This window comes from Actinomadura sp. NPDC048021, assembly GCF_040653135.1.
In the GTDB taxonomy this organism is placed as follows: Bacteria; Actinomycetota; Actinomycetes; order Streptosporangiales; family Streptosporangiaceae; genus Spirillospora; species Spirillospora verrucosospora.
This window is the reverse complement of sequence record NZ_JBEZJQ010000020.1, coordinates 112563-165153: the sequence shown is the minus strand read 5'-3', so window position 1 is coordinate 165153 and position 52591 is coordinate 112563. Positions and strand designations below refer to the sequence as shown.

The following is a 52591-nucleotide window of genomic DNA, read 5'->3' as shown; positions in this document are numbered from 1 at the left end:
GCCGCGCGGCGGCCAGCCCGGCCGCGGCAAGGAGCCCGGCGGCCGCGACCGCGGGCGCGAGCCAGGGGTGCCAGTCCGGCGACCGGCCGAGCAGCACGTAGGCCCACAGGGCGGTGAGGGCGACGGTCGCCGACAGGACCGCGGCGGCCGCGGGGGCGCGGCGGCGCTCCCACAGCAGCGCGGCGCCCGTCCCGGTGAGCGCGGCGATCGCGGGGGCGAGCGCGACGGTGTAGTACTCGTGGAAGATGCCCTGCATCCAGCTGAAGATCGCGGCGGTGAGCAGGAGCCATCCGCCCCACAGCGCCAGGGCGGCGCGGGCGGGGTCGGTGCGGGGCGCGCGGCGCGTGGCCCACAGCCCGGCGGCGAGCAGGACGAGCGCGGCGGGCAGCAGCCAGGAGATCTGGCCGCCGATGACGGGCCCGAACATGCGGCCCCATCCGGCGTCCTGGTCGAGGTTGCCGAGGCCGCCGGTCTCCTCGCCGTTGAGGCGTCCGAGCCCGTTGTAGCCGAGGGCCAGTTCCAGGACGGAGTCGTGCTGCGATCCGCCGATGTAGGGGCGGGCGGAGGCGGGCACCAGCGCGACGGCCGCGACCCACCACCCGGCCGAGGCGAGCAGCACTCCCCCGGCGGCGGTCAGCTGCCACAGCCGGCGCCGCCAGGGCGCGGGCGCGGCGAGCAGGTAGACCAGCGCGAACACCGGGACGACCAGGAACGCCTGGAGCATCTTGGCCAGGAACCCGGTTCCGGTGCAGGCGGCGGCGAGCAGCAGCCACCGGGTGCCCGCGCTCTCCTGGGCGCGCAGCGCCGCGTAGGCGCCGCAGGTCAGCAGCAGCACCAGCAGGGCGTCGGGGTTGTTGAACCGGAACATCAGCGCGGCCACCGGCGTCAGGGCGAGCGCGGCGCCGGCGAGCAGGGCCGCCCAGGCGGGGAAGCGGCGGCGGACGGCCGCGTGCAGGACCGCGACGGTCGCCACGCCCACGAGGGCCTGCGGGACGAGGATGCTCCAGGCGTTGACGCCGAACAGCCGGGCGGTCAGGGCCATCGGCCACAGCGCGGCGGGCGGTTTGTCGACGGTGATGGCGTTGGCGGCGTCGGAGGAGCCGAAGAAGAACGCCTTCCAGCTGGTGGCGCCGGCCTGGACGGCGGCGGAGTAGAACGCGTTGGCCCAGCCGGACGCGCCGAGTCCCCAGATGTAGGCGACGCCGGTCGCGGTGAGCAGGGCCAGCAGCGCGGGCCGGGCCCAGGCGGGGTCGGCGGCGGGGCCGCGCAGCAGCCGCCGTTGGAGGCCGCCCCGCCCGCGCGGGGTGCGGTGCGCGGGCGGGGCGGCCGGGATCGTGGTGGTCATCGTGGTGTCCCTGTTCAGCCGAGCTTGTAGAGCCGGGCGCCGGTGGAGCCGTCGCCGGTGGAGCCGGTGGTGCCGCCGTAGGCGCCGGCGTCGACGGGGGTGGCGTTCTTCTGGACCCAGGCGGTGACGGCGGTGTCGCCGCCGCCGGGGCCCATGCGGCCGCCGAGCAGGATGTAGCGGAGCTTGCCGTCCTTGACGTACTGCTGGAGCTTGGCGACGGTCATGGCGGGGTCGCTGCCGGTGAAGCCGCCCATGGCGATGGCGGGGCGCCCGGTCCGCAGGATGATCGAGGAGGCCTCCTGGGCGCTGGAGACGGCGACGAGCCAGGTGGCCCCGCCCTGGTTCTTCTCCAGGTAGGTGAGCATCTGGGTGTCGACGCCGTCCCCGGGGCCGCCGCCGAACCCGCCGCGCACTCCGGCTCCGCCGGGCCGCTGCCCGCGCCCGTCCGCGCCCCGCCCGTCGGCTGCCGGCCCGTCGGGTGCCTGCGCGTTCTGGCCGCCGGGCTGCCACGGGGGCGTCATCCCGCCGGGGGCCTGGCCGCCGGGCAGGGCGGGGGGCGCGCCGCGGCCGCCGGGGAAGGCGCCGCGAGGCCCGAAGCCGCCGCCGAATCCGCCGCCGGAGGTGGGGCCGGCCAGGGGGTTGGTGCCGTTGGACGTGGTGGAGGCGGCCGCGACGGCGTAGGCGCCGGGGCCTGCCAGGCCCGCGGCCACGGCGAGGGCGAGGCCGGCGACGGTGGCGCGTGTCCCGGCGCGGCCGGAAACCCGTCCCGCGATCAGGGCGGCGGCGGCCAGGACGGTGGCGGCGGCGACGGCCCACCGCAGCCACGGGTTCCAGGACGGGGTGCGGTCCAGCAGGACGAACGCCCACGCGCCCGTGACGGCGACGCCCGCGGGCAGCACCCACGCCCAGGCCCGCGACGTGCGGTGGGCGCGGGTCAGCAGGACGGCTCCGGCGCCGGTGAGCGCGGCGATCGCGGGGGCCATCGCGGTGGAGTAGTAGGGGTGGAAGGTGCCCTGGGCGAAGCTGAACACCACGTAGTGGACGGCGAGCCATCCGCCCCACAGCAGCAGCGCGGCGCGTGCGGGGTCGGTGCGGGGGCGGCGGCGCAGCAGGACGAGTCCGGCGGCCAGGGCGAGGACGGCGAACGGGATGAGCCAGGAGATCTGGCCGCCGAGGATGTCGTTGAACAGACGCCCGGCACCGGACTGGCCGCCGAAGCCGCCGCCACCTCCGGGGCCGCCGCGTCCGCCCGGGCCGCCGCCCTGGCCGAGAATGCGGCCGAGGCCGTTGTAGCCGACGACCAGGTCCCAGGCGGTGCCGTCGGTGCTGCCGCCGACGTAGGGGCGGGAGCGGGCGGGGATGGCGTCGACCAGCAGCGTCCACCACAGGGAGGAGGCGGCCAGGACGGCGCCGGCGGCGAGCAGGTGCCCGATGCGGCGGGCCGGGGCGGGCCGCGCGGCGACCAGGTAGGCCAGGGCCAGCGCGGGGACGACCAGGAACGCCTGGAGCATCTTGGTGTTGAAGCCGCATCCGACGAGGAACGCCGCGAGGAGCAGGGGCCGCAGCCGGCCGGTGTCGATGGCGCGCTGGCAGGCCCAGGCGGCGGCGACCAGGAACAGCACCAGGAGGGTGTCGGGGTTGTTGTCGCGGTTGATCGCGACGGTGATCGGGGTGAGGGCCAGGACGGCGGCGGCGGTGAGCGCGGCGGCGTGCGCGAAGGCACGGCGGACCGTCGCGTGCAGGACGGCGACGGCGGCGGCGCCGGCGGCGACCTGCGGGAGCAGCAGGCTCCAGGTCCCGAATCCGATGACGCGGGCGGTCAGCCCCATGGCCCACAGGGCCATGGGGGGTTTGTCGACGGTGATGTAGGAGCCGGCGTCCAGGGATCCGAAGAAGAACGCCTTCCAGCTCTGGGTGCCGCTCTTGACGGCGGCGGAGTAGTAGGAGTTGGCGTCGCCGGCGGCCGTCAGTCCCCACGCGTACAGGGCGGTGGCGGCGATCAGGACGGCCCACAGGGCGGGGCGTGCCCAGCGGGGGTCGCCTTCGGGTCCGAGGAGCAGGCGGCGGGCGCGGCCGCGGGGCGCGGTGCGCCCAGCGGCAGGCGGCGGGGTGAGGGTGGAGGTCATGCCGGGGTGCCTCCGGTGCTGTCGTGGGCGGGCGGGGGCGCGGCGACGGTCTCCGCGGGGCGCCCCGTGGCGGGTGCGGTTGCGGGTGCGGCGGGGTGGTCGCCGAGGCGGCGGGGGTGGAAGATCCAGGCGCGCATGAGCAGGAACCGGGCGAGGGTGGCCAGGGCGTTGGCGGTGACGAGCGCGGCGACCTCGACGGCGCGTCCGGCGCCGGGCGCGGCGGCGTGCAGCAGGGCCAGGCCGCCGGTGCTGAGGGCCAGGCCGAGCAGGAACGCGGCGCCGCCTTCGAGTTGCTGGCGCATGGCGCGGCGGGGGCCGGTGACGCCGAAGGTGAAGCGGCGGTTGGCGGCGGTGTTGCCGACGGTGGTGACCACCAGGGAGAGGGCGTTGGCCCACAGCGGCCCGAGGAACAGGCGCAGCAGGACGAACAGGATGAGCTGGGCGAGGGTGCTGAGGACGCCGATGACGGCGAAGGCGGGCAGCTGGCGGGCCATGCCGGCGGGGAGCGCGTCGGCGGCCCGGCCCGCGGCGGCGGGGCCGCGGCGCCCGCCGACGGGGGCGCGGAACGCGCCGGTGAGCATGCGGCGGGCGACGCGGGCCATGCCGCGCAGGTCGTCGCGGGCGGTGCGCAGGACGTCGACGCGGCTGTCGGGGTCGTCGACCCAGTCGACGGGGACCTCGTGGATGCGCAGCCCGTTGCGTTCGGCGAGCAGCAGCAGCTCGGTGTCGAAGAACCACTCCTCGTCCTCGACCGAGGGCAGCAGCGCCTGGACGATCTCGGTGCGGGCGGCTTTGAAGCCGCACTGGGCGTCGGTGAAGCGGGCGGCCAGGGCGGTGCGCAGCAGCAGGTTGTAGCAGCGGGAGATGATCTCGCGGCGGGGGCCGCGCACGACGGCGGAGCCGCGGGTCAGGCGGGAGCCGATGGCGAGGTCGCTGTGCCCGGAGATGAGGGGGGCGACCAGCGGCAGGAAGGCGTCCAGGTCGGTGGACAGGTCGACGTCCATGTAGGCGACGACGTCGGCGTCGCTGGTGCCCCACACGTGGCGCAGGGCGCGGCCGCGGCCCTTGTCGCGCAGGCGGACGGCGCGGACGCGGGGGTGGCGGTCGGCCAGGTCGCGGGCGATCGGCCAGGTGGCGTCGGTGCTGGCGTTGTCGGCGACGGTGATGCGGAAGGGGTAGGGCAGGGTGTCGGCGAGGTAGGAGTGCAGGCGTTCGACGCTGGCGGCCAGGACGCGTTCCTCGTTGTGGACGGGGACGACCACCTCGACGAGCCGTCCCCGTCCGCCGTGGTCGTGCGGCGGCGGGGGCGGCGCGGCGGGCGTGCCCGGTTCGGTGATGAGGTGACTCATGGGACCGAGGTTCGGGGGCCGGTGTGGGAGGGCGGTGAGCCGTGTCTTAACGCCGCATGAGAAACCCGCCGGGCGGTCAGTCGCCGGGTGGTCAGTCGCCGGGGCCGGGGGTGCCGGGGAGTCGGACGCGGGCGAGGGTGCCGCCGCCGGGGGCGGGTTCCAGGGCGACGCTTCCGCCGCATTCGGCGACGACGCGCGCGACGATGGACAGTCCGAGGCCGGAGCCGGGCAGGCTGCGGGCCGACGGGGAGCGCCAGAACCGTTCGAACACGTGCGGCAGGTCGGCGGCGGGGATGCCGGGGCCGTGGTCGCGGACGGTGAGTTCCCCGTCGTGCAGGGCGGCGGTGACGGTGCCGCCGGGCGGGCTGAACTTCACGGCGTTGTCGAGGAGGTTGACGATGGCGCGTTCCAGGGAGGCGGGGTCGCCGTGGACGTGCCAGGGCCGGGCGTCGCAGGTGACGGTGAGGCCGGGGCCGCGCAGGCGGGCGCGTTCGACGGCGCGGTCCAGGACCTCGTGCAGGGCGACGGTCTCGTGGACGGGGGCGGTGTCGGCGGGGCGGGCCAGTTCCAGCAGGTCGCCGACGAGGCTGGACAGTTCCCGCATCTGCGCGCGGACGCTGGCCAGCAGGTTGCGGCGGGTCTCCTCGGGCAGGTCGCGGCCGGCGGCCTCGGCGCGCAGCAGCAGGTCGATGTTGGTGCGCAGGCTGGTCAGGGGGGTGCGAAGCTCGTGACCGGCGTCGGCGATGAGCTGCTGCTGGCGTTCGCGGGAGGCGGCCAGGGCGGCGGTCATGGTGTTGAAGGAGCGGCTGAGCCGGGCGATCTCGTCGGTGCCCTCCTCGGGGATGCGGGTGTCCAGGTCCTCGGTGCGGGCGATGTGCTCGACGGCGCCGGTGAGCTCGTCCACGGGCCGCAGCGACGCGCGGGCGATCATGAGGCCGGCGGCGGCGGACACCAGGACGCCGAGGGCGGTGACGGCGGTGAGCAGCAGCGCCAGGTTGTCCAGGGGGCCCTGGACCTCGTCGAGGGAGATGGCGTAGGACACGGCGGCGGGGGTGCCGTCGGGCAGCCGGAACGAGCGGGTGAGGATCCGGACGCCGTCCTCGGCGCCGGTGGCGGTGACGCCGGTGCCGTCGTGGTAGACGTGGTCGCGTTCGCCGCGGGCGACCCGCGCGTCCTCGGCGCCGACCTGGAGCGCGCCGGCGCCGGGGACGGTGCAGCGCCGCCCGTCGGCGCGGACCAGCTGCATGATCTCGTAGGGGCCGGGCGGCGGGTTCTGGGCGCCGGTGCCGGTGGGGTCGGAGGAGCAGGCGGCCAGGATCGCCTCGGGGCGGCGGGGCAGGCGGGGGCCGTGGAAGGGGGGCTGACCGTCGCGGTAGCCGCCGTCGCGGGCGCCGGGCGGGCCGCCCGACACCGCGCCGAGGCGGCGGTCCAGTTCGCGGTACAGCTGGTTGCGGGTCAGCAGCCATCCGGCGCTGGCGCAGGCGGCGACGGCGAGCGCGACGGCCGCGGCGGTGAGCAGCGCCATGCGGGCGCGGAGCGTGAGCCTCCGGGTGAGGCGCCGGGCGACGGGGGCCCGGGTGCTCACGGGGACGCCGCCGGGCGCAGCACGTACCCGACGCCGCGGACGGTGTGGACGAGCCGCGGCAGCCCGCCCGCCTCGGTCTTGCGCCGCAGGTACATCACGTACACGTCCAGGGAGTTGGAGGCGGGTTCGAAGTCGAATCCCCAGACGGTCTCCAGGATCTGCTCGCGGGTGAGGACCTGGCGGGGGTGGGTGAGGAACATCTCCAGCAGCATGTACTCGGTGCGGGTGAGTTCCAGGGGGCGCCCGGCGCGGGTGACCTCGCGGGTGAGGGTGTTCATGCGCAGGTCGTCGAAGGCCAGGACGTCGCCGGGTGCGGTACCGGGCGCGGTACCGGGCGCGGTACCGGCGGGGGCGGTCATGGCGGCGCGGCGCAGCATGGCGCGGACGCGGGCGAGCAGTTCGTCGAGGTCGAACGGCTTGGCGAGGTAGTCGTCGGCGCCGGCGTCCAGCCCGGTGACGCGGTCGCCGACCATGTCGCGGGCGGTGAGCATGAGGACCGGCATGGTGGCGCCGAGGGCGCGCAGCCGCCGGCAGGTGGTCAGGCCGTCCATGCGCGGCATGAGCACGTCCAGCACGACCAGGTCGGGGGTCTCGCGCTCGACCTGGTCCAGGGCGGTGACGCCGTCGGCGGCGCCTTCGACCCGGTAGCCCTCGAACTCCAGGCTGCTGGTCAGGGACTCGCGGACGGCGGGTTCGTCGTCGACCACGAGGATCCGCGGGGGCGGTGCGTCCTGCGGGCCGGGTTCCATGTACTCACGGTAGACAGCGCCAGTGGGCGGCCCGGCCGCCGGCGGGTGTTTCTCATGGTTCTTTCAGAAACTTCTGAGGGCCGGTTCAGCGTTCGCCGTCGGGGCGCGCGCCGAGGTCGAGGCCGGTGTCGGTGTCGGTCTCGGCGGTGGCGTCGGCCCACGCGTCGCCGCCGGCGGCGGGTTCGGTGGTCTCGACGGTGGCCTTGATGACGACGGCGGTCGCGGCGGCCGGGCGGGGCGCGGCGGGGCGGGTTGCGGTGGTCCAGGTGGTCTTGGCGACGTCGACGACGACGTCGCGGGACACCTCGACGATGATGCCGCGCAGGGTGTCGCGCAGGGCGAGCTTGAGGGCGTCGCGGAGCAGTTCGCGCAGGACGGCCTCGACGGCGGCGGTGGCGGCGCGGGCGGCCAGGTCGCGGGCGGTTCGGGCCAGGGCGCTTCCGGCGGCGGCGGTGAGCAGCCCGGAGGCGGTGCGGGCGGCGCCGCGCACGGCGGGGTCGCGGCCGGCGCGGGCGGCCAGTTCGGCCAGCGGCGCCAGTTCGGCGGTGGCGCCGGTGGCGCCGGTGGCCTCGGCGGCGCCGCGGGCGGTGTCGCGCAGGGCGGCGGCCAGGTCGCGGGCGGCCTGCTCGGCGGTCTGGCGGACGGCGCGGGCGACGACGTCGCGGCCGGCGATCATCAGGGCGTCCACGGCGGCGTCGGCGACGGTGTCGACGGCGGCGTCCACGACCATGCGGGTGGCGGCCTGCACGACGGGGGCCGAGGCGGTGCGGCCGGCGGCGTCGGCGACGGTGCCGGCGGCGGCGCGGGCGAGGGGGCTCTGGGCGGCCAGGCGGCGCGCGGCGGCGGCCATGGGGTGGCGGGCGGCCTGCTCGGCGAGGGTCATCGCGGCGGCGGCGGCCTCGAACGCGCCGGCGGTGGCGGGGTTGGCCGCGGCGGCGGCGCGGGCCTCGGTGACGGCGCGTTCGGCGGCGGCGCGGGCGGCCTTGACGGCGGCGTCCCGTGCGGCCTGCTCGGCGGCCCTCATCACCGGCGTCCCGGACGCCTGCGCCAGGATGCGGTCGGCGGCGAGCGCGGCCGCGCCGCGGGCGGCGTCGCGGACCGGTTCGCTCGCGGTGGCGATGCGCGCGGCGGCCGGCGCCAGGCCGTCCCAGATCTCCTGCACCCGCCGGGCGGCCGCCTGGTCGGCGCGGTCGAGCCCGGTCGGCCGGTCGTCGTTGTCGCCGTCGTTGTCGCCCACGTGGTCGTCCACGGTCACGCCCCCTCATCGCGATCCCGCCCCAAATCACCATAACTGCCGAACAGTGCTGCCAGTTCCGGGCGACGTCCCCGCGAGCTCCGCAGCGCGCGGGGACGTCGCCCCCGGGGGCCGGGGTCAGCGGCCGCAGGACGGGCAGGGGGTGCGGGTGCGGCGGGCGTAGGCGCGGGCGGCGGCGGCCATGCCGGCGCCCCAGGCGAAGTAGGCGGGGACGGCGACCCAGAAGAACGCCTCGGGCAGGGCGAGGCCGCCGTCGGGCGGGAACGGGTTGCGGCCGTGCAGCCGCTCCCAGGACATCTGCAGCAGCATCAGCCCGAAGTAGACGACCAGGCCGGCGGAGATCGCGGCGCCGGGCCACAGCACCAGCCGGCGCGGGACGCCGCGCCCGGCCGCGCCGGGCACCCAGCGCGGCCAGGTCCGCCCGAAGGAGTGGACGAGGGCGAGGGGCAGCAGGCAGCCGCCGAGCACGAACCCGGCCTCGAACAGCATCGCCGAGGCGCCGGCGGCCAGCGGCGACTCGGCGAACCCGACGACGGCCTGGGCGGCGATGCGGGTGAGGCATCCGGCGACGGCGAGGTAGGCGGCCGCGTACGCCCAGGCGGGTGTGCGGGGCAGGGCGCCGGCCGCGGCCGCGGGGCGCGCGCAGGCGCCGCAGGCCGGTCCGGTGCGGGTGCGCGCGGTGTAGGCGCGGGCGGACAGGGCCGTCATGGCCCCGGCGGCGACGACCGCGGCCCGCGACAGCGCGCCGAGCGGGTAGAACCCCAGGCCCAGGCCGGGCAGGACCGCACCGACCGCGTCCAGCAGGAGCATCGCGCCGGAGGCGACCAGGCACGCCGCGGCGGCCCAGGCCGCGCCCGCCAGGGCCAGGCGCGCGGCGCGGGGCAGGCGGTCGGCGCGCGGGGACGCGAGGAGCGCCAGCACGAGCGCGGCGGCCCCGCACAGGCCGGCGCCCGCCCATCCGGTGAAGGCGACGAGGTCGGTGCCGATGGGCGACATGGCGTGGGGCCGGTGCCCGGCCGCCCAGTACGCGCGCAGGGCGCCGTAGGCGGTGACCCAGGCGAGCGCGGCCGCGGGCAGGCGGCGCCCCAGGGCGTGCGGCGAGAGGCGGGCGGCGAGCGTGGTGGCCATGGCGACGATCGTGGTCGCGGCGGGGCGAGCGGGGCCTCCCCGCCGCGGCCGAGACCGCTCCCCCGCACGGGGGAAGAGGCGGCCGGCCGAGCCGTCCCCTCACCCACTGGGTTCGTGCGCCGTCGCGGGTTGGTCCCGGCTCCCCTGGTCAGACGGTCAGGCCCGGAAGGGCCGAGCCGTGCCGCCGGGCGGGTCATTGGGCGGTGTAGCCGCCGTCGACGGGGAGAGCGACGCCGGGGACGTAGGCGGCGCCGGGGCTGCACAGCCACAGCACGGCCTGGGCGATCTCCTCGGCGGTGCCGAGCCGGTCGATGGCCTGGCCCGCTTCGGCTCGGCCGCGGTCGAGTTCCCCGGCGGCGACCATGGCGTCGACCATGGGGGTGCTGATGGTGCCGGGGCAGACGGCGTTGACGCGGACGCCGCGCGGGCCGTACTCGAGGGCGGCGCTCTTGGTCAGGCCGATGACGCCGTGCTTGGTGGCGTGGTAGGCGGCGCGGGCGGCGGCCAGGCCCGTGCCGGAGGAGGCGCCCGTGACGAAGGCGACCTGGGCGGTGAAGTCTTAGGTCGGGTTCATGAGGTGCCTCTCGTGACGAGAACGGTCAGGTGGGCGGGGCGGCGGCGTACTCCTCGTCGGTGACGGGGGCCAGCCAGTGGACGACGTCGTGGTCGGCGTCGCCTTCGTTGATGGCCAGGTGGACCATGAGCCGGTTGGGTGCGGCGCCGTGCCAGTGCTCCTCGTCGGCCTCGAACAGCACGCGGTCGCCGGGCCGGATGACCTCGACGGGGCCGCCCCGGCGCCGGCACAGGCCGATCCCTTCGGTGACGAAGACGGTCTGGCCCAGCGGGTGGCGGTGCCAGTGGGTGCGCGCCCCGGGCATGAAGTGCACCAGGTTGGCGCTGACGCGGGACGGGGCGGGCGCCGCGGCGACGGCGTCGATGTAGACGTCGCCGGTGAACCAGTCCGCGGGGCCTTTGGCGGTGTCGATGGTGCTTCGCGTGATCTGCATGGCCGTTCCTTGTCTGCGGGTGGTGTCAGGGCTGGAGGAGTGCCTTGACGGCGCGGCGCTCGTCCATGGCCCGGTAGCCCTCGGCGACCTGGTCGAGGGGGAGGGTGAGGTCGAAGACGGGGCCCGGGTCGATCCGGCCGGTCAGGACGAGGTCGATCAGGTCGGGCAGGTAGCGGCGCACGGGGGCGGGGCCGCCGCGCAGGCCGACGTGGGAGAAGAACAGCTCCTGCCCGTCGAGCCCGACGCCGTGGGGGACGCCGACGAAGCCGACGTCGCCGCCGGGCCGCGCCGCGTGCAGGGCCTGGCGCATCGCCTCGGCGGTGCCGACGCATTCCAGCACGCTGTCGGCGCCGATCCCGCCGGTCAGCTCCTTGATCCGGGCCACGCCCTCCTCGCCGCGCTCGGTGACGACGTCGGTCGCGCCGAACGCGCGGGCGAGCTTCTGACGCGGCTCGTGCCGGGACATGGCGATGATCCGCTCCGCGCCCATCTCCCGGGCGGCGATCACCGCGCACAGGCCGACCGCGCCGTCGCCGACGACCACGGCGGTGGAGCCGGGCCTGACCTCGGCGGCGTCGGCGGCCCACCAGCCGGTGCCCATCACGTCGGAGACGGCCAGCAGCCCCGGCCAGAACTTCTCGTCGGGCGGGCCGTCGGTGGCCACCAGGGTGCCCTGGGCGTTGGGGATGCGGACGTAGTCGGCCTGGCAGGTGCTCATGAACTCCCGGTTCAGGCAGTTCGACTGGAAGCCGTTGCGGCAGTTCGCGCAGGTGTTGTCGGAGGTCGCGAACGACCCGACGACGAACTGGCCCGGCTTCACCGAGGTCACCTCGGACCCGACCTCCTCCACGAAGCCGACGTACTCGTGGCCCATCGGATGGGCCGCGTCGGTCGGCTCGGCGCCGCGGTAGGGCCACAGGTCCGAGCCGCACACGCAGGTGACCGCGGTGCGGATGACCGCGTCGGCGGGGTGGAGGATCTTCGGGTCGTCCAGGGTCTCGAAACGGATGTCGCCGGGGGCGTGGATCACTGCTCCGCGCATGGGAAGGTTCCTTTGCTTTCACGGCGCGGCCGCGCCAGAGGTGCGGGCGGGCGCCTGGTGCGGTCCTTCGCCCGGCGGGCCGGGTGGCGAACCACGCTGGGGCCGGGCGCGGGGCCCCTTGCCGTCACGTGCTTGACCTGCGGCGGGAGCACCACGCCTCCCAGGTAACCGCGTCTCGGAGCGCGTAGCGAGGCACCGTCGAAGGGTGTACCGGCAGTACATGGCTGCGGCCGCGGGCAGCGCGTAACGTCGAGGTGTGGACAACCGTGAAGAGGTCCGCGAGTTCCTGACCTCGCGGCGCGCGAAGATCACTCCTGGGCGGGCGGGGCTGCCGCCGGGTTCCCGGCGCCGGGTGCCGGGGCTGCGCCGCACGGAGGTCGCGGCGCTGGCCGACATGAGCGTGGAGTACTACGCCAAGCTGGAACGCGGCAATCTCGCGGGCGTCTCCCCGGCGGTCCTGGAGGCGCTCGCCCGGGCGCTGCGGCTGGACGACGCCGAACGCGCCCATCTGCTGAACCTGGCTCAGGCCGCCGACGGCACCGAGGCCCTCACCCGTCCCCGCCGCCGCCCCAAGGGGCAGTGGAAGCCGCACCGGAGCCTGCAGTGGGCGCTGGACGCCGTCACGGCGGGGCCGGCGTTCGTCCGCAACGGCCGCATGGACATCGTCGCCGCCAACCAGCTCGCCCGCGCCTTCTACGACGACGTCTACGCCACTCCCGGCAACCAGGCGAACCTGGCGCGCTTCACCTTCCTGGACCCCACCGCGCGCCGCTTCTACCCCGACTGGGACCTGGCCGCCGACATCACCGTCGCCATCCTGCGCACCGAGGCGGGCCGCAACCCGCACGACAAGGATCTGCACGACCTCGTCGGTGAGCTGTCCACCCGCAGCGACGGGTTCCGCACCCGCTGGGGCGCCCACGACGTGCGCCACCACGGCAGCGGAACCAAGCGGTTCCACCACCAGGTCGTCGGCGACCTCACGCTCGCCTACGAGGGTCTGGAGATGGCCGCCGAGCCGGGTCTCACCCTGACCATCTTCACGGCCGAGCCCGGGTCCGCCTCCGAGGAGGGCCTGCGCCTGCTCGCCTCGTGGGCCGCCACTCCCCAGACCTCCTCCCCCGCGCCACGCTCGGGCGCCTGACCGTCCCCGGACTGGAACGCGTCCGCCGCGCCTGCCACCGGACCCGTCGATGGTCCGGCGGCAGGCGCGGCGGGGTCAGCGGCCGCGGACCCGGTAGGTCCGCACGGACAGGGGCGCGAACACCGCGAGCAGGAGCAGCGCCCAGCCGATCGTGGCGGGGACGGGATGGGCGAGGGGCCAGGCCAGGTCGCCGGCGGGCGCGCCGGGGTTGCCGAACAGTTCACGGCAGGCGGCGGTGAGGGCGCTGACGGGATTCCATTCGGCGATGACCTGCAGGACCTTCGGCATGCCGCCGGTGGGGACGAAGGAGTTGGACAGCATGGTGACCGGGAAGACCAGGGGGATGAGCTGGTCGGCGGTCTGCTCGTTCTTCACCACCAGGCCGAGGTAGCAGCCGGCCCAGCTGAGCGCGTACCGCATCAGCGCCAGCAGCAGGAAGGCCTCGGCGGTCTGCCAGAGGCCGTTGTGGGCGCGCCATCCGACGACCAGACCGGCGGCGGCCATGATGACCATGGCGAGGACGCCGTTGAGGATCTCGGCGCCGGTCTGCCCGAACGGGACGGCGGAGCGGGCCATGGGCATGGAGCGGAACCGGTCCATGACGCCGCGGGAGGCGTCGGTGGCGACGCGCATGGTGACGGCCATGGTGGAGGTGAAGGTGACCATGGCGAACAGGCCGGGCATCAGGTACTCGCGGTAGTTTCCCCCGCCGGGGACGGAGATGGCGCTGCCGAACACGTACCCGAACAGCACGACCATGACCGCGGGGAAGATCAGGGCGGCGATGAGCTCGCCGGGTTCCTGGCGGATGCGGCCGAGTTCGCGGCCGATGAGGGTGAGGCCGTCGGCGAGGGCCCAGCGCAGGCGTCCGGCGCGGGAGTCGGGGGCGGTGAGGGCGGTCATCGGACGGTCTCCTGGCTGCGCTCGGCGGGCTCGGCGGCGCGGACCGCGCCCGTCTCGGAGGTGTCGGTTTCAGGGGTGTCGGGGCCTGGGGTGCTGGGGGTGTCGGTGGCGGGGGTGCTGCCGGTGAGGCGCAGGAACACCTCGTCCAGGGTGGGGCGGCGCAGCCCGACGTCGCCGACGGTGATCCCGGCGCGGTCGAGTTCGCGGACGACGTCGGCCAGGCGCACCGAGCCGGCGGTGAGCGGCACCGAGAGGCGTTCGCCTTCCAGGGCGGGGTGGCTGCCGGTGAGGGTGCGCAGGAGCGCGGCGGCGCGGCCGGCGGCGGCGGGGTCGTCCAGGACGACGTCGAGGCGGTCGCCGACGGAGGCCTTGAGGCGGTCGGGGGCGCCGGTGGCGATGACGCGGCCGTGGTCGACGACGGCGATGTCGTCGGCGAGCCGGTCGGCCTCCTCCAGGTACTGGGTGGTGAGCAGGACGGTGGTGCCCTCGGCGACCAGGCCGCGGACGGCGTCCCAGATCTCGCCGCGGCTGCGGGGGTCCAGGCCGGTGGTGGGCTCGTCCAGGAACAGCACCTGGGGCCGCAGGATCAGGCTGGTGACCAGGTCGAGGCGGCGGCGCATCCCGCCGGAGTAGCCGGCGACCTGCCGGTCGGCGGCGTCGGCGAGCCCGAACCGCTCCAGCAGCTCGTCCGCGCGGCGGCGGGCCTCGCGGCGGGGCAGGTGGTAGAGGCGGCCGAACATGCGCAGGTTGCCGCGTCCGGTGAGCTTCTCGTCGACGGCGGCGTACTGGCCGGCCAGGCCGATGCGGGCGCGGACCCGGTCGGGGTCCCGGGCGACGTCGTGGCCGGCGATGCGGGCGTGCCCGGCGTCGGCGTCGGCGAGCGTGGCCAGGATCCGCACGGCGGTGGTCTTGCCCGCGCCGTTGGGGCCGAGGACCCCGCAGACCGTGCCGGCGGGGACGGCCAGGTCGAGGCCGTCCAGGGCCTGGGTGTCGCCGAAGCGCTTGCGCAGCCCCTCGGCGAACACGATCGGTTCGTCGGTCACAACCCCTCCTCTGGGTACGTTGTACGCAGCTACGGTAGACAACTGAGTACGACGTACGCAACTAGGATGCTCGGGAGAGTCACGAGGAGGTCCGTTGACAGGCGGCGAGCAGCACGTCAGCATCTGGTCGGTCCCCGAGCGGCAGGGCCGGGGGCCGCGCCCCGCCTACAGCCGCGCCCAGATCACCGAGGCGGCGATCCGCATCGCCGACGCCGAGGGGCTGGAGGCGGCCTCGATGCGCCGCATCGCCGCCGACCTGGGCACCGGCGCGATGTCGCTGTACCGCTACGTGCCCTCCCGCGACGACCTGATCGACCTGATGGTCGACCACGTCCTGCTGGAGATGGACATCCCCGACCGGCCGAGCGGCGACTGGCGCGCCGACCTGACGCTGATCGCCGAGAACACCCGCGCGGTGTGGAGCGGCCACGCCTGGCTGGTGGGCCTGCACCGGCCGCGCGCCACGTTCGGCCCCAACCGGCTGCGGCTGCTGGAGTTCGCCTCCGGCGCCCTGGACGTCGGGATCCCGATCGACGACATCCTCATCCTGCTGGACATGCTGAACGGCTACGTCGAGCGCACGGTGCGCGGCGAGATCGAGTGGATGCGCGAGATGCGCCAGAGCGGGATGACGCCCGAGCGCTGGATGATGCAGAGCGCCCCCTACGTCCGCGAGCTGCTCGACACCGGCAGGTACCCGATGTTCGAGCGGATCGTGAAGGACGCGCGGCTGCCCCACATGTCCGGCGACGAGCAGTTCCGGTACGGGCTGGAACGCGTCCTGGACTGCATCGCCGGCGCCCTGCCCGCCCGTTCCTGACCGCCCCGCCCCCTCGGGTCGGGCGGCCCGGTCGAGCGGGGCGGCGATCGGCGGGAGGGGGCATGAGCGGGGGCGGGCGGGGCACGAACCCGGCGAGGTGACGATTGCGTTCGGGCCGGCGCGGCCGGCCCGGGGGGCTCAAAGCCCGCAGCTCGTTCGTGATCGGAGGGGCACATGACCGTCGTTCCCACCCAGGAAACTCCGCGACCGGCCCTGCACAGCGGCCGGTGGCCGCTGCCGAGCGGGCGGGCCGCGGTGGCCGGCGTCCGCGGGATCGTGCAGGGCGCCCTGCGCGTGTGGGGGCTCGGCCCGGCGTCGGCGAGCCTGACCGACCGGCTGGCGCCGCTGATCCAGGACGCGGTGGCGCGGGCGGGGGCGAGCCGGAGCGGGTCGCTGGTGCTGCGGCTGGAGCTGCACGAGCCGGTCCGGCTGCTGCTGGGCGAAATTCTGCGACCCGGCGGGGAGGTGGGCGGGGAAACCGAGCGCGGCCGCAACGTCGCCGCGATCGCCGTCACCTACGGCAGGCGGCCCGTGCGCGGCGACGCGGGCGCCTGGTACGCCCACGCGTTCGTGTGGCCGCCCGCGCCGGGCCCGGCGCTCGGGGCGGAAGCGCTCGGGGGCCGCTGACCTGCGCGCGGCCGGGCCGCCCACCCCGGCGTGCGGCGCGGAGCGGCCGCGTCTCCCCGGCAGGAATCGAACCTGCGGCTTCCGGCTTCGGAGGCCGGCGCTCTGTCCGCTGAGCTACGGGGAGTCGAGGTCCCGCCCCCAGGGTGACAGCGGGGGCGGGACGGGAGACGCCGGTGGGATTCGAACCCACGTGAGACGGTTTTGCGGACCGCCGCCTGAACCACTCGGCCACGGCGTCACGGGGGGCCGGCCCTCGCGGACCGGAGAAGGGGATACGGAGAGAAGAGATACGGAGCCGCCCCCTCGCGGGGAGCGGACGGGGACGCCGGGGTCAGCGGGACGTCCGGCCGGCGGGACGGGGCCGGGGCGCGGTGCGTGCGCGGCGACATCGGGTCATGTCCCGTCCCTCCCTTCCAACGCCGGGGCCCGTCCTCGCAGGGCCCGTGCGGGTGCCGTGCGATCAGACTGCCCTGCGCGGGGAGGCGCCGCAACGGGTTTTCCGCCCGGCGGGTTTCCACTGAGCGGAACGATGATGTCCGGCGTGCGCCGCGCCTGGCGAGGGTGGGAGTTTCTGTGCGGGCCCCCTTTGCGAGGAGGAACGATGACGTTGCTCGACCCTGGTGCGTGGACCGGGAAGATCTTCGACGGCGGCTGGGCGGCGGCCGGGGACGGCGGCGTGTTCGAGGTGACCGAGCCCGCGACCGGCGGGACGCTCGGCACCCTGGGCGAGGCCCGCGCGGCGGACGCGGGACGCGCGGCGCGGGCCGCGGCGGCCGCGCAGCGCGACTGGGCGGCCCGCACCTACGAGGAGCGCGCCGCGGTGCTGCGCGCGGCGGGCCGGTTGTTCGAGGAGCACGCCGCCGAGATCGGCGACTGGATCGTGCGGGAGGCCGGGTCGATCCCGCCGAAGGCGGAGCTGGAGACGCACTTCGCCGCGAGCCTGTGCTACGAGTCGGCGGCGCTGGCCTCGCACCCGCAGGGGCTGGTGCTGCCGTCGGCGCAGCCGCGGTGGAGCCTGGCGCGGCGCCGGCCCGCCGGGGTGGTGAGCGTGATCTCCCCGTTCAACTTCCCGCTGATCCTGGCGATGCGGTCGGTGGCGCCCGCGCTGGCGCTCGGCAACGCCGTGCTGCTCAAGCCGGACCCGCGCACCGCGGTGTGCGGCGGGGTCAGCATCGCGCGGATCTTCCAGGAGGCGGGGCTGCCGGAGGGGCTGCTGCACCTGCTGCCGGGCGGCCGCGAGGCCGGCGAGGCGGTGGTGGAGGCGCCGGAGGTGCGGGTGGTGTCCTTCACCGGCTCCACCGCCGCCGGACGCAGGATCGGCGAGGTGTGCGGGCGGCTCCTCAAGCGCGCCCACCTGGAACTCGGCGGCAACAACGCTTTGATCGTGCTGCCGGGCGCGCGGGTCGCCGACGCGGTGTCGGCGGGCGCGTGGGGCGCGTTCCTGCACCAGGGGCAGATCTGCATGACCTCCGGGCGGCACCTGGTGCACGAGAGCCTGCACGCCGAGTACGTGGCGGCGCTGGCCGACAAGGCCGACAAGCTCCCGGTCGGCGACCCGGCGGCCGGGCCCGTCGCGCTCGGCCCCATCATCGACGCCGGGCAGCTCGCCCACGTCGACGAACTGGTCAGGGCGACGGTCGCCGCCGGGGCGCGGCTCGCGGCGGGCGGCACCCACGAGGGCCTGTTCTACCGCCCGACCGTCCTGGACGAGGTGACGCCCGACATGCCCGCCTACGCGCAGGAGGTGTTCGGCCCGGTCGCGCCGGTGGTGCCGTTCTCCACGCCGCAGGAGGCGGTGGAGCTGGCGTCGGCCACCGAGTACGGGCTGTCGCTGGGCATCCTCGGCGACGTCGGGCAGGCCATGAAGATCGCCGACGCGATCCCGGCGGGGCTCGTCCACATCAACGACCAGACGGTCAATGACGAGCCGGTCGTGCCGTTCGGCGGGGTGGGGGCCTCGGGCAACGGCTCGCGGTTCGGCGGCCCGGACGCCAACATCGAGGCGTTCACCGAGACGCAGTGGGTCACGGTCCGCGGCGAGATCGCCACCTACCCCTTCTGACCTTCCCCGGCCCCCTGCGAGCGTCCGCCCGCCGCACCCTGCGGCGCAGGCCCTGCGGCGCAGGCCCTGCGGCGCAGGCCCTGCGGGTCTCCCCGCGGGTCGTAGGCTCGGTGCCGAGGAGGGCTGATGGGGCGCGATCCGGAGTACCTGGCGTTCCTGCGGGCCCGCCTCGCCGCACCCGGCGGGACGGGCCGCACGGTCGGCGACGCACGCCGCGAGCACGCCGCCGACCTCGCCCGCTCCCCGCGCCCGCCCGTCGACACCGTGGCCGACCTGACGCTGCCCGGCCCCGCGGGCCCGATTTCCGCCCGGCTCTACCGGCCCGCGTGGGACGGCCCGGCGCCGGCGTTGGTGTACTTCCACGGCGGCGGGTGGGTGCTCGGCGACGTCGAGTCCTACGACCCCGTCGTGCGGGCACTGGCGGCGGCCAGCGGCGTCGCGTGGGTGTCGGCCGGGTACCGGCGCCCGCCCGAGGACCCGTTCCCGGCCGCGCTGGACGACGCCGTCGCCGCCGTCACCGGGGTCGCGGCGAACGCGGACCGCCTCGGCCTGGACCCCGCCCGGATCGGAGTGGCCGGGGACAGCGCGGGCGGCCAGCTCGCCGCCGCGGCCGCCGGCCTGCTGCGCGCCCCGGGACCGGCCCGGCCCGCGCTGCAGGTCCTGCTGTACCCGGCGCTGGACCTGCGCGAGGTCCCGCCGTCGCTGCCCGACCCCGACGGGCTGCGGTTCCCGCCCTCGGGCATCGGCCGCGCCCTGGACGCCTACCTGCGCGGCGCCGACCGCACCGATCCGCGCGTGTCGCCGCTGCTGGACCCCGACCCGTCGGGCCTGCCCCCGGCGGTGATCGCGACCGCCGAGCACGACCGGCTGCGCCCGCAGGCCGAGGCGCACGCGGCGCGGCTGCGGGAGGCCGGGGTGCCCGTGGTGCTCGTCCCCGGAACGGGCCTGGACCACGGCTTCCTCGGATGGGGGGCGTTCGCGCGCCGCCCCGCCGAGGCCGTCGCGCGGATCGGCGAGGCCGTGCGCCGCGCCCTCACCTGATGCGGCGCCCCGATCCGGCGGCCCCGGTGGTGCGGTGGTGCCGGTGGTGCGGTCCGGCCGGGCCGCCGTCACCGGCGACAGATCCGGATTACGGACGTGCTGGGCACGGCTCATCATCGACCTTAAAGACGCTTGCCGTGTCGTTTAACCTGCTGGGCGCGGGAAATCACTAACGCACGAACATTGGCCGGAACTCAGCCGACCGGCGAGGAGAGGCAAGTTGTACCGGACCCACGAGCTGCGCCGCGTCCGGACCGGGGAAACCGGGCTGGAGGAATGGGCCTGTCCCACGTGCGGCCGCCGCCTGCTGCTGCGGTGGCCGCCCCGCTACCACAAGACCATCGTCGAACCCGGTGACGAGCGCGCCTGCCACATCGGCAGATCCGACGACATCACCGAATCCGTGGCCGGCGACGCGGCCGGCGCACGCGACGCCGCGGGCGCGGGCGTCCTGAGCACGGCCGACACCTCCCGGTCCGACTGGCAGCGCCCCAACCAGCGGCGCTGGCTCCGCGAAACCGGCGTCGAAGCCTTGGAAAGCCACACCCGAGCCCACCTCAACCCCTCCGAACCCGTCTGACCCTGTCTGGTCCCGCGCGCCGACCCGTCACGAGCCCGCCCTGATCCGACGTGCGAGCCCGGTCCTCCCCGGGCCCTGGCCCGCCGCCAGGCCCGCCTCAGACCCCGGGCCCCCGCGCCGCACCGCCCGTCACGACCGCGCCAGCTCAGCGCGCAGCCGGTCCAGGCCCATCGGCCCCAGATCCAGCGCCCGCCGGTGGAACGCCTTCAGATCGAAGCCCGCGCCCTCCCGGCGCCGCGCCGCCTCCCGCGCCTCCAGCCAGACCTTCTCCCCCAGCTTGTAGGCGATCGCCTGCCCCGGACGCCCCAGATACCGGTCGATCTCGAACGCCACCGCCGCATCGGGATCGGGCCCCATGCGCCCCCGCAGGAACTCGAAACCCAGCTCCGGCGTCCACCGCTCCCCCTCGTGGAACCCCGCCCCCGCCGGAATCGGCAGCTCCAGATGCAACCCGATGTCCAGCACCACCCGCGCCGCCCGGAACCGCTGCCCGCCCGCCAGCATCCCCAGCCGGTGCGCCGGATCCCGGTAGTGGCCCAGCTCGTCCATCAGCCGCTCCGCGTACAGCCCCCACCCCTCGCAGTGCCCCGGATGCAGCTCGCTCGACACCCGCTGGAACCGGTTCAACCCCCGGTTCAGCGTCGTCACCCCCAGCTGCAGATGGTGACCCGGCACCCCCTCGTGGAACATCGTCGTCGGCACCGTCCAGGTCACGATGTCGGCCGACGGGTCCCGCACCGTCCACCACACCGTCCCCGGACGCGACAGGTCCTCCGCCGGCGCCAGGTAGTAGACCCCCGCCTCCACCGGCGGGATCCGGCACTCGATCCGCCGCAGCGGCCCCGGAATGTCGAAGTGCACCCCGTCCAGATCGGCGATCGCCCGGTCGGCCAGCTCCTGGATCCACCCCCGGAACGCATCCGCGCCCCCCACCCGGTGCGCCGGATCGGCGTCCAGCGCCGCCATCACCGCCGGCAGCGGCTCACCCGGCAGGATCTCCCGCGCCGCCCCCGCCATCTCCGACTCGACCCTCGCCAGCTCCTCCCAGCCCCACGCGTACGTCTCCGCCAGATCCAGGTCCGTCCCGAGAAAGTCCCGCACCCCCAGCCGGTACCGGTCGGCGCCCAGCGCGTCCCGCTCCGGCGCCCGCGCCGCCAGCTCCCCCGACAGGAACGACGCGAAATCCCCCAGCGCCGCCGACGCCCCCACCGACGCCTCCTCCAAAGCCCCCCGCAGCGGCCCGTCCCCGTACCGCGCCGCCAGACCCGCCAGATACGCCGGAGTGCCCGCGCACTCGCGGGCACTGCGCAGCACCTGCCGCCGCGCCGCCACCCGGCCCTGCCCGCACGCCCGCACCAACGACGCCCGCAGCCCGGCCAGGGCCCCCGGCAGCGCCGCCATCCGCGCGCGGACGGCCTCCCAGTCGGTGTCCGCCCCCTGGTCCAGCAGCTCCAGCGCCATCCGCAGCCGCTGGACGGGCCCGTCGGTGGTGTCCAGGAACTGCTCCCGCACCCCCGCCTCGTCGAGCGCCGCCTCGACCTCCAGCCGCTCCCGCAGCACCGCCGCCGCGATCCGCTCCGCCTCGCCTCGCACCGGCACGCGGCCCAGCTCCGCCAGCGTCCGCCGCGTCAGCTCCGCACGCGCCTCCACCCCGTCCGGCCCGTAGTCGGTCAGCCGGTCGTCCTGCCCGGCGATCCCCATCATCGCCGCCAGGCACGGGTCCAGCGCGGCGAACTCGTCCACAAAGCGGTCGGCGAGGCCATCCAGTGAGGTCACCGCCCCAGGCTACGACGCCCGCCCCCAAAAGTGATCATGAGAAAGTGCCAAACCGGCCGCCCCCGCCAGAGCAACCGCCCGGCACTCACCGAGGCACCACCGCGACGGCACCGCCAGGCCCCTCAGCGCGCCTCGGCCGCCAACCGCACACCCAGCCCCACCAGCACCACACCCGACACCTGGTCCAGCCGCCGCCGCACCACCGGACGCCCCAGCACCCGCCGCGCCGACCCCACCAGCCACACCACCGCCGTGTACCAGACCAGGTCGATCAGCGCCCACAGCACCGAGAACCCCACCAGCACCGCCGCGACCGGCCACCCCTCCGGCACGAACTGCGGCAGGAACGACACCGCGAACACCCCCGCCTTCGGATTCGCGAAGTTCGTCACCAGCCCCAGCCGGTAGGACCGCCACCCCGAAGCCCCGGCCCCCGCACCGCCACCGCCCCGCTCATCGCGCAGATCCTCCCCCGCGGCCGGACCGCCGCGGCGCGCACCCCACAGCGCCCGCACCCCGAACCACACCAGCACCACCGCACCGGCGACCCGCAACCCCTCATACGCCAGCCGCGACGCCGCCAGCAGCGCCGACAGCCCCACCGCCGCCGCCACCCCCCACAGCAGCACGCCCGTCTCGTTGCCCAGCACCGCCCACAGCCCCGCGCGCCGCCCCGACCGCAGCGACTGCCGCATGATCACCACCGTGCTCGGCCCCGGCACCAACGCGATCAGAACGGCCGCGCCCGCGAACGCGAGCAGACTCTCCAGCATCCCCCCATGCTGTCCGCCCGGCGCACCACCACGCAACGCTCTATTCCCCGCATGGGCGGCCTTCTCCGCACAGGCGAGCAGACCGCCCCAAACCCCCTACAGGGGAGCGCCGTCCCCACCACCCGAACCCGACGACGGCGAAGGCGAAGGCGACGACGGACCCGGCGAACTCGGCGGCACCGACGGCGACGGAGCCGGCGTCGTCGGCACCGGAGACCGCTCCGGCGCCCGAATCGACGGCGTCGGCTCCGGCGGCGGAGGCGGCGGCTCCTTCGCCACCGGCTGACACGCGAACAACACACCCATCAACAACGCCAGCACCAGCAACGCCGCCGCCAAACCCACCACGGCCGCCACCAGACTCCGCTCCGGCCCCCGCTCCCCCACCGGAACCGGACCCCCGCCCGGCACCGGCCGAGGCCCCTCCAACGCCGGCTCGCCCTGCCCCAGCCAATACGGCTGGAACTGCGGACCACGCCGACGCCCGCCCCACCACCCGCGCGCCGACCCCTGGAACGCCACCGGCTCCAAGAACCGCTCCGCCCCCACACGATCCGCCTCATACGACGTCGCCACCCACGGCGCCGGCCCGTCCGGCTGCGCCGCCACCACCGGCGCACCCTCACCCGGACCAGCGCCCCCCGGACCCCGCCCCGGACCCGGCACCGCCGCGTTGATCGCCGCACGGAACCGGTCCCGCGCCGCCGCATCACCCGCCGCACCCCGGTTCAGCACCGCCACACTCGCCCGGCGCCCCTCGCCGTCCACCCCCAGGAACACGATCCCGGCAGCGGACTCCGACAGACGCGCCGACAGACGGAACGGCCCCAACTGAGCGGGATCACCCGGCGGCAACGGCCTCGACATGGCCGCAACACTAACAACCACGCCCTACGATCGGCCCCGGAACACCCCCCGCCCGCACCCCCGAACCGATCATCCCCCGCACGCACGTATCCCCCGCCAACGGGTACAAGTGATCGCGTAGGGTCGTAAGGCACCCCATCCCGACGCACGAGGACAGGGCACACGACGGACAAGTGAGGGACACCCACATGACCATCGCCGCCACCGACGTCGACGAGGCCGCAGTCCTCCTGCAGTACACCCTCGCCGAAGTCAAGAAGGTCATCGTCGGCCAGGAGCACATGGTCGAACGCATGATCGTCGCGCTTCTCGCCCGCGGCCACTGCCTCCTGGAAGGCGTCCCCGGCGTCGCCAAGACCCTCGCCGTCGGCACCCTCGCCCGCGTCGTCGGCGGCACCTTCGCCCGCCTCCAGTTCACCCCCGACCTCGTCCCCTCCGACATCGTCGGCACCCGCATCTACCACCCCTCCACCGAGCAGTTCGACGTCGAGCTCGGCCCCGTCTTCGTCAACTTCGTCCTCGCCGACGAGATCAACCGCGCCCCCGCCAAGGTCCAGTCGGCCCTCCTGGAGGTCATGGCCGAACGCCAGGTCTCCCTCGGCGGCAACACCTACCCCCTCCCCCGCCCCTTCCTCGTCCTCGCCACCCAGAACCCCATCGAGTCCGAAGGCGTCTACCCCCTCCCCGAAGCACAACGCGACCGCTTCCTCATGAAGGTCGACGTCCACCACCCCGCCGCCCACGAGGAACTCCAGATCCTCCAGCGCATGAGCGTCGACCCCCCCGAAGCCGCCCAGATCCTCGACACCGACCGCCTCGCCGGCCTCCAGCGCGCCGTCCAGGAGATCTCGGTCCACGAACTCATCGCCGACTACATCGTCCGGCTCGTCATGGCCACCCGCGAACCCGACCAGTACCGCCTCCCCGACCTGCGCGGCGTCATCGACATCGGCGCCAGCCCCCGCGCCACCCTCGGCCTCGCCTCCGCCGCCCGCGCCCTCGCCCTCCTGGCCGGCCGCGACTACGTCCTGCCCGACGACGTCCGCGCCGTCGCCCGCGACGTCATGGCCCACCGCATCGTCCTCACCTTCGACGCCCTCGCCGACGGCATCGACACCGCCGACGTCGTCGACCAGATCCTCGCCGCCGTCCCCCCACCCCGCGTCGTCTGGAACCACGGCGCGGCGGCGGTGACCACCGCATGACCCCCCGGCGCCGGCGCAGCGGCAAACTCGCCCACCTCGCCCCCGAACGCACCCTGCGCCGACTCGAACTCCAGGTCACCCGCCGCCTCGACGGCCTCCTCAACGGCGAACACCTCGGCCTGCTCCCCGGCCCCGGCACCGAACTCGCCGAAGCCCGCCTCTACCAGCCCGGCGAGGACGACGTCCGCCACATGGACTGGGCCGTCACCGCCCGCACCACCACCCCCCACGTCCGCGACCTCATCGCCGACCACGAACTCGAAGCCTGGGCCCTGGTCGACCTCACCCCCAGCATGGACTTCGGCACCGGCACCATGATCAAACGCGACCTCGCCGTCGCCGCCCTCGCCGCCGTCGGCTTCCTCACCGTCCGCCTCGGCGACCGCGTCGGCGCCTACCTCCTCCACGACGACGGCATGCGCCGCTGGCCCGCCCGCACCGGCAAGGCCGCCCTGTACGCCCTCCTCCAGACCGCCCTCGACGCCCAGTCCGCCGACGACCGCACCGGACCGCGCACCGGCGCCACCGCCCCGCCCCGCGACCTCGCCGCCGCCGTCGCCGCCCTCGACCGCGGCCAGACCCGCCGCGGCCTGCGCGTCGTCATCTCCGACTTCCTCGCCCCCGACGGCGTCGAGACCCCCGACGGCCCCCACGGCCAGCCCGCCTGGGAACGCCCCCTGCGCCGCCTCACCACCCGCCACCAGGTCCTCGCCATCGAGATCATCGACCCCCGCGAACTCGACCTGCCCGACGTCGGCCTCGTGGAGATGACCGACCCCGAGACCGGCACCGTCCACGAGATCGTCCTCAGCCGCCGCGTCCGCGAACGCTACGCCGCCGCGGCCGCCGCCCAGCGCGACCGCACCCGCGCCGCCCTCCGCCGCTGCGGCGCCCACCACCTCGTCCTGCGCACCGACCGCGACTGGATCGCCGACGTCGCCCGTTTCGCCCTCCGCCAGCGCCGCGCCGCAGGCCGGCCCGTCACCACCGCGGGAGTGCGCCCATGACCTTCCTGTCACCCGAACGCCTCTGGCTCCTCGGCCTCCTGCCGCTCCTGGCCGCCGCCTACCTGCTCCTGCAACTGCGCCGCCGCCAGTACGCCGTCCGGTTCACCAACCTCGCGCTGCTGTCCCAGGTCGCCCCCCGCCGCCCCGGCTGGCGCCGGCACGTCTCGGCCGTCCTGTTCCTCATCATGATCGCCTTCATGATGTTCGGGTTCGCGCGCCCCGCCACCGCTGTCAAGGTCCCCCGCGACCGCGCCACCATCGTGGTCGCCGTCGACGTGTCGCTGTCCATGATGGCCAGGGACGTCTCCCCCAGCCGCCTCGACGCCGCCAAGGCCGCCGCCAAGCGCTTCATCGGCGACCTGCCCCGCCGCTTCAACGTCGGCGTCGTCGCCTTCGCCGGCAACGCCAACCTCATCGCCGCCCCGACCGCCGACCGCGACGCCGCCATCGCCTCCCTCGACCAGCTCGTCCTGGCCAAGCGCACCGCCATCGGCGAGGCGGTGTTCACCTCCCTGCAGGCCGTCCGGTCCTTCGACGCCCAGGCCCGCCAGGACCCGCCGCCCGCCCACATCGTCCTGCTGTCCGACGGCGACAACACCACCGGACGGTCGGTGCAGGAGGCCGTCGACGCCAGCCGCCTCGCCCACGTCCCGGTCTCCACCATCGCCTTCGGCACCCCCTACGGCACCGTCGACATCGAAGGCGAGACCACCAGCGTCTCGGTCAACAAGGAGACCCTCAAGAGCCTCGCGGAGAGCACCGAGGGCAAGGCCTACGAGGCGGCCGACGCCGACCAGCTCCGCGAGGTGTACGCCAACATCGGCAGCTCCCTCGGCTTCAGGACCGAGCACCGCGACGTCGCCGCCCGCTACATCGGCATCGCGCTGCTGTTCGCCTTCGCCGCCGGCGGCGTGTCGCTCGCCTGGTTCTCCCGCCTCCCCTGACCGCGCGCACGGCACGGGCGGCCCCCGAACGCTGATACGGTCGGCCGACGTGGGGGAACACTACTTCGCGGAACGGCCGGGCGCCGCCGCCCGTCGCCGCACCGTCGACCTCGTCCTGCCGGACCTGCACCTGCGGCTCGACACCGACAGCGGCATGTTCTCCCCCGACCGCATCGACCCCGGCACCCGCGTGCTGCTGGAGACCGTCCCCCCGCCCCCGGCGGTCGGCGACCTGCTCGACCTCGGCTGCGGATACGGTCCGATCGCCATCACCATGGCCAAGCGCTCGCCTCAGGCGAGTGTTTTGGGGGTGGATGTGAACCAGAGAGCGCTGGCCATGGCAGAGAGCAATGCCGAAACCGCCGGCCTTGACAATGTAAGGTTCACTCTGGCGGACGACGCCGACCCCGAGCAGCGGTTCGCGGCGATCTGGTCCAACCCCCCGATCCGCATCGGCAAGGCCGCCCTGCACGACCTCCTCCTCACCTGGCTCCCCCGCCTCGCCCCCGGCGGCCTCGCCCACCTCGTCGTCCAGAAGCACCTCGGCTCCGACTCCCTCCAGAAGTGGCTCGCCGCCCAGGGCTTCCCCACCGAGCGGATCGCCTCCCGGTCCGCCTACCGCGTCCTGCGCGTCGCCCCCCGCACGGAAGGCCACACCCGATGAGCACCCCCGACCCCGCGCAGGGACGCCGCCAGCTGCGCCCCACCGACGTCAAGCGGCTCAACCGCGACTGGCGCCGCCGCACCGGCGCCCGCGTCGACCTGCTCGTCGAATCGGTCACCCAGCCGTTCAACATGGGCTCGATCATCCGCAGCGCCGCCGTGTTCGGCGTCGAGCGCCTCTGGCTCGCCGGCAACGCCACGCCCCCCACCCACCGCAACGTCGCCAAGACCGCCCTCGGCACCGAGCGCCTCGTGTCCTGGGAGCACGCCGGCACCGCCGCCGAGGCCGCCGCCGCCGTCCGCAAGGAGGGCCTCCGCCTCGTCGCGGTGGAGCTGACGGCCGACGCCGTGCCCCTGCACGAGGCGCCCCTCGACGGAGACCTGTGCCTCGCCATCGGCAGCGAGGACCACGGCTGCTCCCCCGCCCTCCTCAGCGCCGCCGACGCCGTCACCTACATCCCGCAGATCGGACGCGTCGGCTCCCTCAACGTCGCCATCGCCACCGCCATCGCCCTCGCGGAAGCCCGCCGCCGCGAATGGAGCGCGTGACCCGAAGGCGTCCGGGAGCGCGCGGCGCGCTCGGCGCACCGCCGAAGCGCCCCCTCGTCACGCACTGATCATCGCGTTCCACCGCCGCGGCGCGGCCGGCGGGATTTCGCTTCGCCCGGGTGCGCGTTACGATCAGGCCATGCAGTTCCTCCTCCACGGGTGAACGCCCCGCCGCCGCTCCTGCGGTGGCGGCTTCCGGCGCCCCCGTAACCCCCCTCCTAGGAACTGCTTCGTGACCTCGTCCTACGCGGCCGTGCTGCGCACGCCCCACGCCTCCCGCACCTTCGCGTTCGCGTTCCTGGCGCGCCTGTCCTACGGGACCGTCTTCCTGTCCCTCACGCTGGCGCTCACGGCGTCCACCGGCTCCTACGCCCAGGCAGGCGGCCTGCTGGCCCTGCTCGGCCTCACCACCTCCGCCGTCTCACCCGTCCGCGCCGCGCTCATCGACCGGCACGGACCGCGCCGCACCATGCTCCCGATGGCCGCCGCCTACGCCCTCGTCCTCGCCGCCTTCGCCGTGCTGACCTCGCGGCCGGGCGCCCCCGTTCCGCTCCTCACGGTCCTGGCCGTCGCCGCCGGCATCACCGCGCCCCCCGTCGGCGTGGTCATGCGGACGCTGTGGAGCGCCCTCCTGCCGGATGGACCGCTCCTACGGCGCGCCTACAGCCTCGACACAGTGTCGGAGGAGCTGGTCTTCGTGACCGGCCCGCTCCTGGCGGGACTGCTCGCCGCGGCCGCCGCCCCCTCCCTCGGAGTCGCCCTCGGGGCCCTCCTCATCGCCGCCGGAACCGCCGGGATGGCCGCCTCCCCGGCGGCGGCGCCGCGAACGGGGACGCACCGCCGCGCGGGCCGCGTCCGGGTGTTCCCCCTCGCGCCGGCCATCGCGGCCGCGGCCACCGGGGTCGTCCTCGGCTCGACCGGCCTGCTGGCCGTCGCGTTCACCCAGCGGCACCACCAGCCCGCCGCGGTCGCCTGGGTGGAGGCCGCGCTCGCCGCCGGCAGCACCCTCGGCGGCCTCGCCTACGGCGCGCTGAGCCGCTCGGCGCCCGGCCGGGCCAGGCTCGCGGCCCTCGCCTGCCCGCTCGGCCTCGGCCTCGCCGCCGCGGGACTCTCCCCGTCCGTCGCCGTCCTGGCCGCGGCCGCGTTCGCCGCCGGGCTGTTCGTCGGCCCGACGCTGACCACCGCCTACCTGATCGCCGACGCCGACGCGCCGCCCGGCGCCCGGACCCGCACCGTCGCCTGGGTGAACACCGCCGTGAACCTCGGCGTGGCCGGCGGCACCGCCGCCACGGGCGCGGCCCTGGACGCGCTGCCGCTCCCGGCCTGCTACGCCGTCGCCGCGGCCCCGGCCGTCCTGGTCCCCCTCGTCCTGCTCACATTGCCGAAACGGCAACACGGTTCGCCTCCGGGCGGGGTCACCGCGCACGATCGAAGCATGGACGACACCACCCACCAGCAGTACTGGGACTCCCGCTACGCCGAACACCACCACATGTGGAGCGGCGAGCCCAACGCCGTCCTCGTGCAGGAGGCCGCCGACCTGGAGCCCGGAACCGCCCTGGACCTCGGATGCGGCGAGGGCGCCGACGCCGTCTGGCTCGCGCGCCGAGGCTGGCGCGTCACCGCCGTCGACATCTCCGGTGTGGCGCTCGAACGCGCCGCCGGCCACGCCGAGGAGGCCGGCGTCGCCGACCGCGTCGACTGGCAGCGCCGCGATCTGGCCGTCTCGTTCCCCGAGGGCTCCTACGACCTGGTCTCGGCGCAGTTCCTGCACTCCCCCGCCGACATGCCGCGCGAGGAGGTCCTGCGGGCCGCCGCGGCCGCCGTCGCGCCCGGCGGGATCCTGCTCGTCGCCGGGCACGCCGGGCCCCCGCCGTGGGACCCCGACGCGCACCCGGGAGTGCACCTGCCCACGCCCGACGAGGTCTTCGAGTCGCTCGCCCTGCCGGAGGGCGACTGGGAGGTCCTGCGCAGCGACGAGCACGAGCGCGTCCAGACGGCGCCCGACGGACGCACCATGACCCGCACCGACAACGCCCTCAAGCTGCGGCGCCGGGCGCGGTGACCCGCGCGGCCGCCGCCGTCACCGGGAGGTCCGCTCCATCAGCGCGGTGAACTCCTCCAGGGAGATCTTGCCGTCCCGGTTGGCGTCGGCGGCCACGACCACCTCGACGACGCGGGTCTCGTCGGCGTCCTGCCCGAGCCGGGTCATCAGGTTCTTCAGCTCCGCCGTCGAGATGTAGCCGTCGCCGTCCACGTCCACCAGCTCGAAGGTCGCCCGGTAGTCGTTCACGTCCGCCATGCTCGTGCTCCCTCGCTGATCGATTGCGGCGCCGACGCTAGCAGTCCTGACCCCGCCCCCGCCCTTTACGTAGTAAGGTCAAATCGGGCGGCACGGTCGGCCATAATCGGACGGGTGCGGCGCTCGTACGAATTCCTCGACCATCCCGGCCCGATCCCCTTCGCCCACCGAGGCGGCGCGGCCGGACGCCCGGAGAACTCGATGGCCGCGTTCCAGCGCGCCACCGACCTCGGCTACCGCTACCTGGAGACCGACGCCCACGCCACCGCCGACGGCGTCGTGGTCGCCTTCCACGACCGCACCCTCGACCGGGTCACCGACCGCACCGGCACCATCGCCCGGCTCCCCTACGCCGAGGTCGCCAAGGCCCGCATCGGCGGCACCGAGCCCATCCCCCGCCTCGAGGACGTCCTCGGCTCCTTCCCCGAGGCGCGCGTCAACATCGACCTGAAGGACGCCCCCGTCATCGGGCCGCTCGCCGAGACGCTCCGCCGCACCGGCGCGTGGAACCGCGTGTGCATCACGTCGTTCTCCACCCGCCGGCTGGCGCAGATGCGCGCCCGGCTCCCCGAGTTCACCGACCGCGAGGTGTGCATGGCGCTCGACCCCCGCGGCCTGATGGCGCTGCGCGCCAAGTCCATCGGGGGCCCCACCGCCAAGCTCGTCCGCCTCGCCGCCACCGGCGTCGCCTGCGCCCAGGTGCCCTACGGCCTCGGCCCCGTCCCCTTCGTCACCGAGGCGTTCGTCGACCACGCCCACCGGCTCGGGCTGCAGGTCCACGCCTGGACGGTCAACGACGCCGCCACCATGAAGCGCCTCCTGGACCTCGGCATCGACGGCATCATGACCGACGAGCTGGTCACCCTCCGCGACGTGATGGCCGCGCGCGGCCTATGGCCGCAGGAGAACCCGCCGCCCGCCCCGTCCTGACCCGTGCTCACCCCGCGACGCGGTCCAGGTCGGCGCGCAGCCGCGCGACACCCGTGAAGTGCACGGCGCGGATCCCGAGCATCCTGGCCGCCCGCACGTTCTCCTCGCGGTCGTCCACGAACACGACCTCGCCCGGGGCCGCGCCGAGCCGGCCGGTCAGCTCGTGGAAGATCTCCGGCGCGGGCTTGGCCAGCCCCAGGTCGGCGCTGTACAGCCGGTGCCGGAACAGCGACGCCCAGGGCCGCCCGTCCACCATGCGGGCCAGCTCGACGGGCGCGTTCGACAGCAGGGCGAGCGGCGTGCCGCGCCCGGCCAGCTCCCTCAGCAGGGCGACGGTGTCCTCGTTGACGTGCGCCCACGTGCGGACGTCCAGGGCCACCAGCACGTGGACCAGGTCGTCGTCCAGCGGCACGTCCAGCTCACCGCACACCTCCCGCCAGAACTCCTCGGCGGTCACGGCGCCCAGGTCGTAGGGCTGCCGGTGCGCCCAGTACACCGGCCAGAACCGCGCGGGCGGCGCCGCCACCGTCTCGGGCAGCAGCGCCCCGGCGCCCACGGGCGGGGACGCGCTGATCACACCGGCGTAGTCGAAGACGATCCATGGCATGGCGGCTCCTCAGGTCTCGATTGACTATCTAACACCCAATCTGATTGATTGAACACATGGAAAGTTCGAAACGGGTGGACATGCTCATCGAGCGGTTGCGGACCACCGAGCGCGTGAGCGTGACGGACCTGGCCGACGAGACCGGCGCGTCGGAGATGACCATCCGGCGCGACCTCGACGTGCTCGCCGAGCGGGGCGTGCTGCGCCGGGTGCGGGGCGGCGCGGTGAGCCTGCTGCTGCGCGGCGAGGCGATGCCCTTCGCCGTGCGCGAGCACGAGGCGGCCGAGACCAAGCGGCGGATCGCCGCCGAGGTCGACGGGCTCCTCGCCGACGGCGAGGCCGTCGTCCTGGACGCCGGGACCACCGCCCTGACCGTCGCCCGCACGATCGCCGGGCGGCGGCTCACCGTCGTCCCCCTGGACCTGCACGCCGCCAACGCCCTCAGCGGGGCCGCGCAGATCCGGCTGCTGGTCCCGGGCGGGCGGACCACGCCCGGGGCGCTGGCCTTCACCGGGCCCCTCGCCGAGGCCTCGCTCGCCGCGCTGCGCGTGGACACCGCCGTCCTCGGCGTGTGCGGGCTGTCGGCCGAGCACGGGCTGACGGCGCACGACCTGGACGAGGTCCCGGTCAAGCGCGCGGCGATCGCGGCGGCCCGCCGCACGGTCGCGGTCTGCGACGGTTCCAAGTTCGGGCGCAGCGGCCTCGGCCTCGTCTGCCCGGCCACCGCCCTCGACATGGTGATCACCGACCGGTCCGCCCCCGGCCCCGCCGTCGCACGGCTGCGGGACGCCGGCGTGGAGGTCAGGCTCGTATGACCGGCGCCGCCGCCGGGACGGGCGGTTCACTGCGGGCGGCCCGGCTCGCCACCTTCGCCTACTTCACCCTCGCCGGTTTCCTGCTGGGAATGTGGATCGTCCATATCCCGCCCATCGAGCACCGGACGGGGATCGACCACGCGGTGCTCGGACGGGTCCTGCTGCTGCTCGGCGCGGGCGCGGTCGCCGGGATGCGGGTCGCGGGCCCCCTCGCCGACCGCGCCGGCGCCCGCAGGGTGGTGCCGCTCAGCGCCGCGGCGGCCGGCGCCGCGCTGGTCCTGCCGGGCCTGGCGACCGGCGCCTGGGCCCTCGGCGCGGCGCTGCTGCTCCTCGGCGCCGCCCACGGAGCGCTGGACGTCGCCATGAACGCCCACGCCGTCCAGGTCGAGCGCGGCTACGGAAGGCCCGTGATGGCCGCCTTCCACGCGGCCTTCTCTCTCGGGGGCGTCCTGGCCGCTCTGGCCGGCGCCCGGACGCTCACCTGGGGCTGGAGCCCGGCGGCGACCTTGGGCACGGTGGCGGTCCTGAGCACGGCCGTGGGCGCGGCGGCCGCTCCCGCGCTGCTGCGGTCCGGCGGAACGCCGGACACCGCCGCCCCGCCGGCGCGCCGCCGGACGCCCCGGCGCATCCGCGGGCTGGCCGTCCTCGCCTTCATGATCATGCTGTGCGAGGGGGTGGCCAACGACTGGAGCGTGCTCCACCTGCGCGATCTGGGTGCGTCGCCCGGCACCGCGGCGCTTGCGTTCGGGGCCTTCTCCGCCGCCATGACCGGCGGGCGCCTGCTGGCCGACCGGCTCGCCGCGCGCTTCGGCCCGGTGGCCGTGCTCCGCAACGGCACCGCCCTGGCCGCGGCCGGCCTGACGGTGGCGGCGCTGTCGCCCTGGGCCGCGCCTGCCCTGGCCGGCTGGGCGGTGCTCGGGGCGGGGCTGTCGGGGGCGGTCCCCCAGTTGTTCAGCGCGGCGGGCCACCACGACCGGGAGTCCTCGGGCGCCAACGTCTCCCGCGTGGCCGGGCTCGGCTACCTAGGGATGCTCGCGGGGCCGGCCGTCATCGGCCCGCTCACCCGCGTCGTGCCGCTCGGGCTCACGCTGTTCCTGCCGGTGGCGCTGTGCGCCGTCGCGGCCGCGGCGGCGGGGCTCGTGCGGCCCCGGGACGGCGCCGGTCTGCGCCCCGGTCGCGAGGCCGAGGTCAGGGCCTGAAGCCGGGCGGGCGGTACTCGGCCGCGATGCGCATCGGCGGCTGCGGCTGCTGCTGGGGCCGCTCGGCGGGCCGCGACGGCTGCCCCGGGGGGACGGTCCCGCCGACCTGCAGGTCGGCGCGCTGGGCGCGGACCGTCTCCAGGAGTTCCAGATCTTCTGGAGAGACCAGGGCGGCCATCACCCTGCCCCGCCGCGTGAGCTTGACGGGCTCGCCGGTGTAGGCGACCCGGTTCACCAGATCCGCGAACTGGGCGCGTGCTTCGGTCACCGGAACATCCACGTGATTCATCGTATAGCGAAACACCCCGCCCCCCTCTGGCCCTCTCGCGGGCACTGGAATACTGTCCGTACGTAGTGTACGAAACGTACAGATGATCAGGGAGGCGCGATGGACGGCGGACCGTGGCGACAGGACGGCCGGCAGCCGGCGGAGACGTTCACCGGCAGGTCGCGGGCACGCGTGGACGAGATGACGCGACCGGCGGACGCGCAGCTGTTCGAACGGCTGCTGGCCCAGCGGATCGTGTTCCTCGGCAGCGAGATCGACGACGGTCTGGCCAACCGGATCAACGCGCAACTGCTGCTGCTCGCGGCGCAGGACGCCCGGCGCGACATCACGATCTACATCAACTCCCCCGGCGGCGTCGTGGACGCCGGGATGGCGATCTACGACATGATGCAGTTCGTCCCGAACGACATATCCACGGTCGCGATGGGCATGGCCGCCTCCATGGGACAGACGCTGCTGTGCGCGGGGACCCGGGGCAAGCGGTACGCCCTGCGGCACGCGCGCGTGATGATGCACCAGCCGCACGGCGGCATCGGCGGCACGGCGTCCGACATCAGGATCCAGGCGGAGCAGTCGCTGTACCTCAAGCGGACCCTCGCGGAGCGGACGGCGTTCCACACCGGGCAGCCGCTGGAGCGGATCGAGGCCGACGGGGACCGCGACGCGTGGTTCACGGCCGAGCGGGCCCGCGACTACGGCTTCGTCGACCACGTCATCGACAGCACCGACCGGGTGGGCACATGACACGCGCGGAACGGCGCTCCCTCGTCCCCCAGTTCGAGGAGCGCACCGGCCAGGGCCGCAAGGAGACCGACCCCTACAGCAAGCTGTTCGAGGAGCGCATCGTGTTCCTCGGCGCGCCGGTGGACGACACCAGCGCGGGCGACGTCACGGCGCAGATGCTGGCGCTGGAGGGCATGGACCCCGACCGGCCCATCGCCCTCTACATCAACTCGCCGGGCGGGTCGATCACCGCGATGCTGGCGATCTGCGACACCATGCGCTACGTGCGGCCCGAGATCGAGACGACCTGCGTCGGGCAGGCCGGGTCGGCGGCGGCGATCCTGCTGGCGGCGGGCTCGCCGGGGCGCAGGCAGGCGCTGCCGAGCGCCCGGATCCTCCTGCACGAGCCGGAGATCGACGTGGCCGAGGGCGCCGCCACCGACCTGGCGATCCAGGCGCGGGAGGTGCTGCGGATGCGCGAGCAGACCGAGGCGATCCTGGCCGAGTCCACCGGGCACGACCCCGTGACCGTCCGCCGCGACCTGGACCGCGACCGCTACTTCAGCGCCGCCGAGGCCAAGGACTACGGGCTCATCGACGCGGTGCTCACGTCCCGTCACTAGCGCGCCAGCCGCGTGTTCCCCGCCGGCGGCCGGGGACGAGCGCAAACAGCAGGGTTGGATCACCCCGGGTGGGGGAATCTTGTCACGGTGTTCAGCGTTGGTCTGGGCAAGACCGCAAGCCGTCTGGGAGGCACGTGACGATGGCCGAGCGCGCACTTCGCGGCACCCGACTCGGAGCGACGAGCTACGAGAACGATCGCAACACCGATCTGGCCCCTCGCCAAGAGGTGGACTACACCTGCACCAAGGGCCACCGGTTCACCGTGACGCTCGCAGCCGAGGCCGAGGTGCCGATCACCTGGGAATGCCGCAGCTGCGGCGCCACGGCCCTGCGGGTCGACGGCGAGCTGCCCCAAGCCAAGAAGGGAAAGCCGCCGAGGACCCACTGGGACATGCTCATGGAGCGCCGCACGCTGGAAGACCTGGAGGAGGTCCTGGCCGAACGCCTGGAGATCCTGCGCGCGGGGCGCAGGAAGTCCGCGTGAGCGGCTGACAGTTCTCGACGCGAGGGCCCGTACCGGCGGGGGTGCGGGCCTTCGCCATGCCCGGCGGTCCTTCGCCCGCCGGGCCCTCGCCCCGCCGGGCCGGCGCGCCCGTCACCGCCCCGAGCGGGGCAGTACCAGGCCGCTCTCGTAGGCGGCGACGACCGCCTGGACGCGGTCGCGCAGCCCGAGCTTGCGCAGGATCCGGCTGACGTGGGTCTTGACCGTCTCCTCCCCCACGACCAGACGGGCGGCGATCTCGGCGTTGGACAGGCCCTCGGCGACCAGGCGCAGCACGTCGGTCTCGCGCGGGGTCAGCGCGTCCAGGGCCGGCCCCGCCGACGGCGGGCGCGGCCGCAGCCGCGCGAACTCCCCGATGAGGCGGCGGGTGACGGCCGGGGCCAGCAGCGCCTCCCCCGCGGCGACGACCCGGACGGCGTCGAACAGCCGCTCGGCCGTGACGTCCTTGAGCAGGAACCCGCTGGCGCCCGCGACGAGGGCGTCGTAGACGTGCTCGTCCAGGTCGAAGGTGGTCAGCATCAGGACCCGCGGCGCGTCGGGCTCGGCGGTGACGCGGCGCGTGGCCTCGATGCCGTCCATGACCGGCATCCGCACGTCCATCAGCACGACGTCGGGACGGTGGTCGCGGCACACCCGGACCGCGGCGGCGCCGTCGCCCGCCGTCGCCACGACCTCCAGATCGGGCTGGGTGCCCAGCAGGGCCCCGAAGCCGGCGCGGACGACCTCCTGGTCGTCGGCCACCGCGACGCGGACGCTCACGACTCCTCCCCCAGCGGCAGCGTGGCCTCCACCAGGAACCCGCCGGCGGGCCCGGGGCCGGTGCGCAGGTCGCCCCCGACGGCGGCGGCGCGCTCGCGCATGCCGAGCAGCCCGTGCCCGGCCGGGCCACCAAGGCCGGCGTCGGTGCCGGGGCCGGGGCCGTTGTCGCGGACGCTGACGCGCAGCGCGTCCGGGGCGTAGTCGAGCTCCACGTCGACGGCCGCGCCGGGCGCGTGCCTGCGCGCGTTGGTCAGGGCCTCCTGGACGATCCGGTAGGCGGCCAGCTCCAGCCCGGGGTCCAGGGCCGCGACGTGCCCGGCGACGATCAGGCGGACGCCCGCGGCGCCCGACTCGCGGGTCCCGTCGACCAGGTCGAGGAGCTCCTGCAGGCCCGGCTGGGGGCGGCGGGTCGGCTCGGCGCCGGCGTCCTCGCGCAGCACGCCGAGCAGCCGCCGCATCTCGGTGAGCGCGGTGCGGGCGGTGTCGCCGATGGCCAGCAGCCGATTCGCCCCCTCCTCCGGCATGCCGGGGACCGCGAGCCGGGCCGTCTCCGCCTGCACGGAGATCATCGAGATGTGGTGGGCGACGACGTCGTGCAGCTCCCGGGCGATGCGGGCCCGCTCACCGCGCGCGGTGTGCTCCAGCAGGGTGGTCTCGAACTCCCGCCGCGAGGCGTCGAGCGCGGCCGCCTCGGCGCGGCGCCGCAGGACGCGGCGGCGCGCCAGGACCGTCCAGACGGTGGCGAGGGCGGCGAGGGCCGCGACGGCCGGCCCGCGGTGCAGGACGCACGCCGCGGCGGCGGCCGCCGTGATCACCGCCGCGGCCGCCGCGCCCCGGTCGCGGACGGCCGCCAGCGGCAGCGTCGCGCACACGTCCACCAGCAGGACCAGCGCCAGGACGGCGCCCGAGCCGTGGGTACGGTAGACGGCCTCGGCGGCGGCGGCCGCGGTGAGGCAGCCGCCGGCCACCGGCCACCGCGCCCGCCCGGCGGTCTCGTCGCTGTCGCCCACGGACGCCATTGTGGCGCGGACGGCGCCGCGGCGGCGTCCCTCCCGCGGGGGACGCCCGCTCCCCCGGGCCGCGCCCGCCGGAACTGCTCCCTGGCGTGACGACCCGCGGCGGCGGCGCTCCGTAGTCTCCCGGTCCATGGAGGCAACCATCGAAGTACGGGCCCTGCGAAAGCGGTACGGGCCCACCCTGGCCGTGGACGGCCTGTCGTTCACGGTCGGCCCCGGGCAGGTCACCGGGTTCGTCGGCCCGAACGGCGCCGGCAAGTCCACCACCATGCGGATGATCATGGGATTGGACCGGCCGGACGGCGGGACGGCGCTGGTCGGCGGCCGGCCCTACCGGTCACTGCGGACGCCGCTGTGCCGGCTCGGGGCGATGCTGGACGCGTCCGCGGTCCATCCGGCCCGCCGGGCCCGCGACCACCTGCTATGGCTCGCGCACGCCAACGGGCTGCCGTCCCGGCGGGTGGACGAGGTGATCGGGCTGACCGGGCTGGCGAGCGCGGCCCGCCGCCGGGCGGGCGGGTTCTCCCTCGGCATGCGGCAGCGGCTCGGGATCGCCGCGGCGCTGCTCGGCGACCCGCCGGTGCTGATGTTCGACGAGCCGGTCAACGGCCTGGACCCCGAGGGCGTCACCTGGATCCGGGGGCTGCTGCGGTCCCTGGCCGCCGAGGGGCGCGCCGTGCTGGTCTCCAGCCACCTCATGGGCGAGCTGGAGGGCGGCGCGGACCATCTGGTGGTGATAGGGCGTGGCCGGCTGATCGCCGATACCAGGGTCGCGGACCTGCTGGAGGCCGCGTCCGGCGGCCGGGTCGAGGTGCGCACGGCCGAGCGCCGGGAGGCGATGACCGCTCTGGCCCGCGCGGGCGCCACGGTGGCGGCGTCCGGCCCGGATGCCGTCACCGTCACGGGGCTGGCCGCCGAGAAGGTCGTCGCGGTCCTCACCGAGGCCGGGGTGGGGTTCAGCGGGGTGGGCGAGCACCGCGCGTCGCTGGAGGAGGCCTACATGGAGCTGACCCGGGACGCGGTCGAGTTCCAGGCGGCGCAGGGGCGGGAGTCCCGGTGAGCGCCCCAGGGACCGCCGCGGTCGCGCCGTACCGCAGCACGGTCCAGGACGAGGCCCGCGACGGGTTCGGGCGGCTGCTGGCCGCCGAGTGGACCAAGCTGCGCACCGTCCGCCGATGGATGCTGGCCCTGCCGGCGTCGGTACTGCTGACCGTGCTGGTCGCGCTGCTGGCGGCGGCCGGCAGCCAGTCCACCCGCTCGGGCGACGGGCCGCCGCCCGACCCGGCGCTGCTGAAGATCTCCGACCTGGGCCACTACACCTACCTGCCGCTGGCGGGAGACGGCACGGTCGTCGCGCGCGTCACCTCCCAGGAGGGCGGCGGCGCCTGGGCCAAGGCCGGCCTGATGGTCAGGGGGAGCACGCGGGCGGGCGCCCCGTACGCGGCGCTGGCGGTGACGCCGGGACACGGCGTCCGCCTCCTGAGCGGCTACAAGGAGGGCGGCGCCGGCGGCGGGCCGGGCGCGGTGCCGCGCTGGCTCAAGCTGTCCCGCGCCGGGGCGGACGTCACCGGTTACGCCTCGGCCGACGGCCGCGGCTGGCGCCGCGTCGGGTCCGTCCGGCTGAAGGGGCTGCCGCGGACGGCTCTGGCGGGCGTGTTCGTGGCCGCCCCGGACAAGGTCGAGGTGCGGCGGATGTTCGGCGGGGAGAGCGTCTCCGGGCAGCCCTCCGCCACGCGGGCGGCGTTCGACCAGGTGGCGGTGGCGCCGGCGCAGCCGGGCGCCGCCTGGCGGGACCGCGCCGCGGCGAGCGGGCCGGCGGCCGACCCGTCCCTGGACGGGCGCACCGGGTCCGGAGGGACGATCACGCTGAAGGGCGTGGGGGACATCGGGCCCAACGCGTTCGCCGACGACATCACCAGGACCACCCTCTCCGGCGCGCTCATCGGGCAGGTGGCGATCGTGACGCTGGCGGTGCTGTTCGTGACGGCGGAGTACCGGCGCGGGATGCTGCGCACGACGTTCGCGGCCGCCCCCCGGCGCGGCCGGGTGCTGGCGGCCAAGGCGGTCGTGGCGGGCCTGGCGTCACTGGCGGCGGGGCTGGCCGCGGCGTTCGGGTCGGTGCTGCTCGCCGGGCCGCTGGAGCGCTCGCACGGGCTGGCGGTGCCGCCCCTGACCGACGGCGCGGTGCTGCGCGCGGTCGCCGGGACGGGGGCGCTGTTCGCCGTGATCGCCGTGTTCTCGCTGGCGGTCGCGGTGATCGTGCGGCGCGGCGCGCCCGCGATCACGATCGTGCTGCTGCTCCTGCTCGTCCCGCAGATCGTGGCGACCGGGCTGCCGCTGTCGGCGGCGCGGTGGCTGGAGCGGCTCACCCCGGCGGCCGGGTTCGCGATCCAGCGGACCGTCGAGCGATTCGACCAGTCGATCGATCCGTGGGCGGGACTCGGGGTGCTGTGCGTGTACGCGGCGCTCGCGCTGGCGGCGGCCGCGCGGCTCGTCGCGAGGCGTGACGCATGACCGGCCGGGCAGGGACGGGCCTGCACGCGTTGCACGCCGAGTGGACGAAGCTGCGCACGGTGCCGAGCACGGCGTGGCTCGCGCCCGCCCTGGCGGTGCTGGTCGCCGCGGTCGGCGCGGCGGTGACCGGCACGGTGGACACCGCGCACTGCACGGGGCCCGCCGGGTGCGCGGAGGACACGCCGAAGCTGGCGCTGTCGGGCGTGCAGCTGGGGCAGGTGGCCGCGGTGATCCTCGGGGTGCTGGCCGTCGGGGGCGAGTACGCCACGGGGACGATCACCGCGACGCTGGCGGCGGTGCCGGGGCGGATCACCGTGCTGGCCGCCAAGGCCGCCGTCGTGGCGGGGCTCGTCGCCGCGGGCGGGACGGCGGGCGTGCTGGCGTCGCTGGCGGCCGGGCGGGGCGTCCTGCCCCGCAACGGCTTCACGGCCGCGAACGGCTACCCGCCGCTGTCGCTCGCCGACGGCCCCACCGCCCGCGCCGCCGCCGGGACCGTCCTCTACCTGGTGCTGGTGGCCCTGCTGGCCCTGGGCGCGGGGACGGTGCTGCGCGAGCAGGCGGTGGCGATGGGCGCGGTGCTGGCGCTGCTGTGGATCGCGCCGGTCCTCGTCCGGCTGGTCGGGGACGAGGCCTGGCGGGAGCGGCTGGAGAGGCTCTCTCCGATGACGGCGGGGCTGGCCGTCCAGGCGACGCGGGGCGTGGAGAGGCTGCCGATCGGGCCGTGGGAGGGCCTCGGCGTGCTGGCCGCCTACACGGCCGCGGCGCTGCTGGCGGGCGGCGTCGCTCTCGCCGTCCGCGACGCCTGAGGGTCAGGCGCGCGACGTCCGGTCGCCGTGCTCGTCGACGGCCTCGTCGTCGTGGACGACCTCGCCGCGGACCACCGGTCCCGGCGGGGTCTCGACGCGTCCGGGCCCCCGCCCGAAGGGGTCGAACCCGCCGGCGCCGGGCGGGAACATGGTGGCGGCGCGCTCCTCGGCGGCCCGCATCCGCCGCGCCGCGAACGCCGACAGCGCGCGGCGGACGAGCGGGCGGGTGAACGGCAGCACGAACACGAGCCCCACCAGGTCGGTGACGAAGCCGGGGACCAGCAGCAGCACGCCGCCGGCCATGACCAGCGCCGCGTCCGCGACCTCCCGGTCGGGCAGCACCCCGCGCCGCGCCGTCTCCTGCAGGGCCCGCCACGCGCGGCGGCCCTCCCGGCGGACGATCCACGCGCCCAGCGCGGTCTCGGCGATCAGCAGGCCGACGGTGGGCCAGGCGCCGATCACCTCGCCGACCTGGATCAGTACGAAGATCTCCAGGACCGGCACCAGCAGGAACGCCAGGACGATCAGCAGCGGCAGCATGGCTCCATCTTCGGGGTCGTCGAAAACCTCTCCCTCGGTTCAACGCCGGGAAGGCCCCGTTCGTTTCCCCGCACGCCCCCGGGCGCGCCTCAGCCCGGGTCGCGGATCTTGCCGATGCGGTCGCTCATCCCCCACTGGGTGATGCGCAGCGCCGCCTCGGCCATCACGTCCCGGCTCATCTTGCTGGTCCCGTGGACGCGCTCGACGAAGGTGATCGGCACCTCGACCACGCGCAGCCCCTGCCGCAGGGCCCGCAGCGCCAGGTCGATCTGGAAGCAGTAGCCGCGCGAGTCGACCCCCTCCAGCCCGATCTTCTCCAGCGTCGCGGCGCGGAAGGCGCGGTAGCCGCCGGTGGAGTCGTGCAGCGGGATGCCGAGCATGACGCGGGCGTAGGTGTTGGCGCCGCGCGACAGCGCCTCGCGCCGCTTCGGCCAGTTCCGGACCTTGCCGCCGGGCACCCAGCGGGCGCCGATGACCAGGTCGGCGTCCTCCAGGGCCGACAGCAGCCGCGGCAGCTCCTCGGGCTGGTGGGAGCCGTCGGCGTCCATCTCGACCATCACGTCGTAGCCCTGCTCGGCGGCCCACCGGAACCCGGCGATGTAGGCGGGGCCGAGGCCCTCCTTGCCCTGCCGGTGCAGCACCTTGATCTGCTCGTCCGCGGCGGCCATCGCGTCGGCGGCCTCGCCGGTCCCGTCGGGGCTGGCGTCGTCCACGACGAGGACGTCCACCGACGGGACGGCCTCGCGCACCCGCCCGGCGATGCGCTCGATGTTGTCCCGCTCGTTGTACGTCGGGATGATCACGAGCACCCGGCCGAGCCCGGCTGGGATCTCCATCGGCGTCAATTCCCCTCGTTCTTCCTGGCTGTCCATGCCGCCGCGCAGACCGCGCCGAGCCCGAGCAGCGCCAGCGCCCACTCCGGCGCCTCCCCCAGCCGGTCCGACGCCGTCCGCGCCGTCCGCGCCGGGACGGACGCGACCTGGACGGCCGGGACGAACTCCCGGGACCGGTCGACCATGCGGCCGTCGGGGGCGACGATGGCGCTGATCCCGCTCGTCGCGGCTACCAAGATCGTACGGCCATGTTCGACCGCGCGCAGCCGCGACATGGCGATCTGCTGGGGCGGCAGGCTCGTCTTGCCGTAGGTGGCGTTGTTGGTCTGCACGACCAGCAGATTCCCGCGCGCGACGTCGCGAACCTCCTTGTCGTAGGCGACCTCGAAGCAGATCACGTCGCCGATGTCCACCGGCCCGAGCCCCATCACGCCGGAGCGGTCGCCCTTGGCGAAGTCGCGCGGGATCCGCTCGAACCGGGTGATCAGCTTGGTCAGGACGTCGCGGAACGGCAGGTACTCGCCGAACGGGACGGGGTGCCGCTTGACGTAGTAGTCGCCCGGGCCGGTCCGCGGGTCCCAGACGATGCCGCGGTTCTCGACCTTCTTCCCGTCGGGGGTGTCGGTGAGGGCGCCGACGAGGACGGGGACGCCGATGTCCTTCACCGCGCCGTCGATGGCGTTGTAGGCGTCGGGCTCGGTGTAGGGGTCGAGGTCGCTGGCGTTCTCCGGCCACACCACCAGCTCCGGCTTGGCGACCCGCCCGGCGCGGACCCGCTCGGCCAGCTCGTGGGTGGCCTTGACGTGGTTGTCCAGCACGGCCTTGCGCTGGCCGAGGAAGTCCAGGCCGAGGCGCGGCACGTTGCCCTGGACGACCGCGACGGTGACCGGGCGGCCGTCGGCGGGCGTGGGGATCAGCAGCCCTCCGCCGACGACGGCGCCGACCGCGGCCAGGCAGACCGCCGCGGGGAGCAGCGCCCGGCGGGTTCCGGGCCGCTCCCCGACGTCTCCGTCTCCGCCCCCGCCCCCGCCCCGGGACCGGGAGGCCTTGGACCGGGCGCGGAGGACGGCCACGGCGGCGCAGGCGAGGAGGCCGCCGAGCAGGGCCGTCAGGAACGTGACCAGGGGCGCCCCGCCGAAGGACGCGTAGGGGGTGAGGGGCGTGGCGGTCTGGCTGAAGGCCAGCCGCGCCCAGGGGAACCCTCCGAAGGGGACGCGGCCGCGGATCAGCTCCTCGCCGACCCACAGCGCGGCCGTCCAGACCGGCCAGCCGGGGAGCCGGGTGACCACCGCGATCCCGGCGCCCAGCGGCAGGAAGTAGGCGGCCTCGACGAGGCTGAGGATGATCCAGCCGTCCGGGCCGACGCGGGAGATCCCCTCCAGCGCGGGGACGAAGAACGCGGCGCCGGCGAGGAACGCGAGCCAGGCGCCGGTGCGAGGGGAACGGCCGATCAGCGCGAGGGTCAGCAGCGCGACGCCCGCCGGTGCGAGGGGCGTGAGGTCGAACGGGGGGAAGGCCGGCCACATCAGCAGCCCGGCCGCCACGGCCAGCAGCGTGCGGGGCCAGCCCGCGCGGCCGCCGGAGCGCAGGCCGCGGCGCAGGCGGCCGAGCCGCCCGCTCGGCGCCCCGGCGCCGGGCTCGCCGCCCGGGCCGTCGCCCGGCCCCGCCGCCGGCGACCGGTCCGGGAGGGTCTCCTGGGCCACGTCCCACCTCGTTCACTCTGGGTCTCTGCCGGAACGCTACCGGCCCCGGGCGTCCGCGGCGACCATGGGCCCAGGTCGCGGCGGGAAAGGGCGGCTCACCTGGTGCGGAGCCGAGGCGGGGGACGGGGCCGGTCACGGAGCTGATCGGGGCCGGCACGGGGGCCGGACACGGAGGAGGGCCCGCGACATCCGTCGGGCCGGAGTCGTCCCACAGGCGGTGAGAACGAGGCTCCGTTTTCTACTGGATGTCCGGGCCCTTCCCGGGTCCAACCCCCCGCACGATCGGACGGCTCCGCCCGGACACGGCCGCGGATCACCGCGCTGGCTCGGGCGGGCACGGTGGCGACCACTGGCGTGATCCCCGTCCCCGTCGCGGCGCGGCGCCCGGCGGCCCCTCGGGCGGCCGATCGGTGAGTCCCGTGCTGGACTGCAGCAAAACTACCGGCTTCCGCCACCTTGTCAACCGCCGCATGTTCTGCGGCTACTCCGTGTTAACCCAGCTCAAAACCATGATCAGAGCGTTCGGCGATTTCGCCGAACGCCCTGCACGCGATCACGTGGGCGCGGGTCAGCCTCCCGGGGCCGAGACCACGACGGTCCCGGTCGCGGTGACCGCGACGATCGGCTCGGCCAGCGCCTCGGCCGCCGACTCGCCCTTGTCGGGACGGCCCCGGCATACCACGCGGGCCTCGAAGTCCATCACGCGGCTGCGGGTGCCGGCGCGGGCCAGCACGGCGGTGGTCTCCAGGACGTCCCCGGCCCGGACGGGCGCGCGGAACTGCACGTCGGAGTAGGAGGCGAACAGGCCCTCGTCGCCGTCGGTGCGGACGCACAGCTCCGTGGCGACGTCCCCGAACAGCCCCAGCACGTAGGCGCCGTCGACCAGGTCGCCGGCGTAGTGGGCGTGCGAGTAGGGGATGTAGCGGCGGTGGGTGACGGTCAGTCCCTCACGGGGGTCGCTCACTCTTCCTCCATCGTCGTGGGGCGGTGCTCGCCGGGCAGCAGGGCGTGCACGAGGTAGCTGGCGACCTCGGCGGGCGTCGTGCCCTTGCCGAAGATGCGGTCGACGCCGAGATCGGCCTCGGTGACGGTGTCGAAGCGGGGGCCGCCGACGACCAGGAGGGGCCGCCCCATGCCCCCGGCCACCGCCGTCGGGTACTCGGCGTGGAACGCCGCCGCCATCTGCTTGGTGTTGTGCAGGTGGGCGTTGCGCTGGGTGACGACCTGCGACACCAGGACCGCGTCGGCGTTCTCCGCCTTGGCGCGCTCCACCAGCTCCTCGACCGTGACCTGGGCGCCCATGTTGACGACCTGGATCTCCCGGTAGTACTCCAGGCCCTTCTCCCCCGCGAAGCCCTTCACGTTGAGGATCGCGTCGATCCCGACGGTGTGCGCGTCGGTGCCGATGCAGGCCCCGACGACCACCAGCCGCCGGTTCAGCGCCTCGCGGATCGCCAGGTTCACCTCCTGGGACGACAGCAGCGGGTAGGCGCGCTCCTCCGGGACGGGGATGGAGGCGTAGTCGATGAGGTGCCGCACCTTGCCGTACACGATGAAGAAGGTGAAGTGGGGCCCCATGGGCTTGGCGTGGACGACGCTGGCCGGGTCCAGGCCCATCTTCCCCGCGAGCTGCAGCGCGGCCGCCTCGGCGCGCTTGCCGGCCGGGACGGGAAGGGTGAACGACATCTGCACCATGCCGTCGCCGGTGGTGTCGCCGTAGGGGCGGATCACCTGCCGGGTGTCGGCGGGCTCGGCGGGGGCCTGGGTCCCGGTACCGGTTCCGGGGCTCTCGACCGTCATGCGGGCACCTCCTGGTCGGCGGCGGTGGATCGGGCGGCGTGGGGGTCCTCGGTGTCGAGGATCTCGATGGCGGGGTTGAAGTAGCCGTCGGCGCGCGGGACGACGCCGTCCAGGCCCTTGCCCCCGTCGGCGGGACGGCGGGTGACGCCGAACGTGCCCTCGGCGATCGCGTCGAGCAGCCCGTCGTCGGCGATGCGCTCCAGCAGCTCCACCGACTCCGACAGCACCTGCTTGGCGCGCTGGACGAGCATCCCGTCCGGGCGGGGCATGAAGTCCTCGGAGAGGTTCCCGCAGGCGTCGCGGACGTAGCGGACGTTCTCCAGCGCCAGGTCGCGGTCCGACAGCCAGGGGGTGTGGATGCCCTCGGTCATCATCCCGATCAGGATGATCGACTGCCCGGTCAGCACGCCGGCGAGGTTGAAGAACGCGTCCAGCAGGTAGCCGGCGAAGATGTTGCCGGTCATGTGCTTGGTCGGCGGCATGTACTTCAGCGGCGCGCCCGGGAACAGCTCCCGGACGAGCTGGGCGTGCGCCAGCTCCATCCGGAACGACTCGGGGATCGCCGGGTTGATCTCGAAGGCGTGGCCGAGGCCGAGCTGGTCGTCGGCGAGGCCGGCCTCGTGCCCGAACCGCTCGTTCAGCAGCTGGCTGACGACCACGGTGTGCGCGGCGTCGACGGCGTCGGCGGTGGTGAGGTAGTTGTCCTCGCCGGTGTTGATGACGATGCCGGCGCGGGCGTGGATCTGCCGGGAGAACCGCTGGTCGATGAAGGTGCGGCGCGGGTTGATGTCGCGGAAGATGATGCCGTACATGCAGTCGTTCAGCATCATGTCCAGGCGCTCCAGCCCGGCCAGCGTCGCGATCTCCGGCATGCACAGCCCGGAGGCGTAGTTCGTCAGCCGCACGTACCGGCCGAGCTCGCGGGAGACGTCGTCCAGGGCCGAGCGCATCAGCCGGAAGTTCTCCCGCGTGGCGTAGGTGCCGGCGTAGCCCTCCCGGGTGGCGCCCTCGGGCACGAAGTCCAGCAGCGACTGCCCGGTGGAGCGGATCACCGCGACGACGTCGGCGCCCTCGCGGGCGGCGGCCTGCGCCTGCGGGATGTCCTCGTAGATGTCGCCGGTCGCCACGATCAGGTAGACCAGCGGCCGGGGCGGGTCGGCCCGGTCGGGGGTGGGCAGCTCGGCCAGCAGCCGGTCGCGCTCGGCGCGGCGCCGGTCGATGCGCGCCATGCCGCCGCGGGCCGCCTCGCCCGCGGCCTTGCGGGCGTGCTCGGCGTCGGCGCCCGACGGCAGCCGGAACGACACCCGCCCCCGGGCGGCGGCCCGGGCCAGGTCGTCCAGGGAGCCGTGCGGACCGGCCAGCAGCGCGTCCCAGACCGGCAGGGCGAGCCCGTGCTCCAGGCCGACCTGGTCGCGGACGGCGTCGGCGAGGTGGTTGGCCCAGGGGCGCCCCTCATCGTCGGCGCCGGTCAGGCCGGCCAGCCTCAGCAGAGCCCGCTCGACCGAGACGGTGGTGTGGGAGCGGGCCATGTCGATGATGGGTTCGGCGGCCCGGGCGGCCAGGCGCCGGGCGGTGCGCACCGCCTCCGGGTCGAGGTCCAGCTTTCCCTGCGGCGCCATTGCCGTCTCCCCTCACGCAGCCGCCCCTCTCAGGCCGGTCCTAACAATCATCCTTCATACCGAGTTCTCTACGGGAGATCTTCCGGCACGGACACCGTATTCCACAAGAACTAGCGGCACATCTCCCGCCACCTTCCGCCGGCGACCAGCCCCATCTTCCCCCTCCGAGCGGTCATGTCACCCCCCGGTGACGGTCCGCGACAACCCATCACACAACGACAATGAGTAAAGCTATGCTCACCCCTGGTCACGGACGGACCGATTCCGGGAGGGGCATGATCGTTTATTTCGCGGCCGCGGCCTGCGCCGTCGGCGTGGTCATCACGGCGAGCCGGCTGGTACGACGAGCGCGCGGCACCGTGGACGACGCCGCCCCCGACGGCCCCACCAACTCCCACACCGGCGCGATGCTCTCCGCGCTGTTCCTGCTGGCGTTCGCCATCGCCATCGTCGTGCCGTGGACGACGTCGGACTCCGCCCGCTCCAACACCTACACCGAGAGCCAGGCGATCTCCGAGGCGTACTGGGCCGCCCAGCGCCTCCCCGCGGCCGACGCCCGGCGCGTCCAGGACGGGCTCATCGCCTACGTCGAACTCGTGCGCGGCCCCGAGTGGCGGCTGATGAGGCACGGCCGGCTCAGCCCCCGCGGCTGGACCGACCTCGACCGGCTCCGCCGCGAGGTCATCGCCGTCCAGGCCGGCACCGACGAGGCCAAGGACGCCCGCAGCGCCGTCCTGGACCACCTCGGCGAGATCTCCGCGGCGCGGCGGCAGCGCGCCATGGACGCCCGGACGACGCCCCCCGCCGGCCTGCTCGGCGTCACCCTCGTCACCGGCGCCGTGGTCCTGCTGCTGCCGTTCCTCGCGGGCGCCCGCCCGCGCGGCATGACGCTGGTGCCGTTGTCGCTGATGGCGGCGCTGCTCGCCGCCGGGGCCTACCTCACCGTCGACATCTCCCACGTGTTCAGCGGCGCCCTCGCCGTCGGCCCCGAGGCCTTCACCGGCCTGCACGCCGACCTGCAGCGCATCGCGGGAGGCGGCTGATGCGCCCCCGCCCCGCCGCCGCCCCGGCCCGGGTGCGGCGGGCCCGCACCCTGCCGGTGCGCGCGCTGCCCCTCCGCAGGCCGCCCGGCCGGACGCTGCTGCCGACCCTGGCGCTACCGGCTCTCACACTGCCCGCCGTGATGCTCGGCTTCCCCGCCGCCGCACAGGCCCACCCGACGCCGACGCCCCAGATCAGCCTGTGCATCGACATCGAGATCGGCGGCGGCCCCGCCGACGGCTGCGAGCCCCCGAACACCCCCGAGCCACCGCCCCCGCCCCCGCAGGAGCCGCCCTCCGACACCCCCGAACCCCCAGAACCCCCGCCGCCTTCGCCGACCCCGGAGCCGCCGGCACCACCGTCTCCCTCTCCTCCGGCGCCCGAGCCGCCCGCCCCGGCCCCGCCACCTGCGGCCGCGCCGAAACCGCCGCCCCCGGCCGCCGCGCCGCGCGCGCCGGTCCCACCTCCGCGGACGCGCCCGGAACCGGCGCCGCCCACGCCGCCCAAGAAGGCCAAGAAGCCCGCACCGGTGCGGGCGCACGCGGCGCCCCGCCCGAAGAAGGCGCCGCAGCAGCGCCGCAACCCGCTGCGCTCCTCGCTCGTGCTGGTCGTCATCGCCGTCGTCATCAGCGCCGGCACCGCCATCGCCTTCGCGCACTGACCGACGCCTCCACCAAGATCCCGCTCACCCCGGAGTAGCGCCGGAAGCCTCGACAAGCCGCGGTCACGCCAGCGTGCCGCGACAGACCGAAGAGGTTCCCCTCGTCCTTCCGGCAGACAGCAGTACCCGGCCGCACGGCCCACTTCGCGAGGTGCTGGAGGGCGCCGTAAAGCGATGCCGACCAGCGCGCGGCTCCCGATGGCGGTAGGAGGCGGGGATGGAACCCGGCGCGCGACCGTCCCTGAGACCGGCCACCCACCTTCGCGGGAAGCCGCACAGCCGGGAAGGCGCGAAGACGCACGCGGGCGGGCGGCTGCGGTGGTGCGCGGGCGGGTGCGGGCGGGCGGCTGCGGTGGTGCGCGGGCGGGTGCGGGCGGGCGGCTGCGGTGGTGCGCGGGCGGGTGCGGGCGGGCGGGCGCGGTGGTGCGCGGGCAGGCGGGGTTGGTCAGGGGTGGCGGGCTACTCCGCCGAGGACCAGGAAGCGCTCCGGGTCGGTCACGGCCTCGGCCTCGTCGGGGCGCCACAGGGGCACGTACACCAGGCCGGGGTCGAGCAGGTCCCAGCCGTCGAAGAAACGCAGGATCTCCGCGTGGGACCGGGACACCGCCGGCGAGGTGGCCCGGTCGTAGAGCTTGCCGATCGCCGCGGTCTTGGTCGGCTGCGCCTCATCGGTGAGATGCGAGACCACCAGGGCGCTGCCCGGCGCGGCCGCGTCCCGCAGCGCCGCCACGATGCCGGGCGGATCCTCCTCGGGCCTGATCAGGTGCAGCGCCGCGACGAGCAGGAACGCGACCGGCTCGGAGAGGTCGACCAGCTCCTTCAGCTCCGGCGCGGCGAGGATGCCCGCCGGATCGCGCATGTCGGCCTGGACCACCCTGACGCGGTCGTCGCCCGCCAGGAGGGCGCGGCCGTGCGCCACCGCGACGTCGTCGTTGTCGACGTACACCACCCGCGCGTGCGGGGCGACCTCCTGCGCGACCTCGTGCACGTTGCCCTGCGTCGGGATGCCCGAGCCGATGTCGACGAACTGGGCGACGCCCTCCTCGGCGAGCGCGCGCACGGCGCGGCGCAGGAACGCCCGGTTCGCGCGTGCCAGCTCCCGCGCCCGCGGCTCGACCCGCAGCAGCCCCGTCGCGAGATCACGATCAGAGGCGAAATTGTGCGCTCCGCCGAGCAGATAGTCGTACACCCGTGCGACGCTTGGTCTACCGCTGTCGACCTCGGGTGGGATCCACTCGGAGTCCATTCGTCGTCTCCCTATGCCCGAAGTGGGGCCGTCCGCGGGCACCTCAGCGTAACGCGAGCCGCGGCGGGAGGCCCTCCGCACACGGACAGTGAGGACCATGGCCGAAGACCCCGCACGGCCAGGCCAGGCGACCGTCCTGCTCACCCCGGACGGGACGGTCACCGGCTGGAGCGACGGCGCCGCGCGCCTGTTCGGCCGCGCCGCGGCCGCCGCCGCCGGAACCGCGCTCACCGACCTGCTCGGCCGGCCCGGCGCGGCGGAGCCGCTGCTGGTCGCGCTGAAGGCGGCCGCCGCCGGCCGCGCCTGGAGCGGCGTCCTGCCGCTGTCGGACGAGGGCCTGCCGGTGGCCTGCGAGCCGATGACGGGCGCGGGCGGCCGCGTCCAGGTGCTGCTGACGGTGTCCCCGCCCCGCACCGGCGGCCTGGAGCTGCTGGACGAGGCGGCCCGCCGCGCCGGCTCCACCCTCGACCCCCACCGGGCCGCCGGCGAGATCGTCGCCGTCACCGTCCCGCGGTTCGCCGACGCCGGCGCCGTCTACGTGCTGGAACGCCTGCTCGCCGACGACGACCAGCCCGGCGCCGAGACCGAGGGGTCGGCGGTCGTGCGGCGCCTGGCCGTCGCGCTCGCCGACGACGACCCGCGGGAGTGGTCCCGCGAGTTCCCCGTCGACGAGGTCATCGTCTATCCGCCGGGCTCGCCCTACGCCCGCTGCCTCGCCGCCGGCGACATGGTCGAGTTCGGCGGCGACGCCGCCCGCGACACCGTGGCCGGCCGCACGGGCCGCCTCCTCGACGGCATCGCCGACCACGTGTCGCTGCTGGCGGTGCCCCTCGCCGCGCGCGGCCGCACCCTCGGGTTCGCGGTGTTCAGCCGCAAGCGCGGCCGGCCGCCCTTCGACCCGGCCGACCGCGCGCTGGCCTCCGAACTCGCCGGCCGCGCCGCCGCCTGCGTCGACAACGCCTGCGCGTACCGGCGCGAGCACCGCACCGCGACCGCGCTGAAGGCGGCGCTGCTGCCCGCCGATGTCACCGCCCCGCCCGGCCTGCGGATCGCGCACCGCTACCTGCCCGCCCGCAGCGGCGTCGGGGGCGACTGGTACGAGGTGGTGCCGCTGCCCGGCGGCAGGATCGCCGTGGTGATCGGCGACTCGCTCGGGCACGGCGTCACCGCCGCCGCCGCGATGGGCCAGCTGCGGGTCGCCGCGCACACGCTGGTCCGGTGCGGGTTCCCGCCCGGCGAGGTGCTGGCCCGGCTCGACGCCATCGCCCAGGAGCTGGACGCCGCGCAGTTCGCCACGTGCCTGTGCCTGGTCTGCGACCCGGCGACGCTGCGGTGCGAGATGGCGAGCGCCGGGCATCCCCCACCGCTGCTGGCCCTGCCGGACGGCACCGTACGGCACTTCGCCGTCGCCCACGGGCTGCCGCTCGGGGTGTCCGACGAGGAGCATCCGGCCGACCACCCGCAGGTGTCGGCGACGATCCCGCCGGGCGCGACCCTCGCCTTCTACACCGACGGCCTGGTGGAGAGCCGGATGCGCACCGTCGACGACGGCGTCGCGCGGCTCGCCTCCGCCCTGGTCGCCTCCCAGGACGGGACGCTGGAGGAGACCGCCGACGGCGTCGTGGCCCTGCTGTCCGACCAGCGGGGCCACGACGACATCGCGCTGCTCCTGATCCGCCCCGACGGGCCCTGACCGCCCTACAGGCCGGGGATCTCGTGGTTGCGGAACGCGTCCACGAAGTAGGTGTGGTCCTCCCGGACGATCTCGGCGTACTCGGTGCCGAACGCCACCATCGCCTCCACGAACGCCGACTCGTCCGGGCCGATCACCGCGTCGATGGCGTCCTCGACCTGGAACCCGACCAGGGTGTGGTCGGAGTCGGTGTCGGACACGCAGTGCACCTTGGCGGTGGCGCGGCCCAGGTCGTCCAGCACCGACAGCATGTCCTCGGGCTCGGTCAGGCCGCTCCAGTCCAGGTCCTCCTCGTAGGGAGACAGCTCCTGGACGACGTACCCGACGCCGTCGATCCGGGTGTGGCCGAGCCACGGGTCGCTGTTGGCCTGCAGCGCGCGCCGCGACACGGCGGTGCGGTGCCCGTGGTGCTGGAAGTACTCGCGGATGCGGGGGTCGTCGACGACGCGGCTGGCGGCGGCGACGTTGCCCTGCTTCATCGACAGGATGACGTCGTTCTCCAGCGCCTGGGTGTTGCCCTCGACGAGGATGTTGTAGGCCGACAGCCCGGCCGAGCCGATGCCGAACCCGGACGCCCCGACGATGTCCTTGATCTCATAGGTGAGGCTGCCGAAGCGCTTCTCGTGCGGGATCGTCGTCAGGTACTCGGCGTAGGCGGCCTCGACCGCGGCGCGCTCGGCGTCGTCCAGGCGGCGGACGCCGGGGCGGTCGCGGAACCGGCGCTCGGCCCCGGACACGACGGTCATGCCCTCCAGCAGCCCGGTCCGGGTGCCGCCCAT

General features: G+C 75.4%; 50 protein-coding genes, 2 tRNA genes and 1 pseudogene (1 of these 53 running past the window's edge). 24 read left to right on the top strand and 29 right to left on the bottom strand.

The window, feature by feature from the left end:
• The 10 genes and pseudogenes from AB0C87_RS29595 to AB0C87_RS29550 all read right to left on the bottom strand — a co-directional run.
• A partial coding sequence (locus tag AB0C87_RS29595) for a glycosyltransferase family 39 protein (RefSeq protein WP_360580527.1) occupies nt 1–1345 on the bottom strand: 1345 nt, incomplete at its 3' end.
• A 14-nt stretch (nt 1346–1359) separates the two neighbouring features.
• Nucleotides 1360–3471 carry a glycosyltransferase family 39 protein gene (locus tag AB0C87_RS29590; protein WP_360580525.1) on the bottom strand — a complete coding sequence of 704 codons (2112 nt, stop codon included), beginning with the start codon at nt 3469–3471 and terminating at the stop codon, nt 1360–1362.
• Complete coding sequence (locus AB0C87_RS29585; protein ID WP_360580523.1) at nt 3468–4820, bottom strand: bifunctional glycosyltransferase family 2/GtrA family protein; 1353 nt, start codon at nt 4818–4820, stop codon at nt 3468–3470. Before AB0C87_RS29585 ends, AB0C87_RS29590 begins: the two co-directional genes overlap by 4 nt.
• A 91-nt stretch (nt 4821–4911) precedes the next feature.
• On the bottom strand, nt 4912–6405 hold the full coding sequence (locus AB0C87_RS29580) for a HAMP domain-containing sensor histidine kinase (protein ID WP_360580521.1): 1494 nt from the start codon (nt 6403–6405) through the stop codon (nt 4912–4914).
• Nucleotides 6402–7154 carry a response regulator transcription factor gene (locus tag AB0C87_RS29575; RefSeq protein ID WP_360580520.1) on the bottom strand — a complete coding sequence of 251 codons (753 nt, stop codon included), beginning with the start codon at nt 7152–7154 and terminating at the stop codon, nt 6402–6404. The genes AB0C87_RS29580 and AB0C87_RS29575 overlap by 4 nt, the downstream gene beginning before the upstream one ends.
• 85 nt (nt 7155–7239) lie before the next feature.
• The gene (locus AB0C87_RS29570) at nt 7240–8409 is read right to left on the bottom strand and encodes a hypothetical protein (RefSeq protein ID WP_360580519.1); all 1170 of its coding nucleotides are present in this window, start codon (nt 8407–8409) and stop codon (nt 7240–7242) included.
• A gap of 117 nt (nt 8410–8526) precedes the next feature.
• Entirely contained in the window at nt 8527–9537 is a 1011-nt protein-coding gene (locus AB0C87_RS29565; RefSeq protein ID WP_360580517.1) for a hypothetical protein, read from the bottom strand.
• Nucleotides 9538–9730: 193 nt separating this feature from the next.
• Nucleotides 9731–10057: pseudogene (locus AB0C87_RS29560) on the bottom strand (SDR family oxidoreductase); the annotation flags it as partial.
• A 79-nt stretch (nt 10058–10136) separates the two neighbouring features.
• Nucleotides 10137–10544: a cupin domain-containing protein gene (locus AB0C87_RS29555; RefSeq protein ID WP_360580515.1), complete on the bottom strand. Its 408-nt coding sequence runs from the start codon at nt 10542–10544 to the stop codon at nt 10137–10139.
• Nucleotides 10545–10569: 25 nt separating this feature from the next.
• Nucleotides 10570–11586 (bottom strand): zinc-dependent alcohol dehydrogenase family protein, encoded by a 1017-nt coding sequence (locus AB0C87_RS29550; protein WP_360580513.1) that lies wholly within the window; start codon nt 11584–11586, stop codon nt 10570–10572.
• A gap of 256 nt (nt 11587–11842) precedes the next feature.
• On the opposite strand from AB0C87_RS29550, the gene AB0C87_RS29545 reads away from it, so the two are divergent.
• Nucleotides 11843–12730: a helix-turn-helix transcriptional regulator gene (locus AB0C87_RS29545; RefSeq protein ID WP_360580511.1), complete on the top strand. Its 888-nt coding sequence runs from the start codon at nt 11843–11845 to the stop codon at nt 12728–12730.
• A gap of 75 nt (nt 12731–12805) precedes the next feature.
• Here AB0C87_RS29545 and AB0C87_RS29540 read toward each other — a convergent pair whose 3' ends face one another.
• Together AB0C87_RS29540 and AB0C87_RS29535 are read right to left on the bottom strand one after the other, a co-directional pair.
• On the bottom strand, nt 12806–13633 hold the full coding sequence (locus AB0C87_RS29540; RefSeq protein WP_345187699.1) for an ABC transporter permease: 828 nt from the start codon (nt 13631–13633) through the stop codon (nt 12806–12808).
• A complete protein-coding gene (locus tag AB0C87_RS29535) occupies nt 13630–14676 on the bottom strand; it encodes an ATP-binding cassette domain-containing protein (protein ID WP_360580509.1) in 1047 nt (348 codons plus the stop codon). The genes AB0C87_RS29540 and AB0C87_RS29535 overlap by 4 nt, the downstream gene beginning before the upstream one ends.
• A 94-nt stretch (nt 14677–14770) precedes the next feature.
• Here AB0C87_RS29535 and AB0C87_RS29530 point away from each other — a divergent pair, with 94 nt between their 5' ends.
• Complete coding sequence (locus AB0C87_RS29530; RefSeq protein ID WP_345187693.1) at nt 14771–15496, top strand: TetR/AcrR family transcriptional regulator; 726 nt, start codon at nt 14771–14773, stop codon at nt 15494–15496.
• Between the two features lie 174 nt (nt 15497–15670).
• The gene (locus AB0C87_RS29525; protein WP_353834966.1) at nt 15671–16123 is read left to right on the top strand and encodes a hypothetical protein; all 453 of its coding nucleotides are present in this window, start codon (nt 15671–15673) and stop codon (nt 16121–16123) included.
• A gap of 51 nt (nt 16124–16174) precedes the next feature.
• On the opposite strand, the gene AB0C87_RS29520 is transcribed toward AB0C87_RS29525, so the two are convergent.
• Both AB0C87_RS29520 and AB0C87_RS29515 read right to left on the bottom strand, forming a co-directional pair.
• Nucleotides 16175–16247, bottom strand: a tRNA-Arg gene (locus AB0C87_RS29520).
• Nucleotides 16248–16288: 41 nt separating this feature from the next.
• Nucleotides 16289–16361 (bottom strand) — tRNA-Cys (locus tag AB0C87_RS29515).
• A 363-nt stretch (nt 16362–16724) separates the two neighbouring features.
• On the opposite strand from AB0C87_RS29515, the gene AB0C87_RS29510 reads away from it, so the two are divergent.
• The 3 genes from AB0C87_RS29510 (at nt 16725) to AB0C87_RS29500 (ending at nt 19806) form a co-directional block, all read left to right on the top strand.
• Nucleotides 16725–18185: an aldehyde dehydrogenase family protein gene (locus tag AB0C87_RS29510; RefSeq protein ID WP_353834965.1), complete on the top strand. Its 1461-nt coding sequence runs from the start codon at nt 16725–16727 to the stop codon at nt 18183–18185.
• Nucleotides 18186–18311: 126 nt separating this feature from the next.
• Nucleotides 18312–19226: an alpha/beta hydrolase gene (locus tag AB0C87_RS29505; protein ID WP_360580506.1), complete on the top strand. Its 915-nt coding sequence runs from the start codon at nt 18312–18314 to the stop codon at nt 19224–19226.
• Between the two features lie 220 nt (nt 19227–19446).
• Complete coding sequence (locus tag AB0C87_RS29500) at nt 19447–19806, top strand: hypothetical protein (RefSeq protein ID WP_353834963.1); 360 nt, start codon at nt 19447–19449, stop codon at nt 19804–19806.
• 129 nt (nt 19807–19935) lie between these two features.
• On the opposite strand, the gene AB0C87_RS29495 is transcribed toward AB0C87_RS29500, so the two are convergent.
• Nucleotides 19936–21582 carry a DUF885 domain-containing protein gene (locus AB0C87_RS29495; RefSeq protein ID WP_345187022.1) on the bottom strand — a complete coding sequence of 549 codons (1647 nt, stop codon included), beginning with the start codon at nt 21580–21582 and terminating at the stop codon, nt 19936–19938.
• Between the two features lie 122 nt (nt 21583–21704).
• Nucleotides 21705–22355: a LysE family translocator gene (locus AB0C87_RS29490; protein ID WP_345187024.1), complete on the bottom strand. Its 651-nt coding sequence runs from the start codon at nt 22353–22355 to the stop codon at nt 21705–21707.
• Nucleotides 22356–23410: 1055 nt separating this feature from the next.
• Between AB0C87_RS29490 and AB0C87_RS29485 the strand changes: the two genes are divergently transcribed.
• The 6 genes from AB0C87_RS29485 to AB0C87_RS29460 all read left to right on the top strand — a co-directional run bounded on the left by AB0C87_RS29485 (nt 23411) and on the right by AB0C87_RS29460 (nt 29655).
• Nucleotides 23411–24427, top strand: coding sequence for an AAA family ATPase (locus AB0C87_RS29485; RefSeq protein WP_345187026.1), 1017 nt, complete (start codon nt 23411–23413; stop codon nt 24425–24427).
• The gene (locus AB0C87_RS29480; RefSeq protein ID WP_345187028.1) at nt 24424–25434 is read left to right on the top strand and encodes a DUF58 domain-containing protein; all 1011 of its coding nucleotides are present in this window, start codon (nt 24424–24426) and stop codon (nt 25432–25434) included. The genes AB0C87_RS29485 and AB0C87_RS29480 overlap by 4 nt, the downstream gene beginning before the upstream one ends.
• Nucleotides 25431–26378, top strand: coding sequence for a VWA domain-containing protein (locus tag AB0C87_RS29475; protein WP_353834959.1), 948 nt, complete (start codon nt 25431–25433; stop codon nt 26376–26378). Before AB0C87_RS29480 ends, AB0C87_RS29475 begins: the two co-directional genes overlap by 4 nt.
• Before the next feature lie 49 nt (nt 26379–26427).
• Nucleotides 26428–27042 (top strand): methyltransferase, encoded by a 615-nt coding sequence (locus AB0C87_RS29470; RefSeq protein ID WP_353834958.1) that lies wholly within the window; start codon nt 26428–26430, stop codon nt 27040–27042.
• Nucleotides 27039–27590, top strand: a complete 552-nt coding sequence (locus AB0C87_RS29465; RefSeq protein ID WP_345187035.1) for a TrmH family RNA methyltransferase — start codon at nt 27039–27041, stop codon at nt 27588–27590. Before AB0C87_RS29470 ends, AB0C87_RS29465 begins: the two co-directional genes overlap by 4 nt.
• A gap of 232 nt (nt 27591–27822) precedes the next feature.
• Nucleotides 27823–29655: an MFS transporter gene (locus tag AB0C87_RS29460; RefSeq protein WP_360580503.1), complete on the top strand. Its 1833-nt coding sequence runs from the start codon at nt 27823–27825 to the stop codon at nt 29653–29655.
• 18 nt (nt 29656–29673) lie between these two features.
• Here the strand turns inward: AB0C87_RS29460 and AB0C87_RS29455 are convergent, their stop codons facing one another.
• Complete coding sequence (locus tag AB0C87_RS29455) at nt 29674–29892, bottom strand: EF-hand domain-containing protein (protein WP_345187040.1); 219 nt, start codon at nt 29890–29892, stop codon at nt 29674–29676.
• Nucleotides 29893–30006: 114 nt separating this feature from the next.
• Between AB0C87_RS29455 and AB0C87_RS29450 the strand changes: the two genes are divergently transcribed.
• Entirely contained in the window at nt 30007–30822 is an 816-nt protein-coding gene (locus AB0C87_RS29450) for a glycerophosphodiester phosphodiesterase (protein ID WP_360580501.1), read from the top strand.
• A gap of 7 nt (nt 30823–30829) precedes the next feature.
• On the opposite strand, the gene AB0C87_RS29445 is transcribed toward AB0C87_RS29450, so the two are convergent.
• Nucleotides 30830–31429 (bottom strand): HAD family phosphatase, encoded by a 600-nt coding sequence (locus AB0C87_RS29445; RefSeq protein ID WP_345187047.1) that lies wholly within the window; start codon nt 31427–31429, stop codon nt 30830–30832.
• 56 nt (nt 31430–31485) lie between these two features.
• Here AB0C87_RS29445 and AB0C87_RS29440 point away from each other — a divergent pair, with 56 nt between their 5' ends.
• On the top strand, nt 31486–32244 hold the full coding sequence (locus AB0C87_RS29440; protein WP_345187050.1) for a DeoR/GlpR family DNA-binding transcription regulator: 759 nt from the start codon (nt 31486–31488) through the stop codon (nt 32242–32244).
• The gene (locus tag AB0C87_RS29435; protein WP_345187052.1) at nt 32241–33443 is read left to right on the top strand and encodes an MFS transporter; all 1203 of its coding nucleotides are present in this window, start codon (nt 32241–32243) and stop codon (nt 33441–33443) included. Before AB0C87_RS29440 ends, AB0C87_RS29435 begins: the two co-directional genes overlap by 4 nt.
• On the opposite strand, the gene AB0C87_RS29430 is transcribed toward AB0C87_RS29435, so the two are convergent.
• Nucleotides 33433–33711, bottom strand: a complete 279-nt coding sequence (locus AB0C87_RS29430; RefSeq protein WP_230298848.1) for a type II toxin-antitoxin system Phd/YefM family antitoxin — start codon at nt 33709–33711, stop codon at nt 33433–33435. The genes AB0C87_RS29435 and AB0C87_RS29430 overlap by 11 nt on opposite strands.
• Before the next feature lie 201 nt (nt 33712–33912).
• Here AB0C87_RS29430 and AB0C87_RS29425 point away from each other — a divergent pair, with 201 nt between their 5' ends.
• The 3 genes from AB0C87_RS29425 (at nt 33913) to AB0C87_RS29415 (ending at nt 35563) form a co-directional block, all read left to right on the top strand.
• Complete coding sequence (locus tag AB0C87_RS29425; protein WP_353835886.1) at nt 33913–34476, top strand: ATP-dependent Clp protease proteolytic subunit; 564 nt, start codon at nt 33913–33915, stop codon at nt 34474–34476.
• The gene (locus AB0C87_RS29420) at nt 34473–35078 is read left to right on the top strand and encodes an ATP-dependent Clp protease proteolytic subunit (RefSeq protein WP_360580498.1); all 606 of its coding nucleotides are present in this window, start codon (nt 34473–34475) and stop codon (nt 35076–35078) included. Before AB0C87_RS29425 ends, AB0C87_RS29420 begins: the two co-directional genes overlap by 4 nt.
• 140 nt (nt 35079–35218) lie before the next feature.
• Nucleotides 35219–35563 (top strand): RNA polymerase-binding protein RbpA, encoded by a 345-nt coding sequence (locus tag AB0C87_RS29415; protein ID WP_345187085.1) that lies wholly within the window; start codon nt 35219–35221, stop codon nt 35561–35563.
• A 111-nt stretch (nt 35564–35674) separates the two neighbouring features.
• On the opposite strand, the gene AB0C87_RS29410 is transcribed toward AB0C87_RS29415, so the two are convergent.
• Together AB0C87_RS29410 and AB0C87_RS29405 are read right to left on the bottom strand one after the other, a co-directional pair.
• Nucleotides 35675–36340 (bottom strand): response regulator, encoded by a 666-nt coding sequence (locus tag AB0C87_RS29410; RefSeq protein WP_353835882.1) that lies wholly within the window; start codon nt 36338–36340, stop codon nt 35675–35677.
• A complete protein-coding gene (locus AB0C87_RS29405; RefSeq protein WP_360580496.1) occupies nt 36337–37350 on the bottom strand; it encodes a sensor histidine kinase in 1014 nt (337 codons plus the stop codon). The genes AB0C87_RS29410 and AB0C87_RS29405 overlap by 4 nt, the downstream gene beginning before the upstream one ends.
• 136 nt (nt 37351–37486) lie before the next feature.
• On the opposite strand from AB0C87_RS29405, the gene AB0C87_RS29400 reads away from it, so the two are divergent.
• From AB0C87_RS29400 to AB0C87_RS29390, 3 genes are read left to right on the top strand one after another with little or no spacing between them, the layout of a single operon-like run.
• On the top strand, nt 37487–38416 hold the full coding sequence (locus AB0C87_RS29400) for an ATP-binding cassette domain-containing protein (protein ID WP_353835803.1): 930 nt from the start codon (nt 37487–37489) through the stop codon (nt 38414–38416).
• Nucleotides 38413–39870 carry an ABC transporter permease subunit gene (locus AB0C87_RS29395; RefSeq protein WP_353835802.1) on the top strand — a complete coding sequence of 486 codons (1458 nt, stop codon included), beginning with the start codon at nt 38413–38415 and terminating at the stop codon, nt 39868–39870. The genes AB0C87_RS29400 and AB0C87_RS29395 overlap by 4 nt, the downstream gene beginning before the upstream one ends.
• A complete protein-coding gene (locus AB0C87_RS29390) occupies nt 39867–40676 on the top strand; it encodes an ABC transporter permease (protein WP_360580494.1) in 810 nt (269 codons plus the stop codon). The genes AB0C87_RS29395 and AB0C87_RS29390 overlap by 4 nt, the downstream gene beginning before the upstream one ends.
• A gap of 3 nt (nt 40677–40679) precedes the next feature.
• On the opposite strand, the gene AB0C87_RS29385 is transcribed toward AB0C87_RS29390, so the two are convergent.
• From AB0C87_RS29385 to AB0C87_RS29360, 6 genes are all read right to left on the bottom strand, one after another.
• Nucleotides 40680–41216, bottom strand: a complete 537-nt coding sequence (locus AB0C87_RS29385; RefSeq protein ID WP_345187073.1) for an FxsA family protein — start codon at nt 41214–41216, stop codon at nt 40680–40682.
• Nucleotides 41217–41305: 89 nt separating this feature from the next.
• Nucleotides 41306–42052, bottom strand: coding sequence for a polyprenol monophosphomannose synthase (locus AB0C87_RS29380; RefSeq protein ID WP_360358726.1), 747 nt, complete (start codon nt 42050–42052; stop codon nt 41306–41308).
• Between the two features lie 5 nt (nt 42053–42057).
• The gene (lnt, locus tag AB0C87_RS29375; RefSeq protein WP_360580492.1) at nt 42058–43752 is read right to left on the bottom strand and encodes an apolipoprotein N-acyltransferase; all 1695 of its coding nucleotides are present in this window, start codon (nt 43750–43752) and stop codon (nt 42058–42060) included.
• Between the two features lie 568 nt (nt 43753–44320).
• A complete protein-coding gene (locus AB0C87_RS29370) occupies nt 44321–44716 on the bottom strand; it encodes a hotdog fold domain-containing protein (RefSeq protein ID WP_345183055.1) in 396 nt (131 codons plus the stop codon).
• Nucleotides 44713–45552: an OAM dimerization domain-containing protein gene (locus AB0C87_RS29365; protein WP_345183054.1), complete on the bottom strand. Its 840-nt coding sequence runs from the start codon at nt 45550–45552 to the stop codon at nt 44713–44715. Before AB0C87_RS29365 ends, AB0C87_RS29370 begins: the two co-directional genes overlap by 4 nt.
• Entirely contained in the window at nt 45549–47171 is a 1623-nt protein-coding gene (locus tag AB0C87_RS29360; protein ID WP_345183053.1) for a lysine 5,6-aminomutase subunit alpha, read from the bottom strand. Before AB0C87_RS29360 ends, AB0C87_RS29365 begins: the two co-directional genes overlap by 4 nt.
• 275 nt (nt 47172–47446) lie before the next feature.
• On the opposite strand from AB0C87_RS29360, the gene AB0C87_RS29355 reads away from it, so the two are divergent.
• Together AB0C87_RS29355 and AB0C87_RS29350 are read left to right on the top strand one after the other, a co-directional pair.
• Nucleotides 47447–48214 carry a hypothetical protein gene (locus tag AB0C87_RS29355; protein WP_345183052.1) on the top strand — a complete coding sequence of 256 codons (768 nt, stop codon included), beginning with the start codon at nt 47447–47449 and terminating at the stop codon, nt 48212–48214.
• On the top strand, nt 48214–48873 hold the full coding sequence (locus AB0C87_RS29350; protein WP_360580490.1) for a hypothetical protein: 660 nt from the start codon (nt 48214–48216) through the stop codon (nt 48871–48873). The genes AB0C87_RS29355 and AB0C87_RS29350 overlap by 1 nt, the downstream gene beginning before the upstream one ends.
• A gap of 445 nt (nt 48874–49318) precedes the next feature.
• On the opposite strand, the gene AB0C87_RS29345 is transcribed toward AB0C87_RS29350, so the two are convergent.
• Entirely contained in the window at nt 49319–50119 is an 801-nt protein-coding gene (locus tag AB0C87_RS29345) for an SAM-dependent methyltransferase (RefSeq protein ID WP_360580488.1), read from the bottom strand.
• Nucleotides 50120–50216: 97 nt separating this feature from the next.
• On the opposite strand from AB0C87_RS29345, the gene AB0C87_RS29340 reads away from it, so the two are divergent.
• Entirely contained in the window at nt 50217–51812 is a 1596-nt protein-coding gene (locus AB0C87_RS29340) for a GAF domain-containing SpoIIE family protein phosphatase (RefSeq protein ID WP_360580486.1), read from the top strand.
• A gap of 5 nt (nt 51813–51817) precedes the next feature.
• Here the strand turns inward: AB0C87_RS29340 and AB0C87_RS29335 are convergent, their stop codons facing one another.
• Nucleotides 51818–52591, bottom strand: partial view of a DUF2252 domain-containing protein gene (locus tag AB0C87_RS29335; RefSeq protein ID WP_360580484.1) — the 3' portion only. 558 nt of this gene lie beyond the right edge of the window; the window shows 774 of its 1332 coding nt (coding positions 559–1332); its start codon lies off the right edge, out of view; the stop codon is at nt 51818–51820.

Bases quoted from the DNA above. Each gene is read 5' to 3' on its own strand.
- AB0C87_RS29550 (WP_360580513.1), bottom strand. From the start codon at position 11,586: ATGCGCGGAGCAGTGATCCACGCCCCCGGCGACATCCGTTTCGAGACC.
- AB0C87_RS29345 (WP_360580488.1), bottom strand. From the start codon at position 50,119: ATGGACTCCGAGTGGATCCCACCCGAGGTCGACAGCGGTAGACCAAGC.
- AB0C87_RS29590 (WP_360580525.1), bottom strand. From the start codon at position 3,471: ATGACCTCCACCCTCACCCCGCCGCCTGCCGCTGGGCGCACCGCGCCC.
- AB0C87_RS29415 (WP_345187085.1), top strand. From the start codon at position 35,219: ATGGCCGAGCGCGCACTTCGCGGCACCCGACTCGGAGCGACGAGCTAC.
- AB0C87_RS29400 (WP_353835803.1), top strand. From the start codon at position 37,487: ATGGAGGCAACCATCGAAGTACGGGCCCTGCGAAAGCGGTACGGGCCC.
- AB0C87_RS29360 (WP_345183053.1), bottom strand. From the start codon at position 47,171: ATGGCGCCGCAGGGAAAGCTGGACCTCGACCCGGAGGCGGTGCGCACC.
- AB0C87_RS29475 (WP_353834959.1), top strand. From the start codon at position 25,431: ATGACCTTCCTGTCACCCGAACGCCTCTGGCTCCTCGGCCTCCTGCCG.
- AB0C87_RS29425 (WP_353835886.1), top strand. From the start codon at position 33,913: ATGACGCGACCGGCGGACGCGCAGCTGTTCGAACGGCTGCTGGCCCAG.
- AB0C87_RS29585 (WP_360580523.1), bottom strand. From the start codon at position 4,820: ATGAGTCACCTCATCACCGAACCGGGCACGCCCGCCGCGCCGCCCCCG.
- AB0C87_RS29350 (WP_360580490.1), top strand. From the start codon at position 48,214: ATGCGCCCCCGCCCCGCCGCCGCCCCGGCCCGGGTGCGGCGGGCCCGC.
- AB0C87_RS29340 (WP_360580486.1), top strand. From the start codon at position 50,217: ATGGCCGAAGACCCCGCACGGCCAGGCCAGGCGACCGTCCTGCTCACC.
- AB0C87_RS29435 (WP_345187052.1), top strand. From the start codon at position 32,241: ATGACCGGCGCCGCCGCCGGGACGGGCGGTTCACTGCGGGCGGCCCGG.
- AB0C87_RS29565 (WP_360580517.1), bottom strand. From the start codon at position 9,537: ATGGCCACCACGCTCGCCGCCCGCCTCTCGCCGCACGCCCTGGGGCGC.
- AB0C87_RS29365 (WP_345183054.1), bottom strand. From the start codon at position 45,552: ATGACGGTCGAGAGCCCCGGAACCGGTACCGGGACCCAGGCCCCCGCC.
- AB0C87_RS29555 (WP_360580515.1), bottom strand. From the start codon at position 10,544: ATGCAGATCACGCGAAGCACCATCGACACCGCCAAAGGCCCCGCGGAC.
- AB0C87_RS29490 (WP_345187024.1), bottom strand. From the start codon at position 22,355: ATGCTGGAGAGTCTGCTCGCGTTCGCGGGCGCGGCCGTTCTGATCGCG.
- AB0C87_RS29440 (WP_345187050.1), top strand. From the start codon at position 31,486: ATGGAAAGTTCGAAACGGGTGGACATGCTCATCGAGCGGTTGCGGACC.
- AB0C87_RS29420 (WP_360580498.1), top strand. From the start codon at position 34,473: ATGACACGCGCGGAACGGCGCTCCCTCGTCCCCCAGTTCGAGGAGCGC.
- AB0C87_RS29385 (WP_345187073.1), bottom strand. From the start codon at position 41,216: ATGCTGCCGCTGCTGATCGTCCTGGCGTTCCTGCTGGTGCCGGTCCTG.
- AB0C87_RS29355 (WP_345183052.1), top strand. From the start codon at position 47,447: ATGATCGTTTATTTCGCGGCCGCGGCCTGCGCCGTCGGCGTGGTCATC.
- AB0C87_RS29575 (WP_360580520.1), bottom strand. From the start codon at position 7,154: ATGGAACCCGGCCCGCAGGACGCACCGCCCCCGCGGATCCTCGTGGTC.
- AB0C87_RS29525 (WP_353834966.1), top strand. From the start codon at position 15,671: ATGACCGTCGTTCCCACCCAGGAAACTCCGCGACCGGCCCTGCACAGC.
- AB0C87_RS29510 (WP_353834965.1), top strand. From the start codon at position 16,725: ATGACGTTGCTCGACCCTGGTGCGTGGACCGGGAAGATCTTCGACGGC.
- AB0C87_RS29505 (WP_360580506.1), top strand. From the start codon at position 18,312: ATGGGGCGCGATCCGGAGTACCTGGCGTTCCTGCGGGCCCGCCTCGCC.
- AB0C87_RS29540 (WP_345187699.1), bottom strand. From the start codon at position 13,633: ATGACCGCCCTCACCGCCCCCGACTCCCGCGCCGGACGCCTGCGCTGG.
- AB0C87_RS29380 (WP_360358726.1), bottom strand. From the start codon at position 42,052: ATGGAGATCCCAGCCGGGCTCGGCCGGGTGCTCGTGATCATCCCGACG.
- AB0C87_RS29485 (WP_345187026.1), top strand. From the start codon at position 23,411: ATGACCATCGCCGCCACCGACGTCGACGAGGCCGCAGTCCTCCTGCAG.
- AB0C87_RS29455 (WP_345187040.1), bottom strand. From the start codon at position 29,892: ATGGCGGACGTGAACGACTACCGGGCGACCTTCGAGCTGGTGGACGTG.
- AB0C87_RS29480 (WP_345187028.1), top strand. From the start codon at position 24,424: ATGACCCCCCGGCGCCGGCGCAGCGGCAAACTCGCCCACCTCGCCCCC.
- AB0C87_RS29465 (WP_345187035.1), top strand. From the start codon at position 27,039: ATGAGCACCCCCGACCCCGCGCAGGGACGCCGCCAGCTGCGCCCCACC.
- AB0C87_RS29390 (WP_360580494.1), top strand. From the start codon at position 39,867: ATGACCGGCCGGGCAGGGACGGGCCTGCACGCGTTGCACGCCGAGTGG.
- AB0C87_RS29445 (WP_345187047.1), bottom strand. From the start codon at position 31,429: ATGCCATGGATCGTCTTCGACTACGCCGGTGTGATCAGCGCGTCCCCG.